This is a genomic window from Roseateles sp. GW821-FHT09B06, assembly GCF_059418245.1.
Map to the genome: position 1 here is coordinate 110873 of NZ_JBWKPM010000003.1, position 52817 is coordinate 163689.

Below are 52817 nucleotides of genomic sequence, written 5' to 3' on the forward strand. Positions count from 1 at the left end.
GGGGTCCGGAGGTCGAGTGGCGTGACGCCGAGTTTGTACCTCAAACAGGGCACCGCACTTAGGGATCGGTCCGGGGTCAGGCCTTGCCTTTTGCGATGTGCTGGACTAAGTTGCAACATGGCCAGACCCCCACGCATCGAGTTTGCCGGCGCCGTCTACCATGCCACCTCCCATGGCGAGCGTGGTGCACCGATCTTTGCCGACGACGCCGACCGCGGAGCCCTGCTGGCGGTGCTGGCCCAGGCCATGCAGCGCTTCGATGCCCAGCTGCTCGCCTACAGTTTCGCGACCGACCATTACCAGCTGCTGCTCTACACCCGCCAGGCCAATCTGTCGCGCCTGATGCGCCACATCAACGGCGTCTACACGCAGACCTACAACCGCCGCCACGGCACGGCCGGGCCGCTGTTCCAGGGCCGTTTCAAGGCGGTGCTGGTGGATCGCGACAAGCTGCTGCTGGACGCCTGCCGCTACGTGGACCTGAGCGCCGAGCGCCTCGGGCTGGCGCGGCGCAGTGCCGACTGGCCCTGGCACAGCCTGGCCGCCCACACGGGCCTGGTCGAGGCGCCGGCCTGGCTGGACGTGCAGGGTCTGTTCAGCCATGTGCTGGGCCGTGAGGCGCGCGGCGCGGCCGACCGCAAGCGCGCCGCCGAGCGCTATGCCAGGCTGCTGGCCGCCGAACCCCAGCTCGACATCTGGCCGCAGCTGCGCCAGCAGATCTTCCTGGGCGACGAGGCCTTCGTGCGGCGCATGCTGGGTCGGGCTGCCCCCGCCCGGGCGAACGGCGCGGTCAGGCCGGCGCGGCGCGCCCAGGCGCGGCCCTGGGCGCAATGGCTGCGCGACAGCAGCTCGCGCGAGCAGGCCCTGTATCGGGCCCACACCGAAGGCGGGCTGTCGATGACGGCCTTGGCCGGCGAGCTGGGCCTCTCGGTCTCGCGCGTCAGCCGGCTGATCGCCGGCCACGAGCGCGGGCTGCGCCAGGGCTCCTGAACCCGCTACCATGCGGCGGCCGCTCCGCGGGAGCGCATGCCCGGTCGGCAACGCGGAGGTGGATCAATGTCAACAAGGCTCGGATTTGTCCTTGTCCATGCCTTCGTCCTGCTGGGCCTGGCCGGTCCGCCGGGCCCGGTCGCCGCCGCGCCCTACGAGGGCCCGCTGCTCGACGCCCATCTGCACTACAACGAAGAGGCGCAAGGGCCGCACCCGCTGCCCGATGTGCTGGGCCGGATGCAGCGCAGCGGCGTGCGCGCCATCGTGGCCAACAGCCGGCCCAACGCCGGCACGCAGAGCCTGGCCGCGGCGCGCGAGGCTACGCGGGCGGCCGGCGTGCAGGTCGTGCCCTTCGTGCGCCTGTACCGCAACCGGGCCGACTACAGCGGCTGGTTCGCCGACGAAAGCATCTACCAGATGGTGCTGGACGAGCTCGGGCGCGGCACGCCGGCCGGCCCCTACCGCGGCCTGGGCGAGTTCCATCTCTACGACAGCGCCAATGCCGACGGCCCGGTGGCGAGGAAGCTGATGCAACTTGCGGCCGAACGCGGGCTCGCCGTGCTGGCCCATGTCGACGACGTAGCGGTCGACAAGCTGATGGCCCATGCGCCTAGCGCCCGGCTGATCTGGGCGCATACGGGCATCGGCGGCGTGCCGGTCGAGCGGGTGCGCGAGCTGCTGCAGCGCTACCCCCGGCTGATGGGCGAGCTGTCCTACCGGCCGGGACTGACCGAGAACGGCAAGCTCAGCCCGGCCTGGCGCGCGCTGCTCGCCGAACAGCCGGAGCGCTTCCTGGTCGGCTCGGACACCTGGGTCAACCAGCGCTGGCAGTATTACGAGGGGCTGATGGGCGAGGCGCGCGCCTGGCTGGGCGAGCTGCCGCCGGCCGCGGCGCGCAAGATCGCCTGGGACAACGGCGCGGCGCTGTTCGGCCTGGATCAGCCCTGAGCGAGCAGCCACTGGCGCAACTGGGTGAGCGCCCGCTGCGACTGGCTGCTTTTGCGGCTGCACAGCATGTAGCCGCGCGCCAGCTGCACCGGCCGGTCGAAGGGGATGGCGATGCGGCCGGCCGCGAGCTCGTCGTCGATCAGGCAGCGCTGCACCACCGCGACGCCCAGCCCCGCCAGCACGGCCTGCACCAGCATCGCCACCTGCTCGAAGTCGGCGCTGGGCTTGAGCTGCGCGTCGGGCAGGCCCACGGCGGCCAGCCACAGCCGCCAGTTGTCCGGGTAGTTGCTGTGATAGAGCAGGGGGCGGCTCAGCAGGTCGGCCGGCTCGCGCAGGGCCTGGCGGCCGCGCAGTTCCTGCGGGTGGCAGATCGGCACGATCTCGCGCCCGACGATGTAGTCGGCCGTGATGCCGGCCGGCCACCGGCCCTCGCCGGGGCGCAGCCAGGCGTCGACCGCGGCATCGCCGAAATCCTCGTCGCGCCGGTAGGGCGCCAGGCTCAGCGCGATATGCGGATGCAGGGCCTGCCAGTCCGGCAGGCGCGGGATCAGCCATTTGGTGGCCAGGGTCGGCGCCACCGAGATGCGCAGCCGCGTCGTCGCCTCGGGCGCGCGCTGGGCCACGGCGGCGGCTTCCAGGGTCTGCAGGGCCGGCTCGATCAGCTCCAGGTAGTCGCGTCCGGCCGGTGTCAGCTCGTTGCCGCGTGCCTGGCGCACCAGCAGGCTCTGACCCAGATGTTCCTCCAGCCGCGCCACCGCCCGGCTGATCGCGCCCTGGGTCACGCACAGCAGTTCGGCCGCCTTGGAGAAACTGCCCAGGCGGGCGGTGGCGGCAAAGGCATGCAGTTCGTGCAGCGAGGGGGAGCGGATGCGCATGGTGGCCCGATTTTGCTATGAGTACGGCGCATGGCTGCGTGCGGATTTGTCGATCCATGCGTCGGAGTGAGGGCACAGAATCGCCCGGTCTCGAACCCACCGATCGCCACGTCCATGCCCGCATGCCTTGCCCGCCGTCCCCTGCTTGCCCTGGCCGCCCTGGCCACCACCCTGAGCCTGGCGCCGCTGAGCGCCCTGGCCGACTACCCCGAGAAGCCGGTCAAGCTGATCGTGCCCTTCGCCCCCGGCGGCTCCACGGACATGGTGGCGCGCCTGCTGGCCGACAAGATGGCCCCCTTCCTGGGCAAGACCGTGGTGGTCGAGAACCGCGGCGGCGGCGGCGGCACGCTCGGCACCGACGCGGTGGCCAAGGCCGCAGCGGACGGCTACACCATCGGCATGGCCACGCAGAGCACGCATGGCGCCAATCCGGCCGTCTACGCGCGCCTGCCCTATGACGCGGTGAAGGACTTCGCGCCGATCACCAATGTGCTGGCCGTGCCCAGCGTGTTCGTCGTGCACCCCAGCGTGCCGGCCAAGACGATGAAGGAGTTCATCGCGCTGGCCAAGGCCGCGCCGGGCAAGTACAGCTTCGCCTCGCCGGGCAACGGCTCGCTGGGCCATGTGAACATCGAGCAGTTCATGGACCTGGCCGGCATCGAATTGCTGCACATTCCCTACAAGGGCGCGGGCCAGGCCGCCACCGACGCGCTGGCCGGCGTCGTCAATGCGATGACCGACAACCTGCCGTCGACGCTGCAGAACATCAAGGCCGGCAAGCTGCGCGCGCTGGCCGTGCTGGCGCCGCAGCGTGCCGCGGTGCTGCCCGAGGTGCCGACCTACAAGGAACTGGGCTTCACCGAGATGGCCGAGGGTGGCTGGTTCGGCCTGGTGGCGCCGGCCGGCACGCCGCCCGCGGTGCTGAAGAAGCTGCACGAGGCGGCCCACAAGGCGATGCAGACTCCGGAATTCAAGGAGAAGGCCGCATCGATCTCCGGCATTGCGATGGCCAACAGCCCCGAGCAGTTCGCCGTGCAGATCAAGGCGGCGCTGGACAAATACCAGCGCATCGCGACCAAGGCCAAGATCAAGCTGGACTGATCGACCCACCCCCTACGCGCTGCGCGCGCCCCCTCCAGGGGGCAAGCCCGAAGGACCGGCGGAGCCGGATCCTCGGGCTTCGCTGGACCGCAGACCATGCGCCTGCCCATGATCAAGATGAAGTTCACACCCGAAAACGCCCTGACCGTCCTCTTGCCCACGGGGCAAGACCTGCCCCTGGTCTGCGATTCGCCCCACAGCGGCGTCGAGTACCCGGACGATTTCGCCAGCAGCCTGCCGATGACGCGGCTGCGCGGCGGCGAGGACACCCATGTGGATGCGCTGTGGCGGGACGCTCCGGCGCATGGCGCGACCCTGATCGCGGCGCGCTTCCCGCGCAGCTATATCGACCCGAACCGCGAACTCGCCGACCTGGACCCCGAACTGCTGGACGCGCCCTGGCCCGAGCCGCTGGCGCCGGGCGAGAAGACGCGGCTGGGCTATGGCCTGATCTGGCGCCAGGTCGGCAAGGATCTGCCGATCTACGACCGCAAGCTCGCGGTGGCCGAGGTGCGGGGCCGCATCGAGAACTGCTGGCAGCCTTATCACGCGGCGCTGGGCGAGGCGGTGGAGTCGGCGCATCGTCGTTTCGGTGCGGTCTGGCATCTGAACCTGCACTCGATGCCCAACAACGCCTTCGAGCGCCTGGGGCTGCAGCGTGCGGACGCGCTGGCCGATTTCGTGCTGGGCGACCGCGACGGCACGACCTGCGAGCCCGAACTGCTGGACCTGATCGAGGCCCGGCTGCGCGCCCATGGCTACAGCGTCGCGCGCAACGATCCCTACAAGGGCGTGGCCCTGATCGGCCGCATCGGCCGGCCGGCCGAGCGGCGCCACAGCCTGCAGATCGAGATCCGTCGCCCGATCTACATGGACGAGGCCACGCGCGAGCGCAACGCCGGTTTCGAGCCGCTGCGCGAATGTCTGAACGCGACCCTGGCGGCGGTGGCAGCCCATGTGCGGCGGCGCTTGAACCGCGCCTAGCGGCGCGCTATTGTGGGGACTGCCCCGGCTTCGGGAGTGCGCCATGCCTGCCAGACCCGCCCTGCTGTTGCTGATCCTGCTGTCGCTCGCCCTGGCGCCGCTGGCGTCGGCCCGGGCCGATGGCGGCGGCCGAACGGCCGCCAAGGACTCGCTGTCCGACGTGCGCGGTCAGATCGCCGCCCGCCAATGGCCGGAGGCCCTGGTAGAACTGCGCCGGCTGGACGAACGCGGCAGCGCCGACTGGAACAATCTGATGGGCTATGTGCTGCGCCAGCAGGCCGCGCCCGATCTGGAAGGCGCCGAGCGCCATTATCAGGAAGCGCTGCGCCTGGAGCCGCGCCACCGCGGCGCGCTGGAATACATGGGCGAGTTGCACCTGATCAGGGGCGAGCTGGCCGCGGCCGAGCAGAAGCTGGCCCTCTTGGACAAGGCCTGCTTCTTCCCCTGCGAGGAATACACCGACCTGAAGAAGGCGGTGGCCCGCTACAAGGCCAACGGCAACCAGTGGAAGTCCGAGTGAGGCAGGCCGCTGTCCCCAGCGCCTGTGGATAAGCGCGGGGGCAAGCTGGCGATGGCCGCGCCAACTGCTTGATGCGGCAGGGAAAAGCTTGCACTGCCGCAGAAAGAGGCAGGCCCCTCAGGTCTTTTCGGCCAGCGCCTTCAGATTGGCCAGCCCGGCCTCGAAGTCCGGCCCCACCATCTTGTCGCCGAACAGCGCGAACCAGCGGAACAGCGGGTTGCTGCCCATGTCGCCATTCATCACCCAGCGGACCTCGGTGCCGTCGGTGCCGGCGGGCGCCAGGCTCAGCTCGCCCTGCGAGGTGGTGCCGAAGTCGGGGAAGTAGAGTTCGTACCCGAGGCGCTTGCCGGGCTCGGCGGCGGTGAAGGTCATCTTGCCGTCGCCCTCGCTCTTGCTCTTCCAGGCCCAGGCGGCGCCGGTGCCGGATTCGGGGCCGCTGTACTCGATCTGCATGGCCGGGTCGCGCCGGTTCCACACCGACCATTGCTTCCAGTGCCGCGGATTGGCCACCAGGGCGTAGACCTTGTCGGGGGCGGCCTGGATCTGCACGCTGCGCGTCACGCTGAACTTCGGCGAGAGCAGCAGGCCGCCGAGATAGAGCAGGGCGGCCAGGGCGACGATCAATGCCAGCAGGACCTTGAGCAGCTTCATGAGCGGCCTCCTCGCTTGTGGATGGAAGGCGCAGCTTCGCCTGCCACCGCCCGGGCCGGCAATGCGCACATGCCCTAGACTCGTCGCACCATGCTGACCGACGCCCAGAAGAACCAGTTCGCCGAGCAGGGCTTCCTGATCCTGCCGAAGTTCAAGAACGCCGAGCAGATCGCCGCGCTGCGCGCGCGCGCCGAGGCCATCGTCGAGGCCTTCGACCCCGGCGCGCAGCGCGCGATCTTCTCCACCCAGGAGCAGGACCGCCTGGTCGATGACTACTTCCTCGACTCCGGCGACCAGGTGCGCTGCTTCTTCGAGGAGGAGGCCTTTGACGAACACGGCGCGCTGCGCCAGGCCAAGGCCCTGTCGATCAACAAGATCGGCCATGCGATGCACGAGCTGGACCCGGCGTTCCGCGGCTTCTCCACCGGGCCCGAACTGGCCGCGGTGGCGCGCGACGTCGGCCTGACGCGGCCGCAGGTCTGGCAGTCCATGTACATCTTCAAGCAGCCGGGCATCGGCGGCGAGGTGCGCTGGCACCAGGATGCCAGCTTCTTCGAGAGCGAGCCCATCACCGTGACCACCTTCTGGTTCGCGCTGGAGGATGCGACGCGCGACAACGGCTGCCTCTGGACCGAGCCGGGCGGACACCGCGGTGCGCGCGGCGTGCTGCGGGAGCGCTTTGTGCGCGAGGGCCGCCGGGCCTGGATGGAGACCCTGGACGCGACGCCCTGGCCCGGCACGACCGGACGGGCGCTGCCGCTGGAGGTGGAGGCCGGGGCCCTGGTGCTGTTCCATGGCCTGCTGCCGCATTACAGCGCGGCCAACCGTTCGCCGCGCTCCCGCCATGCCTACACCCTGCATGTGACCGACGCGGCCAGCCGCTATTCGCCACGCAACTGGCTGCAGCGCGACGCCGGCCTGCCGGTGCGCGGCTTTTGACGGCGCCGGCCGCGGCTAGAGGGAAGCCCTAGCCGCGCCGCGGGCCCGCTCTGGCACCATGCCGTGGGCCATTGCGCAGGGCTGTCCGGGGATGACCCGCTGCCGCCGCGAGACCCGGGGCCTTTCGCTCACCCACCATCAAGGATCACCATGAAGCTGACAACCACGGTCGCGGCCATGCTGTTGCTGATAGTCGCCCCATTGGCCCAGGCCGCACCCGCGCCCTACATCACCATCGACCATTCGACCGAGACGCTGATGGACGCGGGCACGGCCAACGCGATGTGGAAGGCCCACAAGTCGGTCAAGCTGGCGCGCCTGTACCCGGCCAAGAAATGGGGTTTCGCCAGCCAGGTCGAGGGCGGCTTCACCGACGGCAAGGTCTGCGTGGTGACGGCGCGCGCGATGATGCTGCCGCGCAGCGGCAAGAACCTGGTGTTTCGTCCGGCCAAGACCGCGACGGCCTTTGCCTCCCTGCCGGATGCGACGGCCCAGCAGTGCAGGGGGCTGGCCAAGACCAAGCTGAACGAGGCCGTGGACGCGATGGAGAGCGCGCTGCTGAAGTCCTAGGCCTCGGCCCGGCGCCCCTCGGCGCGCGCCACATCGCTGCCCAGCCGCTCGGCCAGCAGCTCGATCAGGTGCATGCCGAAGGCGGGGTGCTGGTAGTACAGCTGCTTGACGGTGCTGGCATGGATTTGCAGCACCGTGCAGGCGCTGAGGCAGCGTGCCGTATGGGTGCGCGTATGGTCCGGCGAGAACAGCGCGATCTCGCCGAAGATGCGGCCGTGCTCCAGCGGCTGGCCGATGTCGACCAGCTCCATGCGCCCGTCCAGCAGCAGATAGAGCCAGTCGGCGCGGTCGCCCTTGCGGAACAGGGTCTGGCCGGTCTTCAGGCGCCGCGCCTTCATATGGGGGCGCAGCCACAGCCCGGCCAGATCGGCCTGGGCGGCGGCCCGGCCGACGCGCCGCGTGAGCCGCGTCACCTCCACCGCGCGGTAGAGATTGACCGGCAGCAGCGCCAGTGCGATTGCGAGGGTCATCGGGGCGGGGTGCAGGGCGCCGTAGAGGGCCAGGCCCAGATTGCCGCCCACCGCGAGCCAGCGCAGCGGCAGCATGGTGCGCATCAGGGCGCCGGACATCATCAGGAGCAGGGCCAGCGCCGCGGCCAGATGGGCGAGCATCTGGGTCGGCGAACTCTGCACCATGTGGACCCAGCCCTGCAGCGCGGTGCCGCCCTGCGCCGCGATCTCCGCCAAGCCCATGCGTCCTCCCCGAGCGTTCGATACCCTGCGCCTAGCCCACCCGGCCCGCGCGGGCCGGCCGCATGATAGGGGCGCCGCCCGGACCTCGACCAGCGGGCAAGCCCGGGGGCTCAGTGGATCAGCGGTGGGGCGTCCGCCGTGCGGCCGCCGAGTTGCTGCCCGTCCTGCTCGGCTTCGCTCAGCTCGCGCCAGGCCTGCTGGCTCTGCGCGCGCGCGGCCCGCAATTGCTGGCACAGCTCGAACACGCCCAGGCCGTCGGCCTCGCCCACCGCTTCGGGCGGCGGCTCGCTGGCCGGCAGCGGCAGATCGGCCAGCGCGCCCAGCAGTTCGAACAGCAGTTCCAGACCCGGCTCGCCGGCCTCCAGCTGGCGCGCCGCGCCCAGGCTGCGGCACAGGTAGTAGCAGGCGCTGGCGGCGTCGTCGCAGCGTGCATGCTCCAGCGCCAGCTGTTCCAGCGCGGCGCTGCGGGCGGCTCGCTCATCGGCCTCGGCGCTGTCGTCGCCGATCTGGGCCAGGGCTTGCCAGGCGGTATCGGTCTCGCTCATCGGCGACTCGGATTTCATCAAGGCTTTGATCGACATGGAAGGCGGCTGCGGAGCTTGCTTAGCGCCATGCTAGGCAGGGTGATGCGCCGAGCATGTCCCCTGTTCGGGGACATTTAGGGCTATTGTCGATGCGCCCGGCCTGTTTGTGTGCGCTTTGTCACGAAGCGTGAGGCGCCTCAGCGCTTCTTCGTGGGGCGCACCCAACCCTTGACCGCCACCTGCTTGCCGCGCGCCACCGCCAGTTCGCCGGGCGCCACCGCCTTGGTGATGGTGGAGCCGCCGCCGACCGTGGCGCCGGCGCCGATCTCGACCGGGGCCACCAGCACGCAGTTGGAGCCCACATGCACGTCGGCGCCGATCACGGTGCGGTGCTTGTTGGCGCCGTCGTAGTTGGCGGTGATGGAGCCGGCGCCGTAGTTGACGCGCTCGCCCACCGTGGCATCGCCCAGATAGGCCAGATGGTTGGCCTTGGCGCCCTTGGCCAGCGTGGAGTTCTTGACCTCGACGAAGTTGCCGATGTGGACCTCGGCGCCCAGCTCGGCGCCGGGGCGCAGCCGCGCGAAGGGGCCGATCAGCGCACCCTCGCCGACCGTGGCGCCCAGCGCCTCGCCGTCGATATGGGTGAACTCGTGGATGCGCGCGCCGGCCAGGACGCGGGCATTGCGTATCACGCTGTAGGCACCGATCTTCACGCCGTCGCCCAGCTCGACCTTGCCCTCGAAGACGCAGCCGACGTCGATCTCGACGTCCTGGCCGCAGACCAGCTCGCCGCGCAGGTCGAAGCGCGCCGGGTCGGCCAGGCGCACGCCGGCCTCCATCAGGACTTCCGCCTGGCGGCGCTGGAAGCGGCGCTCCAGATCGGCCAGCTGCAGCGGGCTGTTGACGCCCAGCACCTCGGTTTCCTGGTCGGTCTTCACCGCGACGATCGGCATACCCTCGGCCAGGGCAAAAGCGACGATGTCGGTCAGGTAGTACTCGCCCTGGGCGTTGTCGTTGGAGAGCCGGCCGACCCAGCGCTTCAGCGCCGCGGTCGGCGCGGCCATGATGCCGGTGTAGCACTCGCGGATCCGGCGCTGCTCGGGGCTGGCGTCCTTGTGCTCGACGATGGCCTGGACGGCCTCGCCATCGCGGACGATGCGGCCATAGCCGCTCGGGTCGCTGTACTCGATGGTCAGCAGCACCAGTCGTTCCTGGCCATCCTGGCCGCCGCAGGCCTCGACCAGCTGACGGGTGGTGGCGCTGCTGATCAGTGGCGTGTCGCCGCTGAGGATCAGGGTGCTGCCGCTGTCGGGCAGATGCGGCACGACCTGCTGGATGGCGTGGCCCGTGCCCAGCTGCGGCATCTGGCGCACGAAGGCGATACCGGATCCGGCGGGGCCGGCCACCGCGGCCTCCACCTGCTCGGCGCCATGGCCGGTGATCACCAGGCGCTGCTGCGCACCCAGGGCGGCCGTGGTGTCCAGCACATGCCGCAGCAGCGAGCGGCCGGCCAGCTTGTGCAGCACCTTGGGCAGGGCGGACTTCATGCGCGTGCCCTTGCCCGCGGCCATGATGACGATGTTCAGCGCCATAGAGAATCGTGACTTCGTGATAGCGAAGCCGCGATTATCGGTGCGTCCGGGGACGCGTCCCCGATGGGCCCTCAGCGCACCCGCTGCACCGCCACCGAATGGGGCTCCGAGCGGCTCTTCGGAAAGTCGCTCAGCGCCGCTTCGAACATGGCGCTGATGATCTGCGGGTCGCCCTGGGTCAGGCCGTCGTTGCTGGCGCGCGCTTCGTAGAGCGGTTCGCTGCTGCCGCGGTCGCGCAGCAGCAGGGCCACGTCGCGGTCATAGCGGCGGTCCAGGCCATAGCCGTAGCCATAGCCGGGCAGGGGACGCCAGTAGGGGCCGTAGCGCCAGTAGTTGATATTGCCGTGCCAGCGCCACCACAGCGGGTCGTCCCAGGGCGCGCGATCCTGCGCGCTGACGCGCAGGCCCAGCGAGACCAGCACATCGGCGCTCTTGGCGTCCGCCGCGGGCTTGAAACCGGCCTTCTCCAGCGCCTCGCGGGCGGCATCTTCCAGTTCGGTATGGCGCGAGTTTTCCTGCTGCTGCGAGGGCAGGCGCTCGAAGGCATAGCTGCCGGGTTGGCGACCGGCGGGCCATTTGCCGAAGGTGCTGACCTCCGAACGGATGGTGTAGGGGCCGCTGCAGGCGCTCAGGGCTGCCAGGGCGACCGCGCTCAGAACGAGATGGCGTCGGTTCATCATGATGTCTGCCTCCTTGGCAGATCTTATTGTGAACCCGCGTTGTTAGCCCTTTGTAAAGCTCACTCTTCGTCTCTGTGAAGTTTGATCACCGAGGGTGCCGGGGTGCTGCCGCAGTCCTCGGCCTCGTCGAAGGCGATGTCGCCGTCCGGTGTGGGCTGACCGGTGGCCCGGATGCTCTGGAAGGGGTAGAGCTGGCGGTCCAGCATGTGCGAGGTGACGATATTGCCCATCGCTGTGAACATATTGTCGACCCGGCCCGGGAACTTTTTGTCCCAGTCCTGCAGCATGGCCTTGACGGTGGCGCGCTGCAGGTTGGGCTGGCTGCCGCAGAGGTTGCAGGGAATGATCGGGAACTCGCGATGCTCGGCCCAGCGCTCCAGATCGGATTCGCGCACATAGGCCAGCGGGCGGATCACGACGTTCTTGCCGTCATCGCTGACCAGCTTGGGCGGCATGCCCTTCATGCGGCTGCCGAAGAACATGTTCAGCATCAGCGTCGTGACGATGTCGTCGCGGTGGTGGCCCAGCGCGATCTTGGTGGCGCCCAATTCGCCGGCCACGCGGTAGAGAATGCCGCGGCGCAGGCGCGAGCACAGGCTGCAGGTGGTCTTGCCCTCGGGCACCAGGCGCTTGACGATCGAGTAGGTGTCCTGCTCCTCGATGTGATAGTCGACGCCGCGCGACTTCAGGTAGGCGGGCAGCACGTCCTCGGGGAAGCCGGGCTGCTTCTGGTCGAGGTTGACCGCGACGATGTCGAACCTGATCGGCGCGCGCTCGCGCAGATTGATCAGGATGTCCAGCAGCGAGTAGCTGTCCTTGCCGCCGGAGACGCAGACCATCACCTTGTCGCCGTCCTCGATCATGTTGAAGTCGGTGACCGCCTGGCCCACCAGGCGGTGCAGGCGCTTGCTGAGCTTGTTCATCTCGTGCGCGTGCTTCTTCTCGGCGGTCTTGGCTTCGTCGATGGTCGTTTCAATCATGATGGTCGGTTCCTTGTTGAGCGGAGTCCGCGGATCCGGCTTTGCCGGGCCGCCGGACTCGCCCCCTTGAGGGGGCGCGCGTTAGCGCGTGGTCGCTACCACTGCCCGCATTCGGCGGAGATGGCGACTTGGCAGTCGGGGAAGATTTCCAGCTTGGTCACCTTGATGCGCACGCCCACCACGCCGTGCAGCTTCATCAGCCGGGTGCAGAGCTTGCCCAGCAGGGCCTCCAGCAGGTCGGTGTGCTCGGCGGTGCATTCGTCGATGATGATGCTGCGCACCCTGCGGTAGTCCAGCACATGGCCGATGTCGGCGTCGCGCGCGACGATGGTCTGCGCGCCCAGGTTGACCTCGGCGTCCACCTGGATCGGCTGCGGGCCCTCGCGCTCGAAGTCCAGCACGCCCAGGTTGGCGCCGAAGCGCAGGCCCGTGATATGGATGATCTGGCGCTTGTTGCGGCGCAGCGCCGGCGGCGGCTGGCCCTCGCGCAGCGGGCGCAGGAAGGATTCGATCTGCTTGGCCGCCGCGACGCCGTCGCCCAGCGCGGTCTGCACGCTGGGATGCTGGCGGCCGCCGGCATCGCCGGCGACGAACAGGCCCAGCGGCGCGAAGCGCGGCTCGTCGCGGAAGGGGTGGCCGGGCGCGGTGATGCCGGTGCGCTGCAGCGCGTCGGCCACCAGCAGCCAGGCCGAGGGCTCGGCCTCGTAGCCCAGCAGCACGGCCACGCGGTCGAAACGCTCCTCGCCATGGGTTCTGGATTGCACCGTGACGCCGTCGGCATCGGCTTGCAGCGCCGTCGGCAGCGGGTCGCGCGGGCGCTGCTCGATGGCGTCGCCGAGCGCCTCGAGGCGTTCCACCAGGCCCTGCTGGGCACGCCAGTCGCTGCGCGACCACAGGGTGACGCGATGGCCGCGCGCCTGCAGGAACAGGGCGTTCTCCGCCGCGTTGTCGCCGCCGCCCAGCAGCAGGATGCGCTGGTCCGGCGGCAACCGCTCGCGGCGCGCCGTCAGGCCCAAGGCGTCGAGCACGCGTTCATGCCCGGCCTCATTCGGGAAGAAGGGCGTGGGCCGCAGCGGGCGCAGGCCGGTGGCCAGCAGCAGGGCGCGGGCGGCCAGGTCGCGGCCGTCGTCCAGGCGCAGCCGCCAGCCTTCGCCGGCCGCCCAGTCCAGATGGGCGGCGCTGCGGCCCTTCAGCAACTGCAGGCCGGCCAGCGCCTCGGTCTGGGCCGCGTAGCGCGCGCCCAGTTCGGCCAGGCTCTGGCCCGGCGCGCCCAGCACCCAGTCCTGCCGGAACGTGAGTCCCTGCAAAGCTGCGCACAGCTGGGGCGCCCGCTCGATCAGGGCGACCGACAGGCCCAGCTGCGCCAGCCAGGAGGCGGCGCTGCAGCCGGCCGGGCCGCCGCCAAGAATGGCGACGTCGACGCGGTCGGGCAGTGGGGGGCGGTCGGGCATGGGGGCTCGGGATGAAATCGGGGGACGAACCCGCGATTATCCCAGGCCCGCGGTGCCCGGTCTCGGCGCTCGGGATTGGACGCGGCGTTTGGCCAGCGCCTGCCAGACCCGCCAGCCCAGCAGCAGGGTCAGGATGGCGCCATAGAGCGCCGGCTCGGCGAAATTGTTCTTGCCGGCGCGCATCCAGATGAAATGGGCCAGCGCGATCAGCACCAGGCCGTAGACCAGCTTGTGCAGGGCCTGCCAGCGCTTCGCGCCGAGGGCCTTGATCGCGCGGTTGAAGCTGGTGGCGGCCAGCGGCAGCAGCAGCAGCCAGGCCGTGAAGCCCATCAGGATGAAGGGCCGCTTGGCGATGTCCTTCGCGATCTCGGCCAGGTCCAGTCCCTGGTCCAGCCAGCCATAGGCCAGCAGGTGCAGGCTGGCGTAGAAGAAGGCGAACAGACCCAGCATGCGGCGGAAACGCGCCAGTGCCGGCAGCTTCAGCGTCACCCGCAGCGGCGTCACCGCCAGCGTGAGGCACAGGAAACGCAGCGCCCAGTCGCCCAGGCCGCGGATCAGGGCCTCGGCCGGGTTGGCGCCCAGCGTGTTGGCGAACGCGCCCCACAGCAACTGCGCGAAGGGCAGCAGGCACAAGAGGAACAGCAAGGGCTTCGCCAAGGGATGAAGCCAGGGTGATGAGACGGTCTTCATGCGGGCATGGATGATCGAGCGGGCTTCGCAGATCCGGCTTTGCCGGGCTGCCGAAGCCGCCCCGGGGCACGCGAAGCGCGTAGGGGGTGGGTCAGTAATTCGCCTTCAGGTCCATGCCGGCATACAGCTGCCCGACCTGGGCCTCGTAGCCGTTGAACATCAGGGTGGGGCGCTTCTTGGCGAACAGCCCGTCCTCGCCGATGCGGCGCTCGGTGGCCTGGCTCCAGCGCGGGTGGTCCACCTTGGGGTTCACGTTGGAATAGAAACCGTATTCCTGCTGCGCCGCCTTGGTCCAGCTGGAGACCGGCTGCTTCTCGACGAAACGGATCTTGACGATGGACTTGGCCGACTTGAAGCCGTATTTCCAGGGCACGACCAGGCGCACCGGCGCGCCGTTCTGATTGGGCAGCACGTCACCGTACATGCCGAAGGTGAGCAGGGTCAGCGGGTGCATGGCCTCGTCGATGCGCAGGCCCTCGACATAGGGCCAGTTCAGCACGCTGGAGCGCAGGCCCGGCATCTGGGCCTTGTCGGCCAGCGTGACGAACTCGACGAACTTGGCCTTGCCGGTGGGTTCCACCTTCCTGATCAAGTCGGCCAGCGAATAGCCGACCCAGGGGATCACCATCGACCAGCCCTCGACGCAGCGCAGGCGGTAGATGCGGTCCTCCATCGGGCCGAGCTTGAGCAGCGCATCGAGGTCGTAGACGCCGGGTTTGGCCACCTCGCCCTCGATGGCCACGCTCCAGGGCCGGGTCTTTAGCGTGTGGGCGCGCTGGGCCGGGTCGGACTTGTCGGTGCCGAACTCGTAGAAATTGTTGTAACTGGTGGCGTCCTGGCGCGCGGTGGGCTTTTCCATCGTCAACGCGCCCGGCACCGCGCTCTTGACGGCGGGCAGGGCGGCATGCGCCTCGCGGCCGGCCCAGGTGGCGGCCAAGGCGCCGCCGGCCATCAGCTTCAGCCAGTCGCGCCGGCTCTCGTAGAAGGCCTGCGGGGTGATCTCGGTGGACGCGATGCGTCCGTAAGGGTCGCGGTGGTAATGCATGGCGGCGGGCTGGCGAAGTGGGAATACCCACTAGTCGTGGAAACGGCGCAAAGCTTACGCCCTGCGCCGTTTCTCTGCTGCCGCTCGGGATCTTTACGAGGGCTTCACAAAGTGCCGTAGGAATGCAGGCCCGACAGGAACATATTGACGCCCAGGAAGGCGAAGGTGGTCACGACCAGGCCCACCAGGGCCCACCAGGAGGCCACCTGGCCGCGCAGACCCTTCATCAGCCGCATGTGCAGCCAGGCCGCGTAGTTGAGCCAGACGATCAGGGCCCAGGTTTCCTTGGGGTCCCAGCTCCAGTAACCGCCCCAGGCCTCGGCGGCCCAGAAGGCGCCCAGGATGGTGGCGATCGTGAAGAAGGCGAAGCCCAGCGCGATGGCCTTGTACATCAGGTCGTCCAGCAGCGGCAGGGCCGGCAGGCGGGCCGTCAGCCGGCCGCGCAGGGCCACGCACAGCGCAAAGAAGGCCAGCACGCCGCCCATCTTGCGGGCCCAGCCGTCCAGGCCGGCCAGGGTTTCGGCATTCAGGCCGGCGGCGCCGAAGCGCACGGCCAGGATCATCGCGATCAGGAACGCGGGCACGCCGATCAGGCCGACCAGCAGCGCGCGCTGCGTGGCGGTCTTCAGCAGATAGGCCAGGGCCACCATGGCGGCCATCGCGAAGGTGCCATAGCCGACGAAGTTGGCCGGCACATGGATCTTCATCCACCAGCTCTGCAGCGCCGGCACCAGGGGCTGGATCTCATGCGCCTCGCGCGCCACCGTGTACCAGAGCAGGAAGCTGACCGCCGCACTGATCACCAGCAGCACATAGGCGCCTAAAGCGCGGGTCTTGAAGCGCGCCTCGTAATAGAGGTACATCAGCGCCGTCAGCCAGGCGAACAGCACGAACACCTCGTAGAGGTTGCTGACCGGGATATGGCCGATGTCCGGCGCGATCTGGTGGCTCTCGAACCAGCGCACCATCGTGCCCACCAGGGCCATGAACACGGCGCCCCAGGCCAGGCGCGAACCGATCGCCTCGGCCGCGCTGTTCTCGCCGTTCTTCTTGAAGAAGCCGCCCCAGTAGAACAAGGTGCTCATGAAGAACAGCAGGCTCATCCACAGGATGGCGCTCTGGCTGGACAGCATGTACTTGAGCAGGAACACCCGGTCGGCGGCGGCCAGATCGGCGCCGAAGCCGTCGGTGTTCTGGGTGTAGAGGCCGATCGCCAGCAGGCTGGCGCCGCCGACCAGCACGGCCAGGATGCGCAGCGGCTTCCAGAACCAGCCCAGCGCGACGAGCGCCGGCATCGCGCAGGCCAGGATGCCCTTTTCGTAGCCGTCCATCGAGGCGCCGTAGCGGCTGAAGGCGAAGCCGCCGCCGACGAGCACCAGCAGGGCGAAGGCCCAGTCCTGCCAGTCGCGCTGCGCGAAGTAGCCGCGCCGGCCCAGGGTGATGCTAGCGGTGGCGGTGTTCATGTCTGGTCCTTCAGTACGGCCTTGGACAGGCGCTCAAATTCGGTATCGGTGTCGGGCGAGGCGCGCGTGCAGGACAGGGCCATGCGCACCCGCGTGCCTTCATTCTGGACCGGTTCCAGCCAGATCCAAAGCCGGCGTTCCTTGATGTAGAGCATCGCGAACACGCCGATGATCAGCAGCACCGCGCCCAGGTACACCAGCTTCTGGCCGGGGGCACGCGCGACCTGGAACACGCTGGCCTGCACCTGCTTGAAGTCGGCCAGCTGCAGCAGCACCGGCGCGGGGTAGAACATGCTGTCCGACAGGGCCAGCACCGCCTGGGTCATGAAGGCCTGGGTGCCGGTGCCGGCCTCCGGCACGGGCTGGCCGGCCTGGGCGCGGCCGATCTTGTAGAGCTCGAACAGGCTGCCGTTGAGGATGCGCAGCAGCACCTCGGAGACCCGGCCGCGCTCGGCCTCGGGCACCTCGCGCTCGATGAAGTCCGACAGCGCCGGCAGACCGCCGACGGCCCTTTCATTGGAAGAGGCGCCGGGCTTGACGCCCTCCGCGCCGGCGAACAGGCCCAGCGCGCGCTGCGCGGTGGCCTGCAACTGCGGCGTCATCTGCGGCTTGTCGCCGGGCGTGGCGGCCTCGGCGTAGCGGCGCGCGGCGCGTTCGCGCAGGGCCGGGTCGGCCAGGGCCTGGCGCAGCTGCAGCCAGCCGTCCATCTCGCCCTTCTCGTCGACCGGGATGCGCAGATAGCGGAAGGCCTCCGCCGGCGTGTCGCGCACGCCGGCCAGGAAGACCTTCTGGCCGTCCAGGTCCACCGGCAGCATGTAGTTGTTGTACTCGCGCGCCTGGCCGGCGGCGTCGCGCAGCTTGTAGCTGAAGGAGGGCCCGACGTTCTGCAGCGCCTTCTCGGTCTTGGTCTTGGCACCGCTGCCCAGATGGGCCTGGACCGAATCGACCAGATCGACCTTGCGCACGTCGGTGCCGCCGGCGGGGCCCACGCCGCCCATGTTCTCGACATTGATCACGCGCAGGCCGCTGAACTCCAGCGCGAGCTTCTCGTCGCCGTTGGACAGCGAGGTGGCGCCGCCCACCACGCCCTCGATCTCGAAGGCGGGTGCCGCGGTGGACAGCGGCACGGCACGCAGCTTGAGCCGCGAGCCGCCATCGTCGAAGCTGCTCTGGTAGATCGCCACGCCGTGATGGATCAGCGGCTCGTTGACCTTGATCGTGGCCTGGCTGGTCTGGCCGGTCGCGTGGTCGCGGATCGCCACCTCGCTGGCGAACAGCTTGGGCATGCCGGTCGAGTAGTACTCGACGATGAACTTCTTCAGCTCCACGTCGAAGGGCAGGTCCTGCAGCACCACGCCGTCGGGCATCGAGAGGATGGCGGTGGCCGCGCGGCCGCCCTCGGGCACCATCAGGTTGCCGCGGAAGCTCGGGTTGGTGGCGCTCAGGCGGTGCTCCGGCCTGACCTCGCTGACCAGGCCGCCGCCCTGGTAGATGGTCTTGCCCTGGGCCCACATCAGCGCGCGCACCACCAGGTCGCCGTCGAACAGGCCGCCCAGGCAGATCAGCACGATCGCGCCATGCGCGGCCAGATAGCCGATCTTGTTGGCCGCGCCCTTGCGCGCCGCCACCATCGTGCCCTTGTCGCGGATCTGGGCGCGGGCCTTCCAGCCCTCGGCATCCAGCAGGGCCGAGACCTGGGCCAGGGCCTGCTCGGCGGGCATCGGCAGGTGGCCGATGGCCTTGTGGTGGAAGGCCTGCAGCGACTTCTCGCGGATGTTTTCCTTGTAGCTCTTCAGGTCCGCGATGATCTTGGGCGTGTTGCGCGCAATGCACAGGCTGGTGGAGGTCACCAGAAACGCCAGGATCAGCAGGAACCACCAGGCGCCGTAGACCTGGTAGAGGTCGAGCTTGCCGAACACCTCGGCCCAGAAGGGGCCGAACTGGTTGACATAGTTGTTCAGCGGCTCGCGCTGCTTGACCACCGTGCCGATCACCGAGGCGATGCAGATCACCGTCAGCAGCGCGATCGCGAAGCGCATCGACGACAGCAGCTCGTAGAGATCGCGGCCCCGGCGGGAACGCGGGGTGACGGTGGTGGCGGTTTCGGACACGGCGTGCGTTGGAAAGTGAAAAAAGGCCGGAGCGGGGCGCCGACCTTTGTACAGCAGAGAGATGAAACTTGCGCGGCGCCGCTGTCAGCGCAGGCCGGCGATGTAGTCGGCCACGGCCTTGATCTCGCGGTCGTTCATCTTGGCGGCGATCGCCACCATCTGCGCGCTGTTGCCGCGGCCGCTGGCGCGGAAGGCGTTCAGCTGCGCCTCGGTGTAGTCGCTGTGCTGGCCGCCGATGCGCGGGTACTGGGCCGGCAGGCCGGCGCCGCTGGGGCTGTGACAGCCGGCGCAGGCCGGGATCTGGCGGTCGGCGATGCCGCCGCGGTAGATCTTCTCGCCCAGCTGCACCAGGTCCTTGTTCTTGGCAAAGCCCGGCTTGGCGGTCTTCGACGCATAGAAGGCGGCGACGTTCTTGATGTCGGCGTCGCTCAGGGGCGCGGCCATGCCCTGCATGATGGCGTTCTTGCGCTTGCCATCCTTGAACTCGTGCAGCTGCTTGGCCAGGTAGTCGGCATGCTGGCCCTGCAGGATGGGATTGGCCGGGCTGCCGCGCGAACCGTCCGCGGTGTGGCAGGCGGCACACACCTGGGTGGCGGTCGCCTGACCCTTGGCCAGATCGGGCTTGGCGGCGGCGGGCGCGTCGCTCGCCAGGGCTGCGGCGGCAAAGGTGAAGCCAGACAACAAGATAGCGGCAGTCTTCATGAGTTCTTGGGTTTGGGTGAGCGCAACCCGGGGATTTTACAATGCGGATGCAACAAGCCCTCCACATGATGAACCCCGACACCGCTCCCGCGCCCTCCAGCGCCCCCGCTGGTCCCGCTGCGCCCGATGAAAAGACGGTGTTGGCATGGACCCACACCGCCCGTTTTCTGACCACGGCCAGCCAGCTGATCCACCTACCGCCCACCGAGCTGCCCGAGATCGCCTTCGTCGGCCGCTCGAATGCCGGCAAGTCGACGGCGATCAATACGCTGGCCCAGCAAAAGCGCCTGGCCTTCGCCTCCAAGACGCCTGGGCGAACACAGCACATCAATCTCTTCGAACTAGGCCCCAAGGACGCGCCGGACGCCCTGTTCGCCGATCTGCCGGGCTATGGCTACGCGGCGGTGGCGCGCTCGGCCAAGCTGCGCTGGCAGAAGGTGATGGCCGACTACCTGGAGGTGCGACGCAGCCTGTCGGGCGTGGTGCTGATGGTCGATTCGCGCCTCGGGCTGACCGATCTGGACAAGCAGCTGCTGGAATTCGTCGCGCCGCGCGTCGGCAGCGGCGAGGTCAGGCTGCTGGTGCTGCTGACCAAGTCCGACAAGCTCAACCGCAAGGAGGCGAATGCCGCGCTGGCCGAATGCCAGGCCTTCCTGGGCGAGCTGGCCACCGACGAATCCGACGTGGCCGTGACCCTGTTCTCCGCCCTGAAGAAGCAGGGCGTCGGCGATGTCGCCCAGATCCTGCACGAGTGGGTGCATCGGGCGGCACCGGCGACCGGAGAAAACCCCGAGGGCGAGGTGTCGCCGGCTTGACAGGGGGGCCGCGGCCGGGCGGCCCATACTGGGCCGATGATCGAGACCTTCGACATCGCACTGCCCGGCCTTGATGGGCGGGGCATCACCCTGTCCTGCCGCGCCTGCGGCCCGACCGATGCGCCGCGGCTGATCCTGCTGCACGGCTTTCCCGAGGCCGCCTTCGTCTGGGACGAGCTGATGCTGCTGCTGGCGCCGCAGTACCGCTGCATCGCGCCCAATCTGCGCGGCTACGAGCGCAGCAGCGCGCCGGCCGAGGTCGAGGCCTACCGCGCCAAGCACCTGATGGGCGACATCAAGGCGCTGATCGCCACCATCGGCGGCGGACCGCTGGCCGCGCTGGTGGCCCACGACTGGGGCGGCGCCGTGGCCTGGAACCTGGCGGTGCAGGCGCCCGAGCTGATGCAGCGCCTGGTCATCATCAACTCGCCACATCCCGGCACCTTCCTGCGCGAGCTGCAGCTCAACCCGGCGCAGCGCGAGGCCAGCGCCTATATGAATTTCCTGTGCCGGCCGGACGCTGAAGCGCTGCTGGCGGAGAACGACTATGCGCGCCTGTGGCCCTTCCTGGCCGAGCAGGGCGGCGGCGGGGCCTGGCTCACCGAGCCACTGAGGGCGCGCTACCGCGAGGTCTGGGACCGCGGCCTGACCGGCCCGCTGAACTACTACCGTGCCTCGCCGATGCGGCCGCCCACGCCCGACGATCCCGGTGCGATGGCGCTGAGCTTCGCGCCCGAATTCGTCACGGTGCGGCTGCCCACCCAGGTGATCTGGGGCATGGCCGACCGGGCGCTGCCGCCCGGCATGCTGGACGGGCTGGAGCGCTTCGTGCCGCGGTTGGCGCTGCACAAGATCGAGGGCGCCGGCCACTGGATCGTGCACGAGCGCCCGGCCGAGCTGGCCGGCCTCATCCAGCAATTTGTGGCCTGATCGGGCTGACATCGCCGATCCGGCTTTGCCGGGCGGCCGATGTCGCCCCCTCGAGGGGGCGCGCGCAGCGCGTAGGGGGTGGGCCTAAGGTCGGCCGATGAACAGGTAGACGGCGGTGCCGCCGCGCGGCGCATGGCCCAGCGCCAGGTAGAGCGGGCCGAGTCCGGTGTCGGCGCCGACGAACATGCTCATCGCGTAGCGCATGTCGCTGGACGAGGCGGCACGCCGGTCGTCCCAGGCATTGCCCACCTCCAGCGAGCCGCCGATGAACAGGCCGCGCGTCAGCAGCGGGGTCTCGTTGAGGCGCTTGTAATAGGTGGCACGGCCGAGCACCAGCGTGTTGCCCGAAAGCTGGCCCGGCTGGTAGCCCGAGAGCTGCTGGAAGCCGCCCAGCGCATAAGGGCCCTGGGCCGAATCCTCGGGCTGGCGTGCGTCGAACAGGCGCAGATGGGCGTTCAGCGTGTGCGTGCCCCAGCTGCGCACCCCGGTGGCCTGCAGCTCGACGCGGCGCGAACGGGCGCTCTTCTCGCCGGGCCCGCTCTGGCGGCCGAACACCGTCTCGGCCACCAGGCGGTAGCCGCGCTGCGGGAAGTTGGCGAAGTCCAGCTGATCGACCACGGCCTTGAGCCGCACGCCGCGCTCGCGCCAGGTCTCGTGCAGGATGCCCGCCGGCACCTCCACGGTCAGCAGTTCGGGGCTGATGCGCCAGGCCTGGGTGAAGACGCCCAGCCGCACCTCGCCCCATTGGCCCCAGGGCTGGCCCAGGTCGGCGCCGATGGTGGCGCCGGTGCGCCCGATGCTGGCCAGGCCGCGCCCGCTGTCGGGGTCGTAGAGCTTGATGCTGCGGCGCTCCAGCTCGCCCCAGCCGGAGACGAACCAGTCGTCCGAGCGGCCCAGACGCCAGCTCAGCGGCTGGTAGATCTCGCTGTACAGGCGCGGTGTCTGCCCCAGGCTGAGCTGGTTGCGCCATTCGGTGCCGCTGGTGGTGAGCCAGTGGCGGTTGTGGCTGATGCGCAGATTGAAGGCGCTCTCGCCGGAGAAATCGGTGCTCAGGTCCAGGCCGACGCGGAAGTAGTTGGGCCCCCAGGGCTTGTCTTCCATCGCGAACACCAGGGTGTTGCCCTGCTCGCGCGCCTCGACGTGGTAGTCCACCCGCTCGTAGTCGCCCGAGGAGGCCAGCAGGCGCGCATCGCGCTCGGCGCGCGCGGCATCGAAGACCTGGCCGGGCTGGCTCTCGAGCTGGCCGGCCATGCGTTGCGGCTGGGTCAGCTCGCTGCCCTCGAAGTCGACGCCGGCCAGCCGGCCACCCTGCTGATGGTTGAGCGGCGTGCGCGCCAGCTGCCAGGCGGCGTAGGCCTCGGGTGCCAGCGCCAGCGGGCGCAGCTGCGCGACCATGGTCTCGGCGATGCGCTCGCCCTGGGCGATCAGCTCCCTGCTGCGGTTGAAGTCGCCCGAGCTGAGCGTGCCCAGCTCGGGCGTGATCAGCAGATCGTCCTCCCATAGGCTGGCGATGCTGCGCTGCACGTTCTGCTCGGTGAGGATGTTGATCATCTGCGCGGTGACGCCCACCAGCGAGGACAGGGTCTCGCGTCCGGCCAGCGGCGTGCCCACATTGACGGCGATCAGGCGCTGCGCGCCCAGCGAGCGCGCTACGTCGACCGGCAGGTTGTTGACCAGGCCGCCATCGCCGAGGATGCGCCCCTGCCACTCGACCGGCGAGAACAGGCCCGGCACGCTCATGCTGGAGCGCATCGCCAGCGCCAGATCGCCGTTGGCCAGCACGATCTGCTGGCCCGATTCCATGTCGGTGGCCACGGCGCGGAAGGGCGTTGGCAGCTTGTCGAAGTCCTGTACCTGACGCACCGGCTGGGTGAAGCGGCGCAGCAGGATCTCCAGGCCGCGGCTGGAGAGCGTGCTCTGCGGCGCGCGGAACTCGCCATCGCGCATGCCCAGCTCCATCGCGGCGGAGAACTCGAAGTCCTCCTCCTTGCGGCGCTGCGACAACTGCTGGCGCTCGACCCGGCTGGCGAACACGCGGTCCCAGGCCAGCGGCAGCAGCTCGCGTTCCAGCTCGGCCGCACTCATGCCGCTGGCGTACAGGCCGCCGATGATGGCGCCCATCGAGGTGCCGGCGATCATGTCGACCGGGATGCGCTCGCGCTCAAGCACCTTGAGCACGCCCACATGGGCGATGCCGCGGGCGCCGCCGCCCGACAGCACCAGGCCCAGCTTGGGGCGCTCGTCGGATGGTGGCGGGCCTTGGGTCGGGGTGGTTTGTGCGAAGGCGTGGGGCAGCAGGGCCCAGCAGAACAGGGCAAGGGTGAGGGGGCGCGTCATCAATGCGTGTCGTTCAGGTCCTGCATCAGCGTGGCGATGGCTCGCTGCACCACGCCATCGTCGTCCAGATTGGTGATCAGGCCGTGACGCAGCAGGTATTCCAGTGCGCCGCGGGTCAGCGAATGCCGCTCGTCGGCGTCCTGGCCAATCAGCAGGAAGAACTGGCGGCCCTCGCTGATCCAGGCCAGCTGGGCGGTCAGCCAGCCGCCTTGCACGAACAGGTGGTACCAGTTGCCGATGGCCAGGCGCTCCACCCAGTCGTGCAGCGCCTGCCGTGCATCGCGGCCCACGGCCGGGTCGTAGAGCGCCACCGGCACGGTGGGCAGGCGGCTGCGGTCCACATCCTCGTAGGCCCAGCGCGAGGCCGGCAGCAAGGAGTCGCGTTCGCTGAGCAGCTGCGACAGATGCGCCTCGCGGTCCGGCGCCGGCGCCATGCCGGCGGCCGGCGTGGCCGGGGGCAGCGCGGGGCCCAGCAGCAGCCGGGCGTGCAGGCGCATCAGTTCGTCCATCACGCCGCGGCGCCGTTCGGACTCGAGGCGCACGCTGTCGCAGCCCGCCTCCAGGCGCCGCACCAGCTCGGGCAGGCGTGCCTGCAGCGCGCGCCGCGCGGCCGCATCGGGCGGCGGCAGCAGGCTGTTCAGCAGATCGTCCACCAGGGCGATCTGGGCCAGCGCCTGCGGCGCGTCCTGCCCCTCCCTGACCATGGCCGTGACGATCACGCCGGCCCAGTCCTGGCGCAGGAACTCGCGCAGCGGCATGCTGGTGAGGGCCTCGGGCGCCTCGTCGAGCTGGGCCTGGATCTGCTCGCGCACCATGCGCAGCCAGACGCCGCGCTGCTGCTCGCGCTCCAGGCTGGCCAGCGCCGCGGAGCTGGGTTCGCTGCCCTGGCGGGCCTGGTTGCCGATGAAGGCCTCGATCTCGCCCAGCAGCAGCTGGAACAGCCCGGCCGTGGGGGCGGGGTGAAGGATCAGGCCCTCGCTGCGCTCGTCCAGAAAGCCCAGGAATTCCTGCAGCCGGGCTTCGGCGGCCGGCTCGAACGCGGCGCCTTGGGTGCTGATGCGATTCAGCAGCCGCCAGGCCGGATGCTCGGGGTCGCGCAGCAGGCTCAGGTCGGTGGCGGCCAGACGCACCACCGCCACCCGGAGCCGCGCGAGCCGGGCCCCGACCGGGGGGGGCAGGCCGGGGTCGGCCAGGATATGGTCGTACAGGCGCGACAGCAGGTCGCGGCCATCCTCGCCGCGCGACGCACCCGGCGGGCGCGGCTGCGCCTGGTGCGCGTCGAACCAGCGCGCCAGGCCGTCCAGCGTGGCGGGCTCGGTGACGGCCGGCGCCGTCGGTTCCTGGTAGGCGCTGGTGGCGCGGCGCAGGCGCTGCTGATCGCTTTGCTGCGGCTGGCCGCGGTTGGCGCCGATCAGCGGCGTCAGCTCCGCGTCGCGCAGCCGGCCGCACAGCTCGGCGTAATGCCGGCCCAGCGCCCGCGCCAGCGGCTGGGCGGCGACGCGCATCAGTGCGTACTGGCCCTCGCCGTCCACCGTGACCCATTGCAGGGTCTGTTGCAGGGCCTGGGCGAAGACGGCGGGGCGCAGCGGGTTGTCGTCTTTGCGCGCGCGCGCGGTGCCGCGCAGCGCGGCGAAGAAGTTGGCGAGCTGGTGCAGCTCGGTGCGGCCTTGGTCCTCGACCGCCTGGATCACGTGGGCCAGGGCCACGTCCTGCAGCGCCTGCCGCTCGTCCACCAGGCTCAGCTCGTTCAGGCCGCGCGGCGGGCGGCGGCGCAGCGGGTCCTCGCCGCGGGCGCCGGCCTGCAGCAAGGGGGTCAGGGCTTGCTGAAAGCGCGAGTCGAAATGCAGGCGCTGGCGCTGCCAGGGCTCCAGCAGGCTGCGGTGCTGGGCGCCGTCGCCGAGGCTGTCGTGGATCGCGTCCTGGATCTGGCGCGCCAGCATGGGCAGATGAGCCAGGGTGTCATCGACGAGGGACTGCTGCGAGAGGGGAGCGGACATGAACGCGGACGACCGTGTGATGGGCGAATTATGAGCCGCGTCGGCATAAAAAAAGGGCCGCATCGCTGCGGCCCTTGCTTGAGCGTAGGAAGCTCAGGCGGACATTACATGTCCATGCCCATGCCACCCATGCCACCCATGCCGCCGGGCATGCCGCCGGCCGGTGCGTCGTCCTTCGGGGACTCGGCGACCATGGCTTCGGTGGTCAGCATCAGCGAAGCGACCGATGCAGCGTTCTGCAGCGCGGTGCGCGTCACCTTGGTGGGATCCAGGATGCCCATTTCGATCATGTCGCCATAGGTGTCGTTGGCGGCGTTGAAGCCGTAGTTGCCCTTGCCGGCCAGCACGGCGTTGACGACGACGGAGGCTTCGCCGCCGGCGTTGTAGACGATCTCGCGCAGCGGGGCTTCGATGGCCTTCAGCACCAGCTTGATGCCGGCGTCCTGGTCGGCGTTGTCGCCCTTGATCTCGCCGGCAGCTTGCTTGGCGCGCAGCAGGGCCACGCCGCCACCTGCCACGATGCCTTCTTCAACGGCGGCACGGGTCGCGTGCAGCGCGTCTTCGACACGGGCCTTCTTTTCCTTCATTTCGACTTCGGTGGCGGCGCCAACCTTGATCACGGCAACACCGCCGGCCAGCTTGGCCACGCGCTCTTGCAGCTTCTCGCGGTCGTAGTCGCTGGTGGCTTCCTCGATCTGGATGCGCACCTGCTTGACGCGGGCTTCGATGTCGGCAGCGGCGCCCGAGCCGTCGATGATGGTGGTGTTTTCCTTGCCCACTTCGACGCGCTTGGCCTGGCCCAGATCGGCCAAGGTGACCTTCTCCAGCGTCAGGCCGACTTCTTCGGCGATGACCTTGCCGCCGGTCAGGATGGCGATGTCTTCCAGCATGGCCTTGCGACGGTCGCCGAAGCCCGGAGCCTTGACGGCCACGACCTTCAGGATGCCGCGGATGGTGTTGACCACCAGGGTCGCCAGCGCTTCGCCTTCAACTTCCTCGGCGATGATCAGCAGCGGACGGCCGGCCTTGGCCACCTGCTCCAGCGTCGGCAGCAGGTCGCGGATGTTGCTGATCTTCTTGTCGAACAGCAGCACGAAGGGGTTGTCCAGCAACGCCGCTTGCTTCTCGGGGTTGTTGATGAAGTAGGGCGACAGGTAGCCGCGGTCGAACTGCATGCCTTCGACGACGTCCAGCTCGCTGTCCAGGCTCTTGCCGTCTTCGACGGTGATGACGCCTTCCTTGCCGACCTTGTCCATCGCTTCGGCGATGATGCGGCCCACTTCCACGTCGCTGTTGGCCGAGATCGTGCCGACTTGAGCGATTTCCTTGGAGGTGGTGGTGGCCTTCGAGGCGGCCTTCAGCTGGGCGACCAGGGCCGTCACGGCCTTGTCGATACCGCGCTTCAGGTCCATCGGGTTCATGCCGGCGGCCACGTACTTCATGCCTTCGCGCACGATGGCCTGGGCCAGCACGGTGGCGGTGGTGGTGCCGTCGCCGGCGTTGTCCGAGGTCTTGGAAGCGACTTCCTTGACCATCTGGGCGCCCATGTTCTGCAGCTTGTCCTTCAGCTCGATTTCCTTGGCCACGGACACACCGTCCTTGGTCACGGTGGGGGCGCCGAAGCTGCGCTCGAGCACCACGTTGCGGCCCTTGGGGCCCAGCGTGACCTTGACCGCGTTGGCCAGGATGTTCACGCCTTCGACCATGCGGGCACGGGCTTCGCCGCCGAAGACTACGTCTTTTGCTGCCATGTCTATTTCTCCGAAATCTTTAAAAAGGTTTGTTCAGCAGGCGGGCAGAAATTACTTCTGCACCACGGCGAAGAGGTCTTCCTCGCGCATCACCAGCAGCTCGTCGCCATCGACCTTGACGGTCTGGCCGCTGTACTTGCCGAACAGCACGCGGTCGCCCACGGCCACGTTCAGGGCCACGAACTCGCCCTTGTCATTGCGCTTGCCAGGGCCGACGGCCAGCACTTCGCCCTGGTCGGGCTTCTCGGCGGCGTTGTCGGGGATGACGATGCCAGAGGCGGTCTTGGTTTCTTGTTCCAGACGCTTGACGATCACGCGATCGTGCAGAGGACGCAGTTTCATTCCATCTCCTTGAGATTTCCGGGTGCCAGAACAACAGGGTGCACCGCGCAGGCGCGGCACAGACCCAGATTGATTGTGTTCAGTCCGGCGGGGAGGCCCCTGCCGGATCGTTAGCACTCTCTTGAGGTGAGTGCTAGCAGCGAAGATTATAGGGGCGGGGATGACGGTTTCAAGAGCCTGTTGTTGGCCACCGGCCATGAATCCCTAGGAACAAGGCTTGCCTTGAGATTGTCTTGAGTTCGCCTTGAAGCCGCTTTGAGGCGGCTCGCCGGGGCAGCTGGGCTGTAGTCCGGCACCGACAAGAAAATGCGTGCCGTCCTGCTGGAGCGCCGCGGGGGCGATCCTAGGATCAAGGCATGTACTTCCCAGGTGCGGGAATCTTCATGAACCCTTATGACCATCCCGAGATCGGCCGGGCGGCCGTTCCGGCGGAATTGGGCCTGCATGCGCCGCAGGAGGTGCCGCCGATGCCCAAGCCCCCCGATCCGCCGGAACCCGGCCCGCCCGAGATCGAGGATCCCCCGGCGCCGAAAAGCCCGGTGCCGGTGCACGAACCGCCCTATATGCCGACGCCATTCGCGGGGCCGACGCTGCGAGGTGCTTGCCATGCGTTCCGAGTCTCGCCCTAATAAGCCTGCGGGCCGGGCTGCCGCCAAGGACTCGGCGGCATCCGGTCGGCCCGCGGGTCTTGCCAAGCTGCCGCTGCCGCACGAGCGCGACGAATCGGTCAGCGTGGCGGGAGGAGAGCAGGCGACGGGCGGGCTCGGCAGCGGCGCTGCCGGTGAGGCGCAGCGCCGCCTGATGGAGCAGGCTCGCCGCGACTTGGCGGCCGGGCAGGTGGACACCGATTTGCGGGCGACGCCCGGGCTCGATGCCGAACGGCGCCGCGCGCTGTTGCAGCGCGGCCGGCGTTGAACCGATGTTGAGCCGAGTTGAATCGATACCGCGCCGGCGTTCGGGGCGCAGCGCTCAGCCGCGCGTCTTCAGCCCGAGCGCCCGCCAGCCCGCCAGGCCCAGCTTCTCCAGCGTCGCCATATTGGCTTCGTAGATGGCGTCGGTGTCGGGCATGCTGTCCACGGCGCGCTCGATGCTGGTCTCGCGCAGGATGTGCAGCGTGGGATGGGGCGAGCGGTTGGTGTAGTTGCTGATGTCGGCCGGGTCCGTGCCCTCGAACTGGTAATCGGGGTGGAAACTGGCGATCTGCAGCTCGCCGTCCAGCTCCAGATCCTCGACCAGGGCGTCCGCGGCCCCGAGGAAGTCGTTGAAGTCCAGAAAATCCTGCAGCACGTTCGGGTGGATCACCAGCGTGGTTTCGATCTCGTCCGGGTCGCTGCGGCGCAGCAGCAGCAGCTCCCTGGCCAGTTCCTGCAGCAGTGCCTCGGGCGTTGCGGCCTCGCTTACACAAAAGCGCAGGCGCCGGTTGACATGCACGCTCTTGGCGAAGGGGCAGAGGTTCAGGCCGATCACGGCCTTCTCCAGCCAGGCCTGGGTATCCGCCTGGATTTGGGTCTTGTCTAGGGTTTCGGTCATGGTTGCTGGCTCAGGCCCGCCACCGCCTGGCGGGCCGCTTGCTGGGCCTGATCGACGATCTGGCGTTTCCAGTCGTCGGTGTCGACATAGAAGGCATCGCGGATCTGGCGCTTGATCTGGGTGGCCTGCTCGGCCGGTGCCTCGGGGTGGGCCTCCAGCCAGTGATCGGCGCGCAGGGCCTCGAGCATCCGGTCCAGCGCCAGGGTGCCGTATTCCAGCGCGATGCCGGTGTAGTCGGCCTGCGGGCAGGCGTCGAAGATGGCGCTCCACATCAGGCCCTGCAGCAGCGCCGAGCTGGAACTGCCGTCGTAGATCGAGGTGACCGCCTCGCCCCACCAGGCGCGGGCGCGAGCCAAGGCCCGCGCGTCGTCGCGGCAGGCGAAGATGCGCTCGCCGTGGCCCAGGGGCCCCAGGCCGGTGTGCAGATCGATCCAGGCGATGGATTTCGCGTGCCGGCCCTGCTCCTCCAGCACATGGCGCAGGGTCTGGTTGCTCCAGGTCGGCGCGTGGCCGCCATAGAACAGGCCCAGCTCATGGGCGTACTGACCGCCGGTGATGGCGGTCTGCAGCGCGCGCTCGCCATGCCGGGCCGCATAGGCGGCCAGCGCGGCCTCGTCCGCGGCGCTGGGCGGCCAGGTTTGTGGCACCAGGGCGCCGGCGATCTCGTCATAGCCCGGGTTGTCGGGCAGGGCCTGGTGGTGCTGGAAGTCCAGAAAGTTGCGGTTCAGGTCCACGCCCTCCTGGGTGACCCGGCGCCACCAGGAAAAGCCATACGGGTTCAGCGCATGGATATAGAGCACGGCCACGCCGCTGGTCTCGACGGCGGCATGCCAGCTCGGGTCGCTCAGCAGCGCGGTCTGCACGCCCGAGCCGCAGAAGCCCTCGACGCCGTGACAGGCGCTGCTGATGATCAGCAGCCGGTCGGACTTCGGCTCGCCTTCGAGCACGACATCCATCGCCAGGCGCTCGCCGTCGCGGCCCAGCAGCGGGTGCCAATGCGGCTCGGCATCCAGACCGGCGGCCTCGGCGGCGGCCAGGAACTTCTGCCGCGCCTCGGCGTAGCTCTGGGCGAAATGCGTCGACGCGCTCATCGCTTCTTCAGGGCTTGGGCGAATTGAGCCAGGCCTCGGCCATGCGCACCCACATCGAGCCGCCCAGCGGGATCAGCTCGTCGTTGAAGTCGTAGCTGGGGTTGTGCAGCATGCAGGGTCCCATGCCATGGCCGCCCTCGCGGTGGGCGCCGTCGCCGTTGCCGATCAGGAAATAGCAGCCGGGCTTTTCCAGCAGAAAGAAGCTGAAGTCCTCGGCGCCCATCGTCGGCTCGAACTCCTGCACGTTCTGCGGGCCCACCACCTCGCCCAGCAGTGAGCGCACGAACTCGGTCTCCTTCGGGTGGTTGATGGTCGGCGGATAGTTGCGATGGAACTCGAACTCGACCGTGGCCTCGAAGGCCTGGGCGGTGGCCTCGGCTATTTGCCTCATGCGGCGCTCGATCAGGTCCAGCACCTCGATCGTGAAGGTGCGCACCGTGCCCTGGATCTCGCAGCTGTCCGGCACCACATTGGTGGCCTCGCCGGTGTGGATCATCGTCACCGAGATCACGCCGGCATCGATCGGGCGCTTGTTGCGGGTGATGATCGTCTGGAAGGCCTGCACCATCTGGCAGGCCACCGGCACCGGGTCCACGCCGTTGTGCGGCAGCGCCGCATGCGCGCCCTTGCCGCGGATCGTGATCTTGAACTCGTTGCTGGAGGCGAACACCGGGCCGCTCCTGACCGCGAACTGGCCGGCCGCCATGCCGGGCCAGTTGTGCGCGCCGAACATGGCCTCCATCGGGAACTTCTCGAACAGGCCGTCCTTGATCATCTCGCGCGCGCCGCCGCCGCCTTCCTCGGCGGGCTGGAACACCAGGTAGACCGTGCCGTCGAAATTGCGGTGCTTGGACAGATGCTTGGCCGCGGCCAGCAGCATCGCGGTGTGGCCGTCATGGCCGCAGGCGTGCATTTTGCCGGGGTGCTTGCTGGCGTGAGCGAAGTGGTTGTGCTCGGTCATCGGCAGCGCGTCGATGTCGGCGCGCAGGCCCACGGCGCGCTCGGACGTGCCGTTCTTGACGATGCCCACCACGCCGGTCTTGCCCAGGCCGCGATGCACGGGAATACCCCATTCGGTGAGCGCACGGGCGATCAGGTCCGAGGTGCGTTCTTCCTCGAAACACAGCTCCGGGTGGGCGTGAATGTCTCGTCGCAGGGTGGCGATGCTTTGCGCATCGGCCAGGATAGAGTCGATCAACTTCATGGCGGCACTCCGTAATGACTGGGGACCCGGCGTGGGGCGCGGGCCGCTGTCGTTCGAGTTTACCCGTGGGCCCTGCCGCCTGCAGGCCGCGGCCGGGCTCGGCGACGGACCTTGCCGTCCCCGGTCAGCATCGAAAGCTCGACGAAGCCGGAGGCCTCGTGGTGGCCCGGCGCGAACCCGGTGTAGTTGGGCCGCAGCTCGCCGCCGGCGCGCTGCACCGCGGCCTGGTATTCGGCCACCACGCCCAGGGGCAGGGCGGCCAGCGCGGTGGGCGTGCCGACATGGCCGAACAGCGCGCTCGGTATCGGCGCTGGCAGCGCTCCGGCGCGTAGCCGTCATCCAGGGTCTTCGGCTCGACGGGCAGGCCATTGATGCCTCCGGCCGCGTTGATGGCGTCAACATACAGCCGAGCGCCGGCCTGCATCCGAAGGCCCAGCCGCGCGGCCGGGCCGCTCAGCGGGCAGGACTGACCCGGTACGATGCGGCGGCGCTCCTGCGACCGGGCCCAGGCGGGCGTCAGGCCCAGGGCGGCGACCGCGCGCCACCGGCGCCGCCCAAGCCCATGCGCGCGCGCCGCCGCTCACCCTATGCAATAGTTCAGGCATGAATTCCGCCGTTACCACCGCCGAGCCGCCGCAACAACAACGCATCGTCAAGGGCGCCTGCCCGCACGACTGTCCCGACACCTGCGCGCTGCGCATCACGGTCGAGGGCGACCGGGTCATCAAGGTGCAGGGCCAGCCGGACCATCCCAGCACCCATGGCGCGCTGTGCACCAAGGTGTCGCGCTACCCCGAACGCAGCTACCACCCGGAGCGCCTGCTGCGTCCGCTCAAGCGCGTCAGCGCCAAGACCGAGGCGCCGCGCTTCGAGCCGGTGAGCTGGGGCGAGGCGCTGGCCGATATCGCGGCCCGCCTGCAGGCGATCGCGGCGCGCGACCCCGAGGCCATCCTGCCCTACAGCTATGCCGGCACCATGGGCCTCTTGCAGGGCGAGAGCATGGCGGCGCGCTTCTTCAACAGGCTGGGCGCCTCCTGCCTGGACCGCACGATCTGCGCCTCGGCCGGCGCCGCGGCGCTGACCGCCACCTACGGCAACCGGGTCGGCATGCACCTGCCCTACTTTGCCGAGAGCCGGCTGATCCTGATCTGGGGCAGCAACTCGATCGCGTCCAATCTGCATTTCTGGACCTATGCCAACAAGGCCAAGCGCGCGGGGGCCAAACTCATCTGCATCGACCCGCGCAAGACCGAGACGGCCGACAAATGCCACCAGCACATCGCCCTGCTGCCCGGCAGCGACGGCGCCCTGGCGCTGGGCCTGATGCACGAGCTGATCCGCAACGACTGGCTGGACCACGACTACCTGGCCGCCCATGTGGACGGCTGGGAGGAACTCAAGGGCAAGGCGCTGGACTGGCCGCCCGAGCGCGTGGCCGAGGTCTGCGGCATCTCGGCCGACGAGGTGCGCGGCCTGGCGCGCGACTACGGGACGACGGCGCCGGCCGCGATCCGCCTGAACTACGGCATGCAGCGCGTGCGCGGCGGCGGCAATGCGGTGCGCCTGATCGCGCTGCTGCCCTGCCTGACCGGGGCCTGGCGGCATCGCGCCGGCGGCCTGCTGCTGTCCAGCTCCGGCTGGTTCGCACCCTTCAAGAACACCGCGGCGCTGGAGCGTCCCGAGCTGCTGGCCGGGCGCCTGCCGCGCACCATCAATATGAGCACGATCGGCGACGACTTGCTGCGCGAGGCCGCGCGCGACTTCGGGCCCAGGATCGAGGCCCTGATCGTCTACAACAGCAACCCGGTGGCGGTGGCGCCCGAGTCACCCAAGGTGCTCAGGGGCTTCCAGCGCGCCGACCTGTTCACCGTGGTGCTGGAGCATTTCATGACCGACACCGCCGATCTGGCGGACTATGTGCTGCCGGCCACCACCCAGCTGGAGCATCTGGATGTGCACACCAGCTACGGTCATACCGATGTGCTGATCAACCACGCGGCCATTCGGCCGCTGGGCGAGGCCAAGCCCAACACGCAGATCTTCCGCGAGCTGGCCACCGCGATGGGCTTCACCGAACCCTGCTTCGCGGAGAGCGACGAGCAGCTGGCGCGCCAGGCCTTCACGGCCGAGATCGACTTCGAGCGCCTGGCCGAGCAGGGCTGGCAGAGCCTGCCGCTGGCCGAGGCGCCCTTCGCCCAGGGCGGCTTCCCGACCGCCAGCGGCCGTGCCCAGGCGGCCGGTGCCGACTTCGTGCCGAACTATGAAAGCGTGCAGTCCTCGCCCGAGCTGGCGCGGCGCTTCCCGCTGGCGATGATCTCGCCGCCGGCGCGCAACTTCCTCAACAGCAGCTTCGTCAACGTCAAGAGTCTGCGCGACATCGAGTCCGAGCCGGTGCTGGAGATCCATGCCGCCGATGCCGCCGCGCGCGGCCTGCGTGACGGTGCCGAGGTGCGCGTCTTCAACGAGCGCGGCAGCTACCACTGCACCGCCCGCATCAGCGAGCGCGCCCGCCCCGGCGTGGTCAACGGCCTGGGGATCTGGTGGCGCAAGCTCGGCCTGCGCGGCAGCAATGTCAACGAGGTCACGCACCAGCGCCTGACCGACCTGGGCCGGGCGCCGAGCTTCTACGACTGCCTGGTCGAGGTCGAATCCGCATAAATGGGAGCACCCCCTACGGCCTGCGGCCGCCCCCTCGAGGGGGCACGCCCGGAGGCCCGGCGCAGCCGGATCCTCGGGCGTCGCTGGGCGCGGCTACTTCCGGTCGCTGCGCTGCTGCTGTCGGGCTGTGCCCAGGTCGGCTATCTCGGCCAGGCGGCCTCTGGCCATCTGCGCCTGGTGGCGGCCGCCAAGCCGGTGCCGGAGCTGGTGAGCGATCCGGCGCTGGACGCGAAGCTGCGCGAACGCCTGCTGCTCAGCCAGCGCCTGCGCGACTTCGCGTCGGCGCGGCTGGGCCTGCCGGCCAACGGCAGCTACCGACGCTATGCCGATCTGCAGCGCCCGGCGGCGGTCTGGAATGTGGTGGCGACACCCGAGCTGAGCCTGACGCTCAGGACCTGGTGCTATCCCATCATGGGCTGCGCCGGCTATCGCGGCTTCTTCGACCGGGCCGAGGCCGAGGCCTACGCGGCCGGTCTGCGCGAGCAAGGGCTGGAGGCGCTGGTCTACGGCGTGCCGGCCTATTCGACCCTGGGCTGGAGCTGGCTGTTCGGCGGCGACCCGCTGCTGAACACCTTCATCCGCTACCCCGAGGGCGAGCTGGCGCGCCTGATCTTCCACGAGCTGGCGCACCAGGTGGCCTATGCCGCGGACGACACCGAGTTCAACGAGTCCTTCGCCACCGCGGTGGAGCGGCTGGGCGTCGAGGCCTGGCTGACGACGCATGCCGACGACGCGGCGCGCGAGCAGTATCGCCAGGGCAACGAGCGCCGCGAGCGTTTCCGCGTGCTGGCCCAGGCCTACCGAGCGCGGCTGAAGGCGCTCTACGACGGCCCGCAGGACGATACCGCCAAGCGGGCCGCCAAGGCGGCCCTGTTCGCGCAGCTGCGCGCCGAGCCGGGCCTGGCGGGCTACGAGGGCTGGCTCGCCAGCGCCAACAACGCCAGCCTGGCGATCCAGGCGGCCTACAACGGCCTGACGCCGGACTTCGAGGCCCTGTTCGAACGGCGGGGGCGCGACTGGGCGGCCTTCTATGCCGAGGTGCGGCGCCTGGCGGCGCTGCCCAAGCCGGAGCGGCGCCGCCAGCTCGGGGTTCAGTGCGGCGTCGACTGCTCGTAGAGCCGCAGGGCCAGCGGCAGGCGCTGGCGCAGGGCGGCCAGCCGGGCTGCCACGCTCGGGTGGGTGTCGAGCAGGCCCCGGCGCTGCGGCAGCCGGGCCTCGTCCTCGAGGAACCGCAACTGCGCCGCCGGTGCGAAACCGGCCGCGGCGGCCAGCAGCAGGCCCAGCTCGTCGGCCTCCAGCTCGCCCTGCTGCAGCACCGGCTCCATGGCCTTGAGCAGGGCGAAATTGTGGTCGATCTCCACATACATGTCGCGCACGCTGCGTGCCACCTGGCGCGGCAGCAGCTGGCGCGCGAAGCTCAGGGCCTGGCGCTCATGTTCCAGGATCACATGGGCCATCTCATGGGCCAGCACGAAGGCCAGCTCGGCGTCGCTCGGCGCGCGCTGCTCGACAAAGACCTCCGACACCAGTAGCAGCCCGTCCGGCTGGGCCTGGGCCTCCAGCTCGGGCAGGCGCAGCACCTCGAGCCGCCAGTCGGCCGAGCGCGCCTGCGGGTTCTGCTGGCGGGCCAGCGGCAGCAGGCGCGCGAACAGGCGCTGCAGGCGCTCGCAATGCCGGCTGCAGCCGCGCAGGCCCAGCGTATCGGCGCGTGCCAGCAGCAGGCCGGCCGGGGCCGCGGTGGCGCCGGCCATCTCCTCGGCGGACCAGGCCAGGCCATGCGGCTCGTAGCTCAGCGGGTCATCCTCGGCCGGGGCCGAAGGCGCGGCGAGCGCCAGCAGGATCGCAACAAGGTGGATGCGCATACACGGCCCCTCCCGGCGTTCCAGGGTACGCCGCTGCAGCGCGTCGCGACACCCCTGAACGGGGCAGGGCGGCAGGCCCTAGACTTGCCGCCATCACAAGAGGAGCAAGACGATGGCCGACATCCGGATCCACCGCGAGCATGCGCTCGGGCTCAAGCGCGCCCGCGAGATTGCCTGGGCCTGGGCCGAGCAGGTGGAGCAGAAGTTCGAGATGGAATGCACGGTGCTGGAGGGCAAGACCAGCGACACCGTGGAGTTCACGCGCGCGGGCGTCAAGGGCGAGCTGATCGTGGCGCCCGATCACTTCGATCTGCATGCCAAGCTGGGCCTGCTGCTGGGCGCTTTCAAGGGCAGCATCGAGAGCGAGATCGAGAAGGCGCTGGACGGCCTGCTGGCCGGCGAGCCGGCCAAGAAGCCGGCGGCCAAAAAGAAAAAGGCGGGCTGAGCGCCCGCCCGGGTCTTCCCCGGAAGGAGTCTGCCGATCCGGCTTTGCCGGGCGGCCGGACTCGCCCCCGGGGGAGCTTGTCTTACTTCAGCGACTCGATCAGGTCGATGTACTGCTGCATCGCCTCGTCGCCGGACGTGCCCTTCAGGGCCGCCCAGGCGTCGTACTTGGCGCGGCCCACCATGTCGGTGAAACCGGGGCGCGAGCCCTCGACGTCACCGCTGCTGCCCTGCTTGTAGAGGGCATAGATCTTCAGCAGGGTCATGTTGTCGGGGCGCTCGGGCAGGTTCTTGGACGCGGCCATGGCGGCTTCGAACTGGTCTTTCAGGCTCATCGATTTGTCTCCCGGAGAGATGGAAATGGGGGAATGGGGCTTGGTATTGATCGCTATGGACGGCCACGATGTTAACCAGCATTGTGTGGGCCTAGAACACTAAGGAGGCGGCGTTGATGGCAGGCGAAGCGGAGCGCATGTCGCGGGTGGATACCGCCTGGCTGCGGATGGACACCGAGGCCAATCTGATGATGATCGTCGGGGTCTGGTACATCCGGCCCGGCATCGCGCTGGCGGCGCTGCGCGAGCGCGTCGAGGCGCGGCTGCTGCAGTACACGCGCTTCAGACAGAAGGTGGTGGAAGACGCGCTGGGCGCGCAATGGGTGGAGGACGAGGAGTTCGACATCGCCCACCATGTGCAGGCCGAGATCCTGCTGCCGCTGCGCGGCCAGGGTCGCGAGGCGGCACTGCAGGCGCGCGTGGGCGAGCTGGCCGCGGCCGCGCTGGACCCGGCGCGGCCGCTGTGGCAGTTCCAGCTGATCGAGGATTTCGAGCATGGCCAGAGCGTGCTGATCGCGCGCATCCACCACTGCATCGCCGACGGCATCGCGCTGATCTCGGTGATGCTGTCGATCACCGACGGCGGCAAGGCGCCGCCCAGACGCCAACAGCAGCCGCGCGACGACCAGGACTGGCTGAGCGACGCGCTGCTGCGCCCGCTCGGCGACCTCAGCGTCAAGGCGATACGCCTGGCCGGGGCCGGCGCGGCCAAGGGCGTCGAGGCCTGGATCAACCCTCCGCATCCGGTCGACGGCTCGATGGAGATGGCGCGCCTGGGCTACCAGGCGGTCAGCGACATCGCGTCCTTCGCGCTGATGCCCGACGACTCGCCGACCCGGCTGAAGGGCAAGCCCGGCGCTGCCAAGCGCGTGGCCTGGGCCGACGGCCTGCCGCTGGATGCGGTGAAGGCGGTGTGCAAGGGGCTCAATGCCTCGGTCAACGATGTGCTGCTGTCCTGCGTGGCCGGCGCGATCGGCGGCTACCTGGCCGCCAAGGGCGAAGACCCGGCGGGCAAGGAGATCCGCGCCATGGTGCCGGTGAATCTGCGACCGCTGGAGAAGGCCTACCAGCTGGGCAATCGCTTCGGCCTGGTGCCGCTGGTGCTGCCGATCGGCATCACGAACCCGGTGGAGCGGCTCTACGCGGTGCGCGCGCGCATGCAGGAGCTCAAGGGCAGCTTCCAGCCGGTGCTGGCCTTCGGCCTGCTGTCGGTGGCGGGGCTCCTGATCAAACCGGTGCAGCACGCGATGCTGAACATCTTCGCCAGGAAGGCCACCGCGGTGATGACCAATGTGCCGGGGCCGGCCCAGGCCTTGAAATTCTGCGGCTCGACCGTGGAGCGGGTGATGTTCTGGGTGCCGCAGTCGGGCGATATCGGCATGGGCGTCAGCATCCTGACCTACGCGGGCCAGGTGCAGTTCGGCCTGATCACCGACAGCACCCTGTGCCCCGATCCGCAGGCCATCGTCGAGCGCTTTGCGCCGGAGTTCAACAAGCTGCTGCTGCTGGCGCTGATGCTGCCCTGGGGCGACGAGGCCTGAAAACCACGTCATTCGCAGGATGGCGCGGCCGGAAAGGCAGGCCTAAGCTTGCTGAGGCTCGGTCCGGCGGCATGCCGCGGCCGCGGCCAAGCGCCGGCCGCGGCATGTGCGTGACCGTCCCAAGCAGTAAAGGACGCATCATGAAGACCTCGATCTTGCCCCTTCTTCTCCTGGCGACCACGTTCACGGTGCAGGCGCAGGGCGGCAGCCCGGCCATGTCGGCGCAGCAGGACTGCGCCGACAAGATGATGAGCAAGGAGCAGTCCATGGCCTGCCAGCAGATGGCCGCCAGGTCGGGCGGGCCCGAGAAGATGCTGGCCGAGGCGCCGACGGCGGCCGGCCCGCGGCCGGTGACGCGCGAGATGGTCATCAGGGAGCTGCAGCGCGCCCGCGCGGCCGGGGAGATGGACGGGGCGCTGTATGAGCTGGGCATGAGGTAGGGCGGGGCCGGCGTGCGTCGCCGGACGGCGCCCGCGGCCCTCAGTCCTCCAGCTCTTCGCGGGCGAGTTCGACGTCCAGGCATTCCATTGCATCCAGCGGATCGCCGGCGGCGGCCTTGGCGTACAGGCCTTCCGCTTCCTGCATGCGCTTGTCGCCTTCCAGCATCACCAGGCCGTTGGCGCGCTCGATCATCGCGATCGCGCTCGTCGGATTGAGCTTCAGGGCCTGCTCGAACATCTTCAGGCCGGTGGCCGCATCGGCTCCCTGGGTCTTGCCCAGCAGCTTGCCGACCTTGTCGATCACCTCGGCATGGAAGGCCCCCAGCGCGATATGGGCGTCGGCATGCTTGGGCGCCAGCTTGATGGTGGTTTCCAGCGCGTTCTTGACCTTGCCGCCAAGGCCCTGGGCCAGGGCCTTGGCGACGCTGATGCCCTGGCCGTAGCGGCCGATCGCATAGGCCTGCCAGTACCAGGCGTTCGGGTTCTTCGGCTCGGCGGCCTGCTGGGCTTGCGCGCGCTCGGCCACCTCGAGGAACATCTCGAGCTTCACCTTTTCCTTCTTTTCCAGGTAGTTGGCGTAGATGGCCTGGGCCTTGTTGGCCACGGTGATGCCGGCGCTGAATCCGGCGTCATGGGCGGCCAGGCCCGCGTCATGGGCCTGCTGGAATTCGCCGGCGTGGAAGAGGGCCCAGGCCTCGACCACGGCCGGGTCCTTGGGCCAGGGCTCGGCGTCGCCGGCATGCAGGCGCGCCCAGAGTTTCTTCAGCGCCGCGGCGTCGTAACGGAAGGCGGCGTTGTCATAGGGAAAGGCGGTCCACTTGGCCATGCTTGTCTCCAGCCTGACTGTTGATTTATTGACGACGATCCAGTTGCCGGTACTTCTCCGCCAGCGCGAACAGGTGCTCGCGCGACGCCGGCTCCAGATAGGGTAGCAGCAGGCTCAGGCAATGGAAGGCGCCGCGCATCAGCGCGGCGCCGGCCTGCTGGGGCTCGAGCGCATTGCGCGGGTCGCGCACATATTCATAGCTGAGCCAGTAGCTGAGCAGCACCACCATCGCCTCCGCCGCCGCGGGTGCCTCGCGCGGATCGAGCTTGAGCGCGCCGCCCAGCTGCAGGCCGCTCAGCACGGCGCGCATGGCCTGACCCTTGCGCGCCAGCACGTCCTGGAAATGGGTCTCCAGCCTGCGGTTCTTGCTGAGCAGATCGTTCAGGTCGCGGTAGAGAAAGCGGTGCTTCCAGATCAGCTCGAACAGCATGTGGAAGAACAGCCAGGCGTCCTCCACATGGCGGATGTTGTCGGCCGCGCCCAGCAGGCCCGAGAGCTCGCGCTCGTAGGCGCCGAACAGGGCGTTGATCAGCTCGTCCTTGGCCGGGTAGTGGTAGTAGAGGTTGCCGGGGCTGATGTTCAGCTCGGCCGAGATCAGGGTGGTCGAGACATTGGGCTCGCCGAAGCGATTGAACAAGTCCAGCGTGACTTCGAGGATGCGTTCCGCGGTGCGGCGCGGTTTCTTGGCGACCATGGGCGTGGATTCTGGCATCAAGCCCCGGGCGGCCGCGGCGGCGCGGGTCCGGGCAAACCCTTTGCCCAGCGGGATTGGTGGCGTCTCCCTACAATCCGCCGCCATCATGCTCATGCCTTCCACGCGGCCCGGTCTGCCGGCCATCACCTTCCAGAACGTCAGCAAGACCTACCGCGGCGGTTCGGTGCGCGCGCTGGACGGCGTTTCCTTCGACATCCAGCCCGGCGAATTCTTCGGCCTGCTGGGGCCCAACGGCGCGGGCAAGACCAGCCTGATCAGCATCCTGGCCGGGCTGTCGCAGGCCAGCGGCGGCACCGTCAAGGTGCATGGCCACGACGTGGTGAGCGACTACGCGGCCGCGCGTCGGGCCCTGGGCATCGTGCCGCAGGAGCTGGTGTTCGATCCCTTCTTCAGCGTGCGCGAGGCGCTGAAGATCCAGAGCGGCTATTTCGGCGTGCACGACAACGAGGCCTGGATCGACGAACTGCTGGAGAACCTGGGCCTGGCCGACAAGGCCCGCGCGAACATGCGCCAGCTCTCGGGCGGCATGAAGCGCCGCGTGCTGGTGGCCCAGGCCCTGGTGCATCGGCCGCCGGTGATCGTCTTGGACGAGCCGACCGCGGGCGTCGACGTGGAGCTGCGCCAGACCCTGTGGGCCTTCATCGCGCGCCTGAACCGCGAGGGTCACACGGTGCTGCTGACGACGCATTACCTGGAGGAGGCCGAGGCCCTGTGCCACCGCATCGCGATGCTGAAGCTGGGCCGGATCGTCGCGCTGGATCGCACTTCGGACCTGCTGTCCGGCCGTGCCTCGACGATGCTGCGCTTCAAGACCGACGCGGCGCTGCCGCCGGCCCTGCTGGAGCAGTCGCGCATCACCGGCCGCATCGTGCAGATCAAGGCGCATGACGCGGCCGAGGTGGAGACGATCCTGGCCACCTTGCGCGCCGCGCGGGTGCCGGTGGAGGACCTGGAGATCGGCCGCGCCGACCTGGAGGACGTGTTCTTGGAAATCATGCAAGGAGCCTCGGCATGAACCCGATCTCGAAGGCCGAAGCCGCGGGCCGAGCGCCGGGCCGCTCCCAAGCCGGCCCGCATCCCCTCGGGGGATCGCCGGGCGTACCCGCCGGGCGAGGGGCTCCATTTCAGGGCGCCCGCACCCTGTTCTACAAGGAGGTGCTGCGCTTCTGGAAGGTCAGCTTCCAGACCGTGGCGGCGCCGGTGTTGACGGCCGTGCTCTACCTGCTGATCTTCGGCCATGTGCTGGAGAACCATGTGAAGGTCTACGACGCGGTGGGCTACACCAGCTTCCTGATCCCGGGCCTGGTGATGATGAGCGTGCTGCAGAACGCTTTTGCCAATTCATCATCCAGCCTGATCCAGAGCAAGATCACCGGCAACCTGGTGTTCCTCTTGGTCACGCCGCTGTCGCATTGGGCCTGGTTCGCCGCCTATGTCGGCGCGTCCATCGTGCGCGGGCTGGCGGTCGGGACGGGGGTGTTCATCGTCACCGTGTGGTTCGCGCCGCCCTCGTTCGCCGAGCCCTGGTGGATCCTGGTGTTCGCGGCGCTGGGCGCGGGCATGCTGGGCGCCCTGGGCCTGATTGCCGGTCTGTGGGCCGAGAAGTTCGACCAGATGGCGGCCTTCCAGAACTTCATCATCATGCCGATGACCTTTCTGTCGGGCGTGTTCTATTCGATCCAGTCGCTGCCGCCCTTCTGGCAGGGGATCAGCCATCTGAACCCCTTCTTCTACATGATCGACGGCTTCAGGCGCGGCTTCTTCGGCGTCAGCGACGTGTCGCCCTGGCTGAGCCTGGCCATCGTCGGCACGGCCTTCGTCGTGGTGTCCGGCATCGCGCTGGAACTGCTGCGAAGGGGCTACAAGATCCGCGGGTAAACACTGCCCGGTAGAATCCGACCCATCATGGCCGACCCCACCCCCGCCGAAGTCCAGCAATTCATCGCCGCCGGCTTGCCCTGCCAGGACCTGCAGGTCGAGGGCGACGGCCGGCATTTCTTCGCCACCATCGTCTCCACCGAGTTCGAGGGGCTGACCCGGGTGCGTCGTCACCAGCGGGTCTACCAGGCCCTGGGCGACCGCATGCGCGAGCAGATCCACGCGCTGTCGATGAAGACCCTGACCCCCACCGAGGCCGCCGCCGTGCCGGCCGAGGCCCATCACCATCCCTGAACGCCATCCGTATGGGCGGATGGCGGTGAAGCGCCGCGCCTGCTGGTGACTGAGCTGCCGTCCTCCTCCTCCGAGTAGAAGGACGACAACGCAATGATCACCCTGGCTCTGTCCAAAGGCCGCATCTTCGAAGAGACCCTGCCGCTGCTGAAGGCCGCCGGCATCGAGGTGCTCGAGGATCCCGAAACCTCGCGCAAGCTGATCCTGCCGACCAACCGCGAGGATGTGCGCGTGGTGCTGGTGCGCGCCAGCGACGTGCCCACCTATGTGCAGTACGGCGGCGCGGACCTGGGCGTGGCCGGCCGCGACGTGCTGATCGAGCATGGCGTGGACGGCATGTACCAGCCGCTGGACCTGAACATCGCCAAGTGCCGCATGAGCGTCGCGGTGCGCGCCGACTTCGACTACGAGAGCGCCGTCAAGCAGGGCTCGCGCCTGCGCGTGGCCACCAAGTACACCCAGATCGCGCGCCAGCATTTCGCCGACAAGGGCGTGCATGTGGACCTGATCAAGCTCTACGGTTCGATGGAGCTGGCGCCGCTGACCGGCCTGGCCGACGCCATCGTCGACCTGGTCTCGACCGGCAGCACCTTGCGCGCCAACAAGCTCGTGGAGGTGGAGCGCATCATGGACATCTCCTCGCGCCTGGTGGTCAACCAGGCCGCGCTGAAGCTCAAGCGCGCGCCGCTGCGCGCGCTGATCGACGCCTTTGCCTCCGCCATTCCCGCATGAGTGCTGCCATGACCCCCCTCAAGCTGCGCCAACTGAACACCGCCGCCGCCGATTTCGAAGCCGAGTTCCAGCGCGTGCTGCACTGGTCGGCCGAAACCGACAGCGCCATCGAGGCCCGCGTGGCCGAGATCCTGGCCGATGTGCGCGCCCGCGGCGACGCCGCGGTGCTGGACTACACGGCCCGCTTCGATCATGTGCAGGCCGAGGGCCTGGCCGCGCTGGAGCTGACGCGCGAGGAGCTGCAGGCCGCCTTCGATGCGATCACCCCGGCCCAGCGCGACGCGCTGCAGGCCGCGGCGGCCCGCGTGCGCAGCTATCACGAGCGCCAGAAGGAGGCCTGCGGCCTGAGCTGGAGCTACCGCGACGAGGACGGCACCCTGCTGGGGCAAAAGGTGACCCCGCTGGACCGCGTGGGCATCTATGTGCCCGGCGGCAAGGCGGCCTACCCGAGCAGCGTCTTGATGAATGCGATTCCGGCCCAGGTGGCCGGCGTGCCCGAGATCATCATGGTCGTCCCGACACCCAAGGGCGAGAAGAACGCCCTGGTGCTGGCCGCCGCGTTTGTCGCCGGCGTGCACCGTGCCTTCACGATCGGTGGCGCCCAGGCCGTCGCGGCCCTGGCCTATGGCACGGCCACCGTGCCGAGAGTCGACAAGATCACCGGCCCCGGCAACGCCTATGTGGCCAGCGCCAAGAAGCATGTGTTCGGCCAGGTGGGCATCGACATGATCGCCGGCCCCAGCGAGATCCTGGTGCTGGCCGACGGCACGACGCCGCCGGACTGGGTGGCGATGGACCTGTTCAGCCAGGCCGAGCATGACGAGCTGGCGCAGAGCATCCTGCTCTGCCCGGATGCCGGCTATATCGAGCAGGTGCGCGAGGCGATCGAGCGCTTGCTGCCGAGCATGCCGCGTGAGAAAGTGATCCGCGCCTCGCTGGAAGGCCGCGGCGCGCTGATCCAGACCCGCTCGATGGAGGAGGCCTGCGAGATCTCCAATCGCATCGCCCCCGAGCACCTGGAGGTCTCCAGCGCCGACCCGCGGCGCTGGGAGCCGCTGCTGCGCCATGCCGGCGCGATCTTCCTGGGCGCCTACACCAGCGAGTCGCTGGGCGACTACTGCGCCGGGCCCAATCATGTGCTGCCCACCTCGGGCACCGCACGCTTCTCCTCGCCGCTGGGCGTCTACGACTTCCAGAAGCGTTCCAGCCTGATCGAGGTCAGCGAGGCCGGCGCGCAAAAGCTGGGCCCGATCGCGGCGGAGCTGGCCTATGGCGAGGGCCTGCAAGGCCATGCGCAGGCGGCCGAAATGCGTCTGAAAAAATAACACGAACTTCGTGAATCACGAACTTCGTGTTAAATTCCAACCCATGAAGAACGTGACCGTCAGCATGGAAGACAGCGTGGCCGAATGGGCCCGGCTGGAAGCCGCGCGGCGCAATACCAGCGTGTCCCGCCTGGTCGGCGAGATGCTGGCCGAGAAGATGCGGCACGACGATGCCTACGAGCGGGCGCTGCAGGATTGGCTGCACCGCGAGCGTTCCTGGGCCTCTGAAGGGCAGGCTTACCCGACCCGGGGCGACGAGGCATGAGCCCTATCTTTGTCGATACCTCGGTGCTGATCCTCAGCGAGGACGGCGCCCGGCCCGCGGAGCGCGAGCGGGCGCTGGCCTGGCTGAAACTGCTGTGGCAGCAGCGCGCCGGCCGGGTCTCGACCCAGGTGCTGAACGATTTCTACCGCCTGGTCACGACCCGCATCCGGCCGCCGATGCCCAACGGCGATGCGCGCGCCGAGGTGCGGCGCTACCAGCGCTGGAACCCCTGGGCCATCGATCATGCGACGGTGGAGAGCGCCTGGTCGATCGAGAGCCGCTTCGGCCTGAGCTATGCCGACGCACTGATCGTCGCCGCCGCCAAGGCCCAGGGCTGCGAACTGCTGCTGAGCCTGGAACTGCCGCATCAGCAGCAGGTCGACAGCGTGCAGATCCTCAACCCCTTGTCGACCGGACCCGAGCTATGGACCGCCTGAAGGACCGCCCGAACCCAGCCTTGAACCGTATCCGCGAGGATGTGCGCGCCACCCAGGCCTATCCGGTGCAGAGCGCCGTCGGCCTGATCAAGCTGGACACGATGGAGAACCCGTTCCGGCTGCCGGACGAGCTGCGGCGCCGGCTGGGCGAGCGCCTGGGCCAGGTGGCGATCAACCGCTATCCGGCCGAGCGTACCCAGGTGCTGGCGCAGGCGCTGGCCGACCATGCCGGCATGCCCGCGGGCTGCGGCATCACCTTGGGCAATGGCTCGGACGAGATCATCACGATGCTGACCATGGCGGTCAGCCGTCCCGGCGCCAAGATCCTCTCGCCCCTGCCCAGCTTCGTGATGTACGGCATCTCGGCGCGCTACCAGGGCCTGGACTTCGTCGGCGTGCCGCTGACGCCGGACTTCGAGCTCGACGAGGCGGCGATGCTGGCGGCGATCGAGCAGCACCGGCCGGCCCTGGTCTACCTGGCCTATCCGAACAACCCCACCGGCAATCTCTGGGATGCGGCGGTGATCGAGCGCATCGTCCAGGCCATGGCCGAGGTCGGTGGCCTGGTGGTGATGGACGAGGCCTACCAGCCCTTTGCCGCACGCGATGCCATGGGCCTGCTGAGCCGATACGCCCATGTGCTGGTGATGCGCACGATGAGCAAGTTCGGCCTGGCCGGCGTGCGCATCGGCTACCTGATCGGCGAGCAGAGCCTGATCGCCGAGATCGACAAGATCCGTCCGCCCTTCAATGTGGGCGTGCTGAACGCCGAGGCGGGCCTGTTCGCGCTGGAGCATGCCGAGGTCTATGCCGAGCAGGCGCGCGTGCTGCGCGCCGAGCGCGAGCAACTGCTGGACGCGCTGCGGGCCATGCCCGGGATTGCGCCTTTCCCCAGCCAGGGCAATATGATCCTGGCGCGGGTGGCCGATGCGGCCCAGGTCTTCGCGGCGATGAAGTCCCGCGGCGTGCTGATCAAGAACGTCTCGGCCATGCATCCGCTGCTGGCCAACTGCCTGCGCCTCACGATAGGCACGCCGGACGAAAATGTGGCCATGCTGGCCGCGCTCAAGGAAAGCCTGCAATGAGTACCCCTCGCATCGCGGAAGTCAGCCGCAACACCAAGGAAACCCAGATCACCGTGCGCGTCAATCTGGACGGCACCGGCGAGGCCCGGCTGAATACCGGCATCGGCTTCTTCGACCATATGCTGGACCAGATCGCGCGCCACGGCCTGATCGACCTGGACATCGAAGCCAAGGGAGACCTGCACATCGATGGCCACCACACGGTGGAGGACGTGGGCATCACCCTGGGGCTGGCCGTGGCCCAGGCCATCGGCGACAAGAGGGGCATCACCCGCTACGGCCACAGCTATGTGCCGCTGGACGAGGCGTTGTCCAGAGTGGTGATCGACTTCTCGGGCCGTCCGGGCCTGGAGATGGACGTCAAGTTCACCGCCGGCGCGGTCGGCGCCTTCGACACCCAGCTGACCTACGAGTTCTTCCAGGGCTTCGTCAACCACGCGCTGGTCACGCTGCACATCGACAATCTGAAGGGCCACAACGCCCACCACCAGGCCGAGACCATGTTCAAGGCCTTCGGCCGCGCCCTGCGCATGGCGATGACGCTGGACCCGCGCAGCGCCGGCGTGATTCCGTCCACCAAGGGTTCGCTCTGATCATGATGCCCCCACGCTCGCTTCGTTCGCCGCCCCCCGCGGGGGCGCAGCCTCCCTTGGGGCGGCCCGGCGGGAGGCTGACATGAAACGCACTGTTGCCGTCGTCGACTACGGCATGGGCAATCTGCGCTCGGTCTCGCAGGCCGTGCTGCATGTGGCCGAGGGCTCGGGTCTGGAGGTGGTGATCACCAACAGGCCCGAGGAGGTCTATGCCGCCGAGCGCATCGTGCTGCCGGGCCAGGGCGCGATGCGCGACTGCATGCGCGAGCTGAAGGACTCGGGTCTGCAGGAGGCGGTGCTGGACGCGGCCGCCAACAAGCCGCTGCTGGGCGTCTGCGTCGGCATGCAGATGCTGCTGGACCATAGCGAGGAACAGGACACGCCGGGTCTGGCGCTGATCCCGGGCCGGGTCCAGCGCTTCCGGCTGGAGGGCCGGATCCAGCCCGACGGCAGCCGCTACAAGGTGCCGCAGATGGGCTGGAACCGCGTGCACCAGACGCGTCCCCACCCGGTGTGGGGCGAGGTGCCCGACGAAAGCTGGTTCTATTTCGTTCACAGCTTTTACGCGACAACGTCGGATGAGCGCCACAGCGCGGGCGTGAGCGACTACGGCTTGCGCTTTACCTGTGCGGTGGCCCGGGATAATATTTTTGCCACCCAATTCCATCCCGAGAAAAGTGCCGCGCTGGGGCTCGCCCTGTATCGCAACTTCCTGCTGTGGAAGCCTTGAGGACCAACACGCCGTCCTCTGTTCCCGCGCTTTTCTTCCTCCTTCTCACCACCACCTGCACTTCGGCCATGCTGCTGATCCCCGCCATTGACCTGAAAGACGGCAAATGTGTTCGCCTCCAACAAGGCGATATGAATGCCTCCACCACCTTTGGTGACGACCCGGCCGCGATGGCTCGACGATGGGTGGATGCCGGCGCGCGCCGCCTGCATCTGGTGGACCTGAACGGCGCCTTCGCCGGCAAGCCGGTCAACGAGCCGGCCATCAAGGCCATCCTGCGCGAGGTCGGCAGCGAGATCCCGGTGCAGCTGGGCGGCGGCATCCGCGATCTCGACACCATCGAGCGCTATCTGGACGACGGCCTGAGCTACATCATCATCGGCACCGCGGCGGTGAAGAACCCCGGCTTTCTGCAGGATGCCGCCACCGCCTTCGGCGGCCACATCATCGTCGGCCTGGACGCCAAGGACGGCAAGGTCGCGACCGATGGCTGGAGCAAGCTGACCGGCCATGAGGTGATCGACCTGGCCAAGAAGTTCGAGGACTACGGCATCGAGGGCGTGATCTATACCGACATCGGCCGCGACGGCATGCTCACCGGCATCAATATCGAGGCCACCGTCAAGCTGGCGCGGGCGCTGAGCATCCCGGTGATCGCCTCGGGCGGCCTGTCCAATATGACCGACATCGAGGCCCTGTGCGCGGTCGAGAGCGAGGGCGTCGAGGGCGTGATCTGCGGCCGCGCGATCTACACCGGCGACCTGGACCTGGCCGCCGCGCAGGCCCGCGCCGACGAACTGGGCCGGGGCTGAACGGGCGATGCTAGCCAAGCGCATCATCCCCTGCCTGGACGTGACCGGCGGTCGCGTCGTCAAGGGCATCAACTTCCTGGAGCTGCGCGACGCCGGCGATCCGGTGGAGATCGCCGCCCGCTACAACGAGCAGGGCGCCGACGAACTGACCTTCCTGGACATCACCGCGACCAGCGACGGCCGCGACCTGATCCTGCACATGATCGAGGCCGTGGCCTCGCAGGTCTTCATCCCGCTGACCGTGGGCGGCGGCGTGCGCGAGGTGGCCGATGTGCGGCGCCTGCTGAATGCCGGGGCCGACAAGGTCAGCTTCAACTCGGCGGCCATCGCCAATCCGCAAGTCATCCGCGACGCCTCCGAGAAGTACGGCGCCCAGTGCATCGTCGTCGCGATCGATGCCAAGCGCCGCGCGGATGGATCGGGTTGGGACGTCTACAGCCATGGCGGCCGCAAGAACACCGGGCTGGACGCGGTGGCCTGGGCCACCCGGATGGCCGAGCATGGCGCCGGCGAGATCCTGCTGACCAGCATGGACCGCGACGGCACCAAGAGCGGCTTCGACCTGGCCCTGACCCGCGCGGTCAGCGATGCGATCAACGTGCCGGTGATCGCCTCCGGCGGCGTCGGCTCGCTGGACGACCTGGCCGACGGCGTGCAGAAGGGCGGCGCCGATGCGGTGCTGGCCGCCAGCATCTTCCACTACGGCCAGCACACGGTCGGCGAGGCCAAGGCGCTGATGGCGGCACGCGGCATTCCGGTCCGTACATGAGGCCCCTCGTCAAACGAGTACGTTTGCCGCGAGGGGATGCCGGCCGGCTTGGGGCGGCCCGGCGCTCGGCCGGCGGAAGGTGCGCCCATGGCTGAAGTGAGGATCATCGGCGGGCAATGGAAACGTTCGAAGTTGCCGGTGGCGGACAAACCCGGCCTGCGCCCGACGCCCGATCGCGTGCGCGAGACCCTGTTCAACTGGCTGGGCCAGGACCTGTCCGGCTGGCGCGTGCTCGACGCCTTCGCCGGCAGCGGCGCCCTGGGCTTCGAGGCCGCCTCGCGCGGCGCCGCCGAGGTGCTGCTGCTGGAGCGCGACGCCGCGCTGTGCCGCAGCCTGAACGCCAGCCGTGCGCGGCTCAAGGCCGAGGGGACGCTGAGGGTCGAATGCACCGACGCGCTGGCCTGGATGGGCCGCAGCGCGCCGGCGCGCTTCGAGCTGGTCTTCCTCGACCCGCCCTTCCAGCAGAACCTGTTCGAGGCCGCGCTGAAGGCGGCGGCACCGCTGCTCGTGCCGGGCGGCTTTGTCTATCTGGAAGCGCCCGAGAGCCTGAGCCCGCCGCCGGAACTGGGCCTGAACTCCTGGCGCCAGGCCCGCGCCGGTGCCGTCCACAGCCATTTGCTGCAGCGCGGCGGATAATCGGGGCCCAACAAGCCTGCCAAGGAGTGCCGCTCTTGACCTCCGTGACCCGCCTCACCGCCGTCTACCCCGGAACCTTCGATCCCATGACCCTCGGTCATGAGGACCTGATGCGCCGTGCCAGCCGGCTGTTCGAACGGCTGATCATCGCGGTGGCCGCCGGCCACCACAAGCGCACCATGTTCACGATCGAGGAGCGCCTGGACATCGCCACCCAGCTGGCGTCCAAGTACCCGAACATCGAGGTCATCCCCTTTCGCGGCCTGCTGCGCGATTTCGTGCTGGAGCATGGCGGCAAGGTGGTGGTGCGCGGCCTGCGCGCGGTCAGCGACTTCGAGTACGAGTTCCAGATGGCGGGCATGAACCGCACCCTGATGCCCGAGGTCGAGACCGTGTTCCTGACGCCCTCGGACCAGTACCAGTTCATTTCCAGCACCTTCGTGCGGGAGATTTCGGCGCTGGGCGGCGACGTTTCCAAGTTCGTGTCACCCTTGGTGCGCGCGAAGCTGGAAGAGCGCATCAAGAAAGCGGAGTAAGGGGCGCGGTATGGCCTTGATGATCACCGACACGGAAGGCCGGAATCGGCAAGGCATGCCTTGCCCGGCCGAGCGCGGCCTGCGCCTGCAGGCGCTGGCCGTATGCGTCCGTCAGACCGGAGGTGCAATATGGCTCTGATGATCACGGACGAATGCATCAACTGCGATGTCTGCGAGCCCGAGTGCCCGAACAACGCGATCTCGATGGGCGAGGAGTTCTACCAGATCGCCCCTGACAAATGCACCGAATGCGTCGGCCACCATGACGAGCCGCAATGCGTGATGCTCTGCCCGGTGGCCTGCATCCCGGTCAACCCGGCCCATGTCGAGACGCGCGAGACCCTGATGCAGAAATACCTGCGGCTGACCACCGCGCAGGCCGCCTGAGTCAGGCCAGGCGCCGCAGCTCGCCGTAGCGCGGCGCCGCGGGCCAGTCGGCCGCATCGGCCGGGGCCACGCCGGCCCAGCCGCGCGCCAGCAGCCAGCCGCCATGGCTGACCAACAGGGCCGGCATGGTGGCGGGCCGCCAGGCGCGCACGCGCAGCAGCAGATCCTGCAGGCTTTCACCACCTCCCGGCCGGTACGCGGCGAAGTCGGCGCACCAGGCCTCCACCGCCGCCTGGCCGATCTGGGGCCAGGTCTTGCCGTCCCAGGCGCCGAAGTCCAGCTCCAGCAGCGCGGCGTCCACCACATGGCGCCAGCCCCAGCGCCGCAGCCAGCGCCCGACGTCGCGGCAGCGCGCCAGCGGCGAGGTGTGGACGCAATGCGGCAGGCCTTGCCGGCGCGCCGTGGCCTGGATACGCCGCGCCAGGCGCTTGGCGCGGCGCCAATGCACCGGCAGATCGCTGCCGGCGCCGATGCAGCGCCCCGCCGCGCCCTCGGGCCGCGGGTGGCGCCAGGCCCACAGCCCGGGCGGCTCAGACATGCGCGGCCAGATTGGCGGCGAAGGCCAGCAGCGCGACCAGTTCCACGAGCTGCTGGGTCGCGCCCAGGTTGTCGCCGGTGTAGCCGCCCAGGCGCCGGTCCAGCCAGGCCTGCATCGCGAGCGTGGCGCCGCCCGCGCCCACCACCGCGACGCCGAGGCTGGGTATCCAGGCCGGATCCACCCAGGCCAGCGCCAGGCTGGCCAGCCCCACCCAGGCCAGCGCCGCGATCAGCGTGCGAGCGCCGGCCTGGGTGGCCAGCGGCTTCGCCTTGGCATGCTCGGCGTCGCCGGCATAGGGCAGGGCGCGGATCAGCCAGACCGGCGCGGCGCGCGACGCGCATTGCGCCCAGACCAGGGCCGCCAGCGCCAGCCACCAGTCCCGTTCGAGCAGCGCCAGCAGCGCGGCGGCCTTCAGGCCCAGCATCAGGATCAGCCCTAGCGCGCCATAGCTGCCGATGCGCGAGTCCTTCATGATCGTCAGCGCCTTCTCGCGGCCGACCGCACCGCCCAGGCCGTCGCAGGTGTCGGCCCAGCCATCCTCGTGGAAGCCGCCGGTCAGCCAGATGCTGGCCGCCATCGCCAGACCCACGGCCACCGGCGCGGGCCACAGCCACAACGCCGCCCACAGCACGGCCGCGCTGCAGGCGCCCACCAGGGCCCCGACCAGCGGGAAATGGCGGGCCGAGTGCTGCAGCCAGGCCGGCTCGAAACCCACCCAGCGCGGCACGGGCACGCGGGTGAAGAACTGAAGGGCGACGAAGAACAGGCGGAGTTCGTGGACGAGAAGGCTGTGCATGGAGGGCGGCGAGCGCAGGAGCCCGCGCGTGCTCGGAAGAGGTTCAGAACGGGGTCTCGCGCGGCAGGCGGATTATGAAGCCGAGGCCCGGTCCGGGGCGCTCGTCCAGTCGCACATCGCCGCCCAGGCGCTGCGCCAGGGTCTGCACGATGTGAAGGCCCAGACCGGAGCCGCCGACGCCGCGCTTGGTGGTGAAGAAGGGTTCGAACAAATGCTGCCGGACCTCGGGTGATGCGCCGCGGCCGTTGTCGCGCAACACCAGTTCCAAGCCGGCGCCCAGCTCGCGCAGCTCGATCGCGATGCGGCGCTCCGCCTGCCGGTCGTCGAAGGCATGGTTGACCGCGTTCAGCAGCAGGTTGGAGACGATCTGCGACAGCAGCCCGCCGGCCAGCCTTGCGTTCAGCCGCTCGGGCAGGACCAGTTCCACCTCGACCCGCGCGCTCTTGAGCACCGGCTGGTGGGACTGGACGATGGCGCGCAGGTAGTCGCCGAGGTCCAGTGTCTGCGTCGCCTCGCTGCCCTGGTCCACCGCCAGGGTCTTGAAGTCGCCCACCAGGGCGGCGGCCCGCGCCAGATTGCTCCCCACCAGGGCGGCCGCGCTCTGCAGCCGCTGCGCCAGGGTCTGCAGCTCGCTGCGGCTGACTTTGTCGCCCTCCAGCTTGCGGCTCAGTTCGAGCG

Annotated in this window: 58 protein-coding genes and 2 pseudogenes (1 of these 60 cut by a window edge); 31 read left to right on the forward strand and 29 right to left on the reverse strand. The window is 69.2% G+C overall.

Annotated elements, in window-relative coordinates; all coding sequences use genetic code 11:
- Window positions 1–117 precede the first annotated feature (117 nt).
- A complete protein-coding gene (locus AC07OQ_RS03815; protein ID WP_495051762.1) occupies window positions 118–990 on the forward strand; it encodes a transposase in 873 nt (290 codons plus the stop codon).
- Between the two features lie 66 nt (window positions 991–1056).
- On the forward strand, window positions 1057–1938 hold the full coding sequence (locus AC07OQ_RS03820) for an amidohydrolase family protein (RefSeq protein WP_495051763.1): 882 nt from the start codon (window positions 1057–1059) through the stop codon (window positions 1936–1938).
- On the opposite strand, the gene AC07OQ_RS03825 is transcribed toward AC07OQ_RS03820, so the two are convergent.
- A complete protein-coding gene (locus AC07OQ_RS03825) occupies window positions 1929–2813 on the reverse strand; it encodes a LysR substrate-binding domain-containing protein (RefSeq protein ID WP_495051764.1) in 885 nt (294 codons plus the stop codon). The two genes, AC07OQ_RS03820 and AC07OQ_RS03825, sit on opposite strands and share 10 nt — an antisense overlap.
- Before the next feature lie 114 nt (window positions 2814–2927).
- Here AC07OQ_RS03825 and AC07OQ_RS03830 point away from each other — a divergent pair, with 114 nt between their 5' ends.
- The 3 genes from AC07OQ_RS03830 (at window position 2928) to AC07OQ_RS03840 (ending at window position 5418) form a co-directional block, all read left to right on the forward strand.
- A complete protein-coding gene (locus AC07OQ_RS03830; RefSeq protein ID WP_495051765.1) occupies window positions 2928–3914 on the forward strand; it encodes a tripartite tricarboxylate transporter substrate binding protein BugE in 987 nt (328 codons plus the stop codon).
- 117 nt (window positions 3915–4031) lie between these two features.
- Complete coding sequence (locus AC07OQ_RS03835; protein ID WP_495051766.1) at window positions 4032–4898, forward strand: N-formylglutamate amidohydrolase; 867 nt, start codon at window positions 4032–4034, stop codon at window positions 4896–4898.
- Window positions 4899–4941: 43 nt separating this feature from the next.
- Window positions 4942–5418 (forward strand): tetratricopeptide repeat protein, encoded by a 477-nt coding sequence (locus AC07OQ_RS03840; protein ID WP_495051767.1) that lies wholly within the window; start codon window positions 4942–4944, stop codon window positions 5416–5418.
- A 117-nt stretch (window positions 5419–5535) separates the two neighbouring features.
- Here the strand turns inward: AC07OQ_RS03840 and AC07OQ_RS03845 are convergent, their stop codons facing one another.
- The gene (locus AC07OQ_RS03845) at window positions 5536–6069 is read right to left on the reverse strand and encodes an SRPBCC family protein (RefSeq protein ID WP_495051768.1); all 534 of its coding nucleotides are present in this window, start codon (window positions 6067–6069) and stop codon (window positions 5536–5538) included.
- 90 nt (window positions 6070–6159) lie between these two features.
- On the opposite strand from AC07OQ_RS03845, the gene AC07OQ_RS03850 reads away from it, so the two are divergent.
- Both AC07OQ_RS03850 and AC07OQ_RS03855 read left to right on the forward strand, forming a co-directional pair.
- Complete coding sequence (locus AC07OQ_RS03850; protein WP_495051769.1) at window positions 6160–7008, forward strand: phytanoyl-CoA dioxygenase family protein; 849 nt, start codon at window positions 6160–6162, stop codon at window positions 7006–7008.
- A 150-nt stretch (window positions 7009–7158) separates the two neighbouring features.
- The gene (locus AC07OQ_RS03855; RefSeq protein ID WP_495051770.1) at window positions 7159–7578 is read left to right on the forward strand and encodes a hypothetical protein; all 420 of its coding nucleotides are present in this window, start codon (window positions 7159–7161) and stop codon (window positions 7576–7578) included.
- Here the strand turns inward: AC07OQ_RS03855 and AC07OQ_RS03860 are convergent.
- From AC07OQ_RS03860 to AC07OQ_RS03915, 12 genes and pseudogenes are all read right to left on the reverse strand, one after another.
- The gene (locus AC07OQ_RS03860; RefSeq protein WP_495051771.1) at window positions 7575–8270 is read right to left on the reverse strand and encodes a Crp/Fnr family transcriptional regulator; all 696 of its coding nucleotides are present in this window, start codon (window positions 8268–8270) and stop codon (window positions 7575–7577) included. The two genes, AC07OQ_RS03855 and AC07OQ_RS03860, sit on opposite strands and share 4 nt — an antisense overlap.
- A gap of 110 nt (window positions 8271–8380) precedes the next feature.
- Window positions 8381–8833: a hypothetical protein gene (locus AC07OQ_RS03865; RefSeq protein WP_495051772.1), complete on the reverse strand. Its 453-nt coding sequence runs from the start codon at window positions 8831–8833 to the stop codon at window positions 8381–8383.
- Between the two features lie 158 nt (window positions 8834–8991).
- The gene (gene glmU / locus AC07OQ_RS03870; RefSeq protein ID WP_495051773.1) at window positions 8992–10386 is read right to left on the reverse strand and encodes a bifunctional UDP-N-acetylglucosamine diphosphorylase/glucosamine-1-phosphate N-acetyltransferase GlmU; all 1395 of its coding nucleotides are present in this window, start codon (window positions 10384–10386) and stop codon (window positions 8992–8994) included.
- Between the two features lie 71 nt (window positions 10387–10457).
- Window positions 10458–11066 (reverse strand): DUF4136 domain-containing protein, encoded by a 609-nt coding sequence (locus AC07OQ_RS03875; protein WP_495051774.1) that lies wholly within the window; start codon window positions 11064–11066, stop codon window positions 10458–10460.
- Window positions 11067–11125: 59 nt separating this feature from the next.
- Window positions 11126–12010, reverse strand: a pseudogene (ttcA, locus tag AC07OQ_RS03880) (tRNA 2-thiocytidine(32) synthetase TtcA); the annotation flags it as partial.
- Between the two features lie 131 nt (window positions 12011–12141).
- Window positions 12142–12510, reverse strand: a complete 369-nt coding sequence (locus AC07OQ_RS03885; RefSeq protein WP_495051931.1) for a dihydroneopterin aldolase — start codon at window positions 12508–12510, stop codon at window positions 12142–12144.
- Window positions 12511–12747: 237 nt separating this feature from the next.
- Window positions 12748–13497 (reverse strand): annotated as a pseudogene (locus AC07OQ_RS03890) (FAD-dependent oxidoreductase); the annotation flags it as partial.
- A gap of 36 nt (window positions 13498–13533) precedes the next feature.
- Window positions 13534–14187, reverse strand: a complete 654-nt coding sequence (gene msrQ / locus AC07OQ_RS03895; protein ID WP_495051775.1) for a protein-methionine-sulfoxide reductase heme-binding subunit MsrQ — start codon at window positions 14185–14187, stop codon at window positions 13534–13536.
- Window positions 14188–14278: 91 nt separating this feature from the next.
- Complete coding sequence (gene msrP / locus AC07OQ_RS03900; RefSeq protein WP_495051776.1) at window positions 14279–15232, reverse strand: protein-methionine-sulfoxide reductase catalytic subunit MsrP; 954 nt, start codon at window positions 15230–15232, stop codon at window positions 14279–14281.
- A gap of 104 nt (window positions 15233–15336) precedes the next feature.
- Window positions 15337–16695 (reverse strand): c-type cytochrome biogenesis protein CcsB, encoded by a 1359-nt coding sequence (gene ccsB, locus AC07OQ_RS03905; protein ID WP_495051777.1) that lies wholly within the window; start codon window positions 16693–16695, stop codon window positions 15337–15339.
- Window positions 16692–18734 carry a cytochrome c biogenesis protein ResB gene (locus AC07OQ_RS03910; RefSeq protein WP_495051932.1) on the reverse strand — a complete coding sequence of 681 codons (2043 nt, stop codon included), beginning with the start codon at window positions 18732–18734 and terminating at the stop codon, window positions 16692–16694. The genes ccsB and AC07OQ_RS03910 overlap by 4 nt, the downstream gene beginning before the upstream one ends.
- A gap of 156 nt (window positions 18735–18890) precedes the next feature.
- A complete protein-coding gene (locus AC07OQ_RS03915; protein WP_495051778.1) occupies window positions 18891–19508 on the reverse strand; it encodes a c-type cytochrome in 618 nt (205 codons plus the stop codon).
- A gap of 47 nt (window positions 19509–19555) precedes the next feature.
- Here AC07OQ_RS03915 and yihA point away from each other — a divergent pair, with 47 nt between their 5' ends.
- Together yihA and AC07OQ_RS03925 are read left to right on the forward strand one after the other, a co-directional pair.
- Window positions 19556–20323: a ribosome biogenesis GTP-binding protein YihA/YsxC gene (gene yihA / locus AC07OQ_RS03920; RefSeq protein WP_495051779.1), complete on the forward strand. Its 768-nt coding sequence runs from the start codon at window positions 19556–19558 to the stop codon at window positions 20321–20323.
- Between the two features lie 36 nt (window positions 20324–20359).
- Entirely contained in the window at window positions 20360–21253 is an 894-nt protein-coding gene (locus AC07OQ_RS03925; protein ID WP_495051780.1) for an alpha/beta fold hydrolase, read from the forward strand.
- An 84-nt stretch (window positions 21254–21337) separates the two neighbouring features.
- Here AC07OQ_RS03925 and AC07OQ_RS03930 read toward each other — a convergent pair whose 3' ends face one another.
- The 4 genes from AC07OQ_RS03930 to groES all read right to left on the reverse strand — a co-directional run bounded on the left by AC07OQ_RS03930 (window position 21338) and on the right by groES (window position 27680).
- Window positions 21338–23590 (reverse strand): patatin-like phospholipase family protein, encoded by a 2253-nt coding sequence (locus AC07OQ_RS03930; RefSeq protein WP_495051781.1) that lies wholly within the window; start codon window positions 23588–23590, stop codon window positions 21338–21340.
- Window positions 23590–25587 carry a DUF1631 family protein gene (locus tag AC07OQ_RS03935; protein WP_495051782.1) on the reverse strand — a complete coding sequence of 666 codons (1998 nt, stop codon included), beginning with the start codon at window positions 25585–25587 and terminating at the stop codon, window positions 23590–23592. Before AC07OQ_RS03935 ends, AC07OQ_RS03930 begins: the two co-directional genes overlap by 1 nt.
- 104 nt (window positions 25588–25691) lie before the next feature.
- Window positions 25692–27338, reverse strand: a complete 1647-nt coding sequence (groL, locus tag AC07OQ_RS03940; protein WP_495051783.1) for a chaperonin GroEL — start codon at window positions 27336–27338, stop codon at window positions 25692–25694.
- A 51-nt stretch (window positions 27339–27389) separates the two neighbouring features.
- Window positions 27390–27680: a co-chaperone GroES gene (gene groES, locus AC07OQ_RS03945; RefSeq protein ID WP_495051784.1), complete on the reverse strand. Its 291-nt coding sequence runs from the start codon at window positions 27678–27680 to the stop codon at window positions 27390–27392.
- Between the two features lie 356 nt (window positions 27681–28036).
- On the opposite strand from groES, the gene AC07OQ_RS03950 reads away from it, so the two are divergent.
- Together AC07OQ_RS03950 and AC07OQ_RS03955 are read left to right on the forward strand one after the other, a co-directional pair.
- On the forward strand, window positions 28037–28309 hold the full coding sequence (locus AC07OQ_RS03950) for a hypothetical protein (protein ID WP_495051785.1): 273 nt from the start codon (window positions 28037–28039) through the stop codon (window positions 28307–28309).
- Window positions 28287–28595: a hypothetical protein gene (locus tag AC07OQ_RS03955; protein WP_495051786.1), complete on the forward strand. Its 309-nt coding sequence runs from the start codon at window positions 28287–28289 to the stop codon at window positions 28593–28595. Before AC07OQ_RS03950 ends, AC07OQ_RS03955 begins: the two co-directional genes overlap by 23 nt.
- 54 nt (window positions 28596–28649) lie before the next feature.
- On the opposite strand, the gene AC07OQ_RS03960 is transcribed toward AC07OQ_RS03955, so the two are convergent.
- The 4 genes from AC07OQ_RS03960 to AC07OQ_RS03975 all read right to left on the reverse strand — a co-directional run bounded on the left by AC07OQ_RS03960 (window position 28650) and on the right by AC07OQ_RS03975 (window position 31929).
- Window positions 28650–29210, reverse strand: a complete 561-nt coding sequence (locus AC07OQ_RS03960) for a DUF1415 domain-containing protein (RefSeq protein ID WP_495051787.1) — start codon at window positions 29208–29210, stop codon at window positions 28650–28652.
- Entirely contained in the window at window positions 29207–30301 is a 1095-nt protein-coding gene (locus AC07OQ_RS03965) for a M14 family metallopeptidase (RefSeq protein ID WP_495051788.1), read from the reverse strand. Before AC07OQ_RS03965 ends, AC07OQ_RS03960 begins: the two co-directional genes overlap by 4 nt.
- Window positions 30302–30308: 7 nt before the next feature.
- On the reverse strand, window positions 30309–31505 hold the full coding sequence (locus AC07OQ_RS03970; RefSeq protein ID WP_495051789.1) for a M20 aminoacylase family protein: 1197 nt from the start codon (window positions 31503–31505) through the stop codon (window positions 30309–30311).
- 124 nt (window positions 31506–31629) lie between these two features.
- Entirely contained in the window at window positions 31630–31929 is a 300-nt protein-coding gene (locus tag AC07OQ_RS03975; RefSeq protein WP_495051790.1) for a hypothetical protein, read from the reverse strand.
- A gap of 179 nt (window positions 31930–32108) precedes the next feature.
- Between AC07OQ_RS03975 and AC07OQ_RS03980 the strand changes: the two genes are divergently transcribed.
- Window positions 32109–34163: a molybdopterin-containing oxidoreductase family protein gene (locus AC07OQ_RS03980; RefSeq protein ID WP_495051791.1), complete on the forward strand. Its 2055-nt coding sequence runs from the start codon at window positions 32109–32111 to the stop codon at window positions 34161–34163.
- Window positions 34164–35279 carry an aminopeptidase gene (locus AC07OQ_RS03985; RefSeq protein WP_495051792.1) on the forward strand — a complete coding sequence of 372 codons (1116 nt, stop codon included), beginning with the start codon at window positions 34164–34166 and terminating at the stop codon, window positions 35277–35279.
- Here AC07OQ_RS03985 and AC07OQ_RS03990 read toward each other — a convergent pair.
- The gene (locus tag AC07OQ_RS03990) at window positions 35255–36025 is read right to left on the reverse strand and encodes a M48 family metalloprotease (RefSeq protein WP_495051793.1); all 771 of its coding nucleotides are present in this window, start codon (window positions 36023–36025) and stop codon (window positions 35255–35257) included. The two genes, AC07OQ_RS03985 and AC07OQ_RS03990, sit on opposite strands and share 25 nt — an antisense overlap.
- Window positions 36026–36137: 112 nt before the next feature.
- Here AC07OQ_RS03990 and AC07OQ_RS03995 point away from each other — a divergent pair, with 112 nt between their 5' ends.
- Window positions 36138–36470, forward strand: a complete 333-nt coding sequence (locus AC07OQ_RS03995; RefSeq protein ID WP_495051794.1) for a polyhydroxyalkanoic acid system family protein — start codon at window positions 36138–36140, stop codon at window positions 36468–36470.
- Window positions 36471–36552: 82 nt separating this feature from the next.
- Here AC07OQ_RS03995 and AC07OQ_RS04000 read toward each other — a convergent pair whose 3' ends face one another.
- Window positions 36553–36804: an acyl-CoA-binding protein gene (locus AC07OQ_RS04000; protein WP_495051795.1), complete on the reverse strand. Its 252-nt coding sequence runs from the start codon at window positions 36802–36804 to the stop codon at window positions 36553–36555.
- Between the two features lie 116 nt (window positions 36805–36920).
- Here AC07OQ_RS04000 and AC07OQ_RS04005 point away from each other — a divergent pair, with 116 nt between their 5' ends.
- Both AC07OQ_RS04005 and AC07OQ_RS04010 read left to right on the forward strand, forming a co-directional pair.
- Window positions 36921–38345, forward strand: coding sequence for a wax ester/triacylglycerol synthase family O-acyltransferase (locus AC07OQ_RS04005; RefSeq protein WP_495051796.1), 1425 nt, complete (start codon window positions 36921–36923; stop codon window positions 38343–38345).
- A gap of 140 nt (window positions 38346–38485) precedes the next feature.
- Window positions 38486–38785, forward strand: coding sequence for a hypothetical protein (locus AC07OQ_RS04010; protein ID WP_495051797.1), 300 nt, complete (start codon window positions 38486–38488; stop codon window positions 38783–38785).
- 40 nt (window positions 38786–38825) lie between these two features.
- Here the strand turns inward: AC07OQ_RS04010 and AC07OQ_RS04015 are convergent, their stop codons facing one another.
- Entirely contained in the window at window positions 38826–39611 is a 786-nt protein-coding gene (locus AC07OQ_RS04015; RefSeq protein ID WP_495051798.1) for a hypothetical protein, read from the reverse strand.
- A gap of 25 nt (window positions 39612–39636) precedes the next feature.
- Window positions 39637–40305, reverse strand: coding sequence for a TetR/AcrR family transcriptional regulator (locus AC07OQ_RS04020; protein ID WP_495051799.1), 669 nt, complete (start codon window positions 40303–40305; stop codon window positions 39637–39639).
- A gap of 106 nt (window positions 40306–40411) precedes the next feature.
- On the opposite strand from AC07OQ_RS04020, the gene AC07OQ_RS04025 reads away from it, so the two are divergent.
- The 15 genes from AC07OQ_RS04025 (at window position 40412) to AC07OQ_RS04095 (ending at window position 50805) form a co-directional block, all read left to right on the forward strand.
- On the forward strand, window positions 40412–41341 hold the full coding sequence (locus AC07OQ_RS04025) for an ABC transporter ATP-binding protein (protein ID WP_495051800.1): 930 nt from the start codon (window positions 40412–40414) through the stop codon (window positions 41339–41341).
- Window positions 41338–42204 (forward strand): ABC transporter permease, encoded by an 867-nt coding sequence (locus AC07OQ_RS04030; RefSeq protein ID WP_495051801.1) that lies wholly within the window; start codon window positions 41338–41340, stop codon window positions 42202–42204. Before AC07OQ_RS04025 ends, AC07OQ_RS04030 begins: the two co-directional genes overlap by 4 nt.
- Window positions 42205–42231: 27 nt before the next feature.
- Window positions 42232–42498, forward strand: a complete 267-nt coding sequence (locus tag AC07OQ_RS04035) for a BolA family protein (RefSeq protein ID WP_495051802.1) — start codon at window positions 42232–42234, stop codon at window positions 42496–42498.
- A gap of 93 nt (window positions 42499–42591) precedes the next feature.
- On the forward strand, window positions 42592–43230 hold the full coding sequence (gene hisG / locus AC07OQ_RS04040; RefSeq protein ID WP_495051803.1) for an ATP phosphoribosyltransferase: 639 nt from the start codon (window positions 42592–42594) through the stop codon (window positions 43228–43230).
- An 8-nt stretch (window positions 43231–43238) separates the two neighbouring features.
- Window positions 43239–44555 carry a histidinol dehydrogenase gene (gene hisD / locus AC07OQ_RS04045; protein ID WP_495051804.1) on the forward strand — a complete coding sequence of 439 codons (1317 nt, stop codon included), beginning with the start codon at window positions 43239–43241 and terminating at the stop codon, window positions 44553–44555.
- 43 nt (window positions 44556–44598) lie between these two features.
- Window positions 44599–44820, forward strand: coding sequence for a CopG family transcriptional regulator (locus AC07OQ_RS04050; RefSeq protein WP_495051805.1), 222 nt, complete (start codon window positions 44599–44601; stop codon window positions 44818–44820).
- Window positions 44817–45257, forward strand: coding sequence for a PIN domain-containing protein (locus AC07OQ_RS04055; protein WP_495051806.1), 441 nt, complete (start codon window positions 44817–44819; stop codon window positions 45255–45257). Before AC07OQ_RS04050 ends, AC07OQ_RS04055 begins: the two co-directional genes overlap by 4 nt.
- Window positions 45245–46342: a histidinol-phosphate transaminase gene (gene hisC / locus AC07OQ_RS04060; protein WP_495051807.1), complete on the forward strand. Its 1098-nt coding sequence runs from the start codon at window positions 45245–45247 to the stop codon at window positions 46340–46342. Before AC07OQ_RS04055 ends, hisC begins: the two co-directional genes overlap by 13 nt.
- On the forward strand, window positions 46339–46935 hold the full coding sequence (hisB, locus tag AC07OQ_RS04065) for an imidazoleglycerol-phosphate dehydratase HisB (RefSeq protein ID WP_495051808.1): 597 nt from the start codon (window positions 46339–46341) through the stop codon (window positions 46933–46935). Before hisC ends, hisB begins: the two co-directional genes overlap by 4 nt.
- 82 nt (window positions 46936–47017) lie before the next feature.
- A complete protein-coding gene (hisH, locus tag AC07OQ_RS04070; protein WP_495051809.1) occupies window positions 47018–47665 on the forward strand; it encodes an imidazole glycerol phosphate synthase subunit HisH in 648 nt (215 codons plus the stop codon).
- 68 nt (window positions 47666–47733) lie between these two features.
- Window positions 47734–48477, forward strand: a complete 744-nt coding sequence (gene hisA / locus AC07OQ_RS04075; RefSeq protein ID WP_495051810.1) for a 1-(5-phosphoribosyl)-5-[(5-phosphoribosylamino)methylideneamino]imidazole-4-carboxamide isomerase — start codon at window positions 47734–47736, stop codon at window positions 48475–48477.
- 7 nt (window positions 48478–48484) lie between these two features.
- Window positions 48485–49246 carry an imidazole glycerol phosphate synthase subunit HisF gene (gene hisF, locus AC07OQ_RS04080; RefSeq protein ID WP_495051811.1) on the forward strand — a complete coding sequence of 254 codons (762 nt, stop codon included), beginning with the start codon at window positions 48485–48487 and terminating at the stop codon, window positions 49244–49246.
- Window positions 49247–49333: 87 nt separating this feature from the next.
- Window positions 49334–49882 (forward strand): 16S rRNA (guanine(966)-N(2))-methyltransferase RsmD, encoded by a 549-nt coding sequence (rsmD, locus tag AC07OQ_RS04085; protein WP_495051812.1) that lies wholly within the window; start codon window positions 49334–49336, stop codon window positions 49880–49882.
- Between the two features lie 35 nt (window positions 49883–49917).
- Complete coding sequence (gene coaD / locus AC07OQ_RS04090) at window positions 49918–50418, forward strand: pantetheine-phosphate adenylyltransferase (protein WP_495051813.1); 501 nt, start codon at window positions 49918–49920, stop codon at window positions 50416–50418.
- A 129-nt stretch (window positions 50419–50547) separates the two neighbouring features.
- Entirely contained in the window at window positions 50548–50805 is a 258-nt protein-coding gene (locus AC07OQ_RS04095; RefSeq protein ID WP_495051814.1) for a YfhL family 4Fe-4S dicluster ferredoxin, read from the forward strand.
- 1 nt (window position 50806) lies between these two features.
- Here the strand turns inward: AC07OQ_RS04095 and AC07OQ_RS04100 are convergent, their stop codons facing one another.
- The 3 genes in view from AC07OQ_RS04100 to AC07OQ_RS04110 are tightly spaced (at most 43 nt apart) and all read right to left on the reverse strand, a layout consistent with a single transcriptional unit that may run on beyond the window.
- The gene (locus AC07OQ_RS04100) at window positions 50807–51343 is read right to left on the reverse strand and encodes a histidine phosphatase family protein (protein WP_495051815.1); all 537 of its coding nucleotides are present in this window, start codon (window positions 51341–51343) and stop codon (window positions 50807–50809) included.
- Entirely contained in the window at window positions 51336–52139 is an 804-nt protein-coding gene (locus AC07OQ_RS04105; protein WP_495051816.1) for an adenosylcobinamide-GDP ribazoletransferase, read from the reverse strand. Before AC07OQ_RS04105 ends, AC07OQ_RS04100 begins: the two co-directional genes overlap by 8 nt.
- 43 nt (window positions 52140–52182) lie before the next feature.
- Window positions 52183–52817, reverse strand: the end of a protein-coding gene (locus AC07OQ_RS04110; RefSeq protein ID WP_495051817.1) for a sensor histidine kinase. Its footprint extends 811 nt past the window's final position; the window shows 635 of its 1446 coding nt (coding positions 812–1446); its start codon lies off the right edge, out of view; it ends in the stop codon at window positions 52183–52185.

What these genes read in the sequence shown, in the direction of transcription:
- AC07OQ_RS03815 (WP_495051762.1), top strand. Translation starts at nt 118, where the DNA reads ATGGCCAGACCCCCACGCATCGAGTTTGCCGGCGCCGTCTACCATGCC.
- AC07OQ_RS03820 (WP_495051763.1), top strand. Translation starts at nt 1,057, where the DNA reads ATGTCAACAAGGCTCGGATTTGTCCTTGTCCATGCCTTCGTCCTGCTG.
- AC07OQ_RS03825 (WP_495051764.1), bottom strand. Translation starts at nt 2,813, where the DNA reads ATGCGCATCCGCTCCCCCTCGCTGCACGAACTGCATGCCTTTGCCGCC.
- AC07OQ_RS03830 (WP_495051765.1), top strand. Translation starts at nt 2,928, where the DNA reads ATGCCCGCATGCCTTGCCCGCCGTCCCCTGCTTGCCCTGGCCGCCCTG.
- AC07OQ_RS03835 (WP_495051766.1), top strand. Translation starts at nt 4,032, where the DNA reads ATGAAGTTCACACCCGAAAACGCCCTGACCGTCCTCTTGCCCACGGGG.
- AC07OQ_RS03840 (WP_495051767.1), top strand. Translation starts at nt 4,942, where the DNA reads ATGCCTGCCAGACCCGCCCTGCTGTTGCTGATCCTGCTGTCGCTCGCC.
- AC07OQ_RS03845 (WP_495051768.1), bottom strand. Translation starts at nt 6,069, where the DNA reads ATGAAGCTGCTCAAGGTCCTGCTGGCATTGATCGTCGCCCTGGCCGCC.
- AC07OQ_RS03850 (WP_495051769.1), top strand. Translation starts at nt 6,160, where the DNA reads ATGCTGACCGACGCCCAGAAGAACCAGTTCGCCGAGCAGGGCTTCCTG.
- AC07OQ_RS03855 (WP_495051770.1), top strand. Translation starts at nt 7,159, where the DNA reads ATGAAGCTGACAACCACGGTCGCGGCCATGCTGTTGCTGATAGTCGCC.
- AC07OQ_RS03860 (WP_495051771.1), bottom strand. Translation starts at nt 8,270, where the DNA reads ATGGGCTTGGCGGAGATCGCGGCGCAGGGCGGCACCGCGCTGCAGGGC.
- AC07OQ_RS03865 (WP_495051772.1), bottom strand. Translation starts at nt 8,833, where the DNA reads ATGAAATCCGAGTCGCCGATGAGCGAGACCGATACCGCCTGGCAAGCC.
- glmU (WP_495051773.1), bottom strand. Translation starts at nt 10,386, where the DNA reads ATGGCGCTGAACATCGTCATCATGGCCGCGGGCAAGGGCACGCGCATG.
- AC07OQ_RS03875 (WP_495051774.1), bottom strand. Translation starts at nt 11,066, where the DNA reads ATGATGAACCGACGCCATCTCGTTCTGAGCGCGGTCGCCCTGGCAGCC.
- msrQ (WP_495051775.1), bottom strand. Translation starts at nt 14,187, where the DNA reads ATGAAGACCGTCTCATCACCCTGGCTTCATCCCTTGGCGAAGCCCTTG.
- msrP (WP_495051776.1), bottom strand. Translation starts at nt 15,232, where the DNA reads ATGCATTACCACCGCGACCCTTACGGACGCATCGCGTCCACCGAGATC.
- ccsB (WP_495051777.1), bottom strand. Translation starts at nt 16,695, where the DNA reads ATGAACACCGCCACCGCTAGCATCACCCTGGGCCGGCGCGGCTACTTC.
- AC07OQ_RS03910 (WP_495051932.1), bottom strand. Translation starts at nt 18,734, where the DNA reads ATGCGCTTCGCGATCGCGCTGCTGACGGTGATCTGCATCGCCTCGGTG.
- AC07OQ_RS03915 (WP_495051778.1), bottom strand. Translation starts at nt 19,508, where the DNA reads ATGAAGACTGCCGCTATCTTGTTGTCTGGCTTCACCTTTGCCGCCGCA.
- yihA (WP_495051779.1), top strand. Translation starts at nt 19,556, where the DNA reads ATGCAACAAGCCCTCCACATGATGAACCCCGACACCGCTCCCGCGCCC.
- AC07OQ_RS03925 (WP_495051780.1), top strand. Translation starts at nt 20,360, where the DNA reads ATGATCGAGACCTTCGACATCGCACTGCCCGGCCTTGATGGGCGGGGC.
- AC07OQ_RS03930 (WP_495051781.1), bottom strand. Translation starts at nt 23,590, where the DNA reads ATGACGCGCCCCCTCACCCTTGCCCTGTTCTGCTGGGCCCTGCTGCCC.
- AC07OQ_RS03935 (WP_495051782.1), bottom strand. Translation starts at nt 25,587, where the DNA reads ATGTCCGCTCCCCTCTCGCAGCAGTCCCTCGTCGATGACACCCTGGCT.
- groL (WP_495051783.1), bottom strand. Translation starts at nt 27,338, where the DNA reads ATGGCAGCAAAAGACGTAGTCTTCGGCGGCGAAGCCCGTGCCCGCATG.
- groES (WP_495051784.1), bottom strand. Translation starts at nt 27,680, where the DNA reads ATGAAACTGCGTCCTCTGCACGATCGCGTGATCGTCAAGCGTCTGGAA.
- AC07OQ_RS03950 (WP_495051785.1), top strand. Translation starts at nt 28,037, where the DNA reads ATGTACTTCCCAGGTGCGGGAATCTTCATGAACCCTTATGACCATCCC.
- AC07OQ_RS03955 (WP_495051786.1), top strand. Translation starts at nt 28,287, where the DNA reads ATGCGTTCCGAGTCTCGCCCTAATAAGCCTGCGGGCCGGGCTGCCGCC.
- AC07OQ_RS03960 (WP_495051787.1), bottom strand. Translation starts at nt 29,210, where the DNA reads ATGACCGAAACCCTAGACAAGACCCAAATCCAGGCGGATACCCAGGCC.
- AC07OQ_RS03965 (WP_495051788.1), bottom strand. Translation starts at nt 30,301, where the DNA reads ATGAGCGCGTCGACGCATTTCGCCCAGAGCTACGCCGAGGCGCGGCAG.
- AC07OQ_RS03970 (WP_495051789.1), bottom strand. Translation starts at nt 31,505, where the DNA reads ATGAAGTTGATCGACTCTATCCTGGCCGATGCGCAAAGCATCGCCACC.
- AC07OQ_RS03975 (WP_495051790.1), bottom strand. Translation starts at nt 31,929, where the DNA reads ATGCAGGCCGGCGCTCGGCTGTATGTTGACGCCATCAACGCGGCCGGA.
- AC07OQ_RS03980 (WP_495051791.1), top strand. Translation starts at nt 32,109, where the DNA reads ATGAATTCCGCCGTTACCACCGCCGAGCCGCCGCAACAACAACGCATC.
- AC07OQ_RS03985 (WP_495051792.1), top strand. Translation starts at nt 34,164, where the DNA reads ATGGGAGCACCCCCTACGGCCTGCGGCCGCCCCCTCGAGGGGGCACGC.
- AC07OQ_RS03990 (WP_495051793.1), bottom strand. Translation starts at nt 36,025, where the DNA reads ATGCGCATCCACCTTGTTGCGATCCTGCTGGCGCTCGCCGCGCCTTCG.
- AC07OQ_RS03995 (WP_495051794.1), top strand. Translation starts at nt 36,138, where the DNA reads ATGGCCGACATCCGGATCCACCGCGAGCATGCGCTCGGGCTCAAGCGC.
- AC07OQ_RS04000 (WP_495051795.1), bottom strand. Translation starts at nt 36,804, where the DNA reads ATGAGCCTGAAAGACCAGTTCGAAGCCGCCATGGCCGCGTCCAAGAAC.
- AC07OQ_RS04005 (WP_495051796.1), top strand. Translation starts at nt 36,921, where the DNA reads ATGGCAGGCGAAGCGGAGCGCATGTCGCGGGTGGATACCGCCTGGCTG.
- AC07OQ_RS04010 (WP_495051797.1), top strand. Translation starts at nt 38,486, where the DNA reads ATGAAGACCTCGATCTTGCCCCTTCTTCTCCTGGCGACCACGTTCACG.
- AC07OQ_RS04015 (WP_495051798.1), bottom strand. Translation starts at nt 39,611, where the DNA reads ATGGCCAAGTGGACCGCCTTTCCCTATGACAACGCCGCCTTCCGTTAC.
- AC07OQ_RS04020 (WP_495051799.1), bottom strand. Translation starts at nt 40,305, where the DNA reads ATGGTCGCCAAGAAACCGCGCCGCACCGCGGAACGCATCCTCGAAGTC.
- AC07OQ_RS04025 (WP_495051800.1), top strand. Translation starts at nt 40,412, where the DNA reads ATGCTCATGCCTTCCACGCGGCCCGGTCTGCCGGCCATCACCTTCCAG.
- AC07OQ_RS04030 (WP_495051801.1), top strand. Translation starts at nt 41,338, where the DNA reads ATGAACCCGATCTCGAAGGCCGAAGCCGCGGGCCGAGCGCCGGGCCGC.
- AC07OQ_RS04035 (WP_495051802.1), top strand. Translation starts at nt 42,232, where the DNA reads ATGGCCGACCCCACCCCCGCCGAAGTCCAGCAATTCATCGCCGCCGGC.
- hisG (WP_495051803.1), top strand. Translation starts at nt 42,592, where the DNA reads ATGATCACCCTGGCTCTGTCCAAAGGCCGCATCTTCGAAGAGACCCTG.
- hisD (WP_495051804.1), top strand. Translation starts at nt 43,239, where the DNA reads ATGACCCCCCTCAAGCTGCGCCAACTGAACACCGCCGCCGCCGATTTC.
- AC07OQ_RS04050 (WP_495051805.1), top strand. Translation starts at nt 44,599, where the DNA reads ATGAAGAACGTGACCGTCAGCATGGAAGACAGCGTGGCCGAATGGGCC.
- AC07OQ_RS04055 (WP_495051806.1), top strand. Translation starts at nt 44,817, where the DNA reads ATGAGCCCTATCTTTGTCGATACCTCGGTGCTGATCCTCAGCGAGGAC.
- hisC (WP_495051807.1), top strand. Translation starts at nt 45,245, where the DNA reads ATGGACCGCCTGAAGGACCGCCCGAACCCAGCCTTGAACCGTATCCGC.
- hisB (WP_495051808.1), top strand. Translation starts at nt 46,339, where the DNA reads ATGAGTACCCCTCGCATCGCGGAAGTCAGCCGCAACACCAAGGAAACC.
- hisH (WP_495051809.1), top strand. Translation starts at nt 47,018, where the DNA reads ATGAAACGCACTGTTGCCGTCGTCGACTACGGCATGGGCAATCTGCGC.
- hisA (WP_495051810.1), top strand. Translation starts at nt 47,734, where the DNA reads ATGCTGCTGATCCCCGCCATTGACCTGAAAGACGGCAAATGTGTTCGC.
- hisF (WP_495051811.1), top strand. Translation starts at nt 48,485, where the DNA reads ATGCTAGCCAAGCGCATCATCCCCTGCCTGGACGTGACCGGCGGTCGC.
- rsmD (WP_495051812.1), top strand. Translation starts at nt 49,334, where the DNA reads ATGGCTGAAGTGAGGATCATCGGCGGGCAATGGAAACGTTCGAAGTTG.
- AC07OQ_RS04095 (WP_495051814.1), top strand. Translation starts at nt 50,548, where the DNA reads ATGGCTCTGATGATCACGGACGAATGCATCAACTGCGATGTCTGCGAG.
- AC07OQ_RS04100 (WP_495051815.1), bottom strand. Translation starts at nt 51,343, where the DNA reads ATGTCTGAGCCGCCCGGGCTGTGGGCCTGGCGCCACCCGCGGCCCGAG.
- AC07OQ_RS04105 (WP_495051816.1), bottom strand. Translation starts at nt 52,139, where the DNA reads ATGCACAGCCTTCTCGTCCACGAACTCCGCCTGTTCTTCGTCGCCCTT.